The organism is Streptomyces sp. Ncost-T10-10d, from assembly GCF_900091955.1.
In the GTDB taxonomy this organism is placed as follows: Bacteria; Actinomycetota; Actinomycetes; order Streptomycetales; family Streptomycetaceae; genus Streptomyces.
The window spans coordinates 1-55,549 of record NZ_FMDF01000224.1 but is presented as its reverse complement, the minus strand read 5'-3'; the positions used below and the strand labels follow the sequence as shown (position 1 = coordinate 55,549).

Here is a 55,549-nt window from a genome sequence, read left to right as displayed (position 1 = left end):
CTGGTCATCACTGCCGCGCCACCCTGCGCGACTCAGCACGCTACGTCCTTCGCGGGGGTCACGTCCATGGCTTGTACAACCTGCAACATTCGTCCGGCACAGGGCGGTGTGACAGAAAACGCGGCGGCGGCGCTGAGAAGAGTACGGGGTCGTCCTACGGCCCCGCGGAAGACGACCGGGGCCTCTCCTGTGGGGGGTGGCGGCCCCGGTCGTCCTCATGCCTTTTATGCCTCTGACCAGCCATTACCTGGTGTTCGGAACCTCTCCGTGACCAGCAGCGTGACCAACGCGGCCGGACTCTCATCCGATCCGGCCCAGGCCGATGTGGTGTGCCGTTCCCGACGCGAGCTTCCGCGCTCCCGTCACTCGCCGTTTTCCGCACTGGGCCATGGTGCAGCCCGTCGAGTGATGTCTCACGTTCACGGAGACTTCCACCAGGATCTCGCCCGCCTCCAGGTCGTTGGTGACCTTGCTGTGGCGCCAGTCATGGATACGACGCCGGATGCCGAAGGGGCCCGTTGGCCCGAAGACGGCCAGCGCCGCGTTCGCTCACCTCGCCTACATCTGGTGCGGCTGGACGACTGCGCCGCTCCCCCTGAGGAGGACGCTATTCGTGCGCTTCGCCCTCGACTGGAAGGACCGGCGGATCGCAGCCCGCAAGACGGTGACCGACCGGGCCGTACGCTGCCGCCTGGAGCTCGATGTCGGCAAGCTCGCTGCGCACCTCAACGGCACTGACTACACCCACAGTTACGACGAATTGGAGATCACAATGTGAGCTGACCGAGCGGTGAGTCGATGGGGCGGCCCGGGGATGCTGCTCGCCCACTTCCGACGACGGAACGGCCTGGAGCCCATGCGCAGGTGACGAGGGGAGCCCGTAGCGTGTGCTCCATGACGACTTCCGTTCTGGTGATGGGTGGCTCCCACTTCCTCGGTCGAGCCGTCGCGGTCGAGGCTCTGCGGCGCGGCTGGTCCGTGACTGTGTTCAACCGTGGCAAGACCGGCAGGAACCCAGAGGGCGTCCACGCCATTCAGGGTGACCGAACGAATCAGGCGGACCTTTCCCACCTGGCCGGCCTTGGTCCTTGGGATGCGATCATCGACACGTCTGGGATGTCGGCGGACGTGGTGGACCGTGCGACGCAGACGCTCGCCCTGGCGACGAGCCGATACGTCTATGTGTCTACGGTCTCGGTGTACGCGGACTGGCCGCTACTGCCTCTCAACGAGGATCTTCCGACCCTGTCCGAGGCCGGGCCGATGCCGGACGTTCCGAGCGACGTGAACGTGGCCTACGGCCTGGACAAGGCTGATGCCGAGAAGGCAGCCCTGACGAATCTCGGGGACTTCCCCACGATCCTGCGGCCAGGTGTGATCTTGGGGCCCGAGGAGTACGTCGGCCGACTCCCCTGGTGGCTGAAGCGTGTAGAGCGCGGTGGGCGCGTCTTGGCTCCCGGCGATCCGGACCAGCCCATTGCCCCGGTGGATGCGCGCGACGTAGCGACGTTCGCGTGCGACCGCGCGCTGGCCGCCCGGGAAGCCGAGGTGTTCAACCTGACCGCCCCGAAGAATCACGCGACGATGGAGAGCTTCCTCCGAGCCTGCATCGAGGTCACCGGCTCCGGCGCCGCCTTGGAGTGGGTGGATGGCGGCTTCTTGCTCGACCACGGAGCGAAGCAGTGGACCGAACTGCCGCTGTGGAGGACATACCCGGGAACGTGGGCGGTGTCAGGCGTGCGCGCCCAGGAGGCGGGCTTTGAGTGTCGGCCCCTCTCGGAAACCGTCATCGACACCTGGTCGTGGCTGACCTCCGGGGAGACCGCCGTCGACAACGAGCGGGCGGCCGATCACGGCCTGGCCGCAGAGAAGGAGGCCGCCCTGCTCGCTGCTTGGGACGCTCGCTAGCTGCCGATTTCGTAGCGCGGGACTCCGGGCAGGGTGGACCTGGCGGAGTCCCGCCCGAACTCTTCGAGCTGATGCCCTAGCGTGGTTGCCTCACGCTGCCTATGCAGCGCCGGGACGGTGAGCTGTGCACGCACGCCCTTGAGGCGGGACAGAAGGCCATCCACTCGCTTCTCAGGTGGCAACTCGAACACCGTGCCCAGAGTCGCCACCGCGGACTCCAGGTCGCCGCTCAGAAGCTGGGCGAGCGCGAGGTCTGCGGTGGCCTCCATCTCGACTTAGCCCGAACGCTGCTCGCCGGGCCTGGACCGCAGCAGATCGAGCGCGCGCGAGGACGCCTCGACGGCTTCGGCGCCGTTGCCTACCAGAAGCCATGAGCTTCCGGCCGACATGGCGGAGCGCTCCAGGGAGAATCCGAACTCACCGCCAATCCCGTCGTGGTGGTCGTCCTGGACATCCCTGTCAACCTGTGCTGCCGCTTCAAGTTCGTAGCGGACGCGCTCGGGCTCGCCAAGGTGCCCGTGCGTGCGAGCGGCGATGCTGTGGAGCCTGAGCTTCGCCGTGCCGGAGGTGGCGAGCGCCTGAGCGGCTCTGACATGCTCCAGGGCCTCAGTCGGCCGACCGTCCCAGTAGGCCAACAGAGCGAGGTTCCCTCCGCACCACGCGAGCAGCGGGGCGTAGTCGATAGGCCTGGCGTAGGCGAGCGCGGCCCTGGTCAGGGTCTCCGCGGCGTCCTGCGATCCGAGGTCGAAGGCGGCGGAAGCCAGAAGCGCGCACGACTCCCCGGCCAGAAGGAACAGGTCGGAGGTCTGGCTCGGGCGGTGGGTGAGCGGCATCCGGCGCTCGATGGTGTCTCGGACGCTCCTGGCCTCGACGAAGACCTCGGCAGCAGGCTTCCGGTGGTAGTTACGTGCCAGGCTTCGGAGCTGGCTGCGAAGCAGTTCGATGGTCTCAGGGGTGAGGAACATGGAAGCGGCGTCGCCGGCATGCGCGGCAGCGTCGTTTGCAGTCATGAGCAGGTCTTCTTCCGTTATGTGCGGGTGCTGCACTGCCGAGAGAGAGGACTCGGTCATTGCCTGCTCCGCGCCCGCTGGAGCCATGAGCCGGTCCACCGGTCGCCCGAAGATCTCTTCCAGAATCAGGCAGGCGTAAGGCTGCGGGGTAACGCCGCCTCCAAGCCAACGGGTCCACTGCCGTGCCCCAACCGTCTCGCGGCTGAGCCTGGGGTCCTTGTTCAACTCTCCTAATCGACGCGCTGTCTGCTCGTATCTCGGGAGGAACAGGGCGTGCGACTCGATGCGCTCTCTTCGTGCGAGTGCGCGCAGGATTGTCTCTTCCTGTTCTTCGGTCATGCCGGCTCTCCCGGGTCGTGACGAGCTTCCCTTTGGAGTATCACCAACTGCACCCCGAATATGGGCTGTTCCAGGGCCTGACGGCGAGAAGTCAGCTCGAAGTCCTCCCAGCGACTCCAGTGTCAAAGACGCCCACTCAGATGTCGGCCGCAAGTCGTGGAGAAGTCATTCCGCCGCTCCGATGCTTTACCTCACACCGAATCGGAACGTGGCGATGGAGGTGCAGACGGTGGTCAAGCTTCGCCGCTTGAGTCAGGAGCGGCCTTCGCGGAGTCCGCCGACGTCTCCTCCCTCCTGGCGGGCCCGCTGCCGACCGCGCCACCCGCACGCGAACCGCTCCGCGGAAAGGGGGCCGACCGAATGAACCTGACGATCAGGATCTCCCGGGACGGCGGCAAGACCTTCGGCATCCAGGAGACGTACCGGACGGACAAGACGAAGCCGCCCCCCTTTTTGGTGACTTCCGTGTGGCCGCCGTGCCAGTGCCCCGGCTGCAAGGAGAAGCGCTCGAAGTGATGTGGCACCGAGAGAATTGGAGTGGACCACCGTGGCGGTGAGAGACAGCGACATCGTCAAGACGCTCAGCAGCTACATGCACGAACGCCCCGGTGAACGCACGGCGCTCATGCCGCTGTACGACGCGCTGCGGGACCACGCTGGCGGCCGCTCGTGCAGTCGCGGCGTCAGGTGCCCGATGATCACGGCAGGAGCGATCGTCGTCGATGAGCAGAACCGCGTACTGGCCCTGCGGAACGAGACGCGCTGGGCGCTGGCGGAGGGCCTGCCGGAGGACGGCGACGACTCCCTCGACGAAGTGGCACTCCGCGTGCTGCGCGAGGAGGCCGGGTTCCATGGCGTGTGGACCATGCCGGGCGTCGAGGGGCCCATCCTGATCGATGCCCGGCATGCGGCCCCTGAATTCGGCCCTCGCCTGCGCGTCGGGTTCCGCTTCCTCTTCCGTGCCCACTCGGAGGCCCTCTTGCCGACGGTGATCGAAGCCGGGCGAGCGGGCTGGGTGGCATCCACCGAGATCGGCATCCCCGACGTCGCTGAGCGTGTCGAGCAGTACCTCGGGGTGCTGACGTGAAGCACCACTCCGGACAGATCGCCTATGTAGTGGCCCTGGCCGCACTCATGGCAGCGCTCTACTTCGGAATTTTCAGCAGCGGATAGGGACCAAGGACTACGGCAGACCTCGGGAGGCGGCAAAGCCGCCGTCCCTGATGCCCTGCCCAGTGCCTGAAAGCTGCTGGCCGGATTCGCCGCTCTGCGCCCCCAGCGAGCGTACCCAGACTCCACCCTCCGCAGGCGACCCGCCTGCCCGTGCCTGCCGAGGGTGGACGCCCAGCCTGGCGTCACCTCTGGTCCCCCGCCAGAGGTCGCGCCCGGCTGGGCCACCACATGACTGACAGCGGGCCGAACAACGCTTCGCCCAGCCGGGCGAAGTGCATCCGCAGAAAGGAACGTCACAGTGCCGGAGACCGCGAAAACGGACGCCTTCATCGACCTGCCGAGAGAGCTGGAAGAAGACCTGATCAAGATCGGAAGCACGCTTCCTGCTTGGAGCGTGGAGGGCACGTTCCTGGCGGAGTCCACAATCGAGCAGTACCGGGCCGCGCTGGACTCGGCTCCGCTGTTCGATGAATTCAGGGGTTCCCTCCTTTCCACCCTGGGCGGAATGAGGGGCGGATACGCCGTCGTGCGACTGCGAAACATCTCTGAGGCGCTGGGGTTCGGGGACCCGTTCCTGCGCTTGGCGACGGCGATTCTCGCCGAAGTGGCGATCCCGTTTCAGCCCTTCCAGCGGTGGCCGCTGTGGAAGGAGCTCGGGACCAACCTCAACGCCAATCCCGGCATGTCCACCGGCGTGGGCTACAACGCGTTCCACATGGACTTGGTCAACGTGAGCCGGCCGCCGGACTACACGACGCTTCTGTGTGTCCGGCCCGACCCGCTCGGTGCCGGTGCGAGCATCCTCTCCGACGCCCGCGCGGCCGTATCGCGCTTAACGCCGTCAAGCCGTGCCCGCCTCGCCGACGTGGCGTACCACTACGGCTCGTTCTTCGAGCTGTCCGACGTCGGCGAGGAGTACAAGCCGTTCCCCATCCTGGACGGCGAACCCGCAGACCGCGGGTTCGTGCGGTTCACCGCCAAGATGCTCGCCGAGGCCGGACTCGACCTCGACGAGGAACACACCTACGCCGCCAGGGAACTTGCGGACGAAATGGTGGCCGGTCAGGTCTCCTTCACCCTTCAGCGCGGCGACTTCCTGATCGTGAACCAGCACCACTGGGTGCACGGCCGCGAACCGCTCGCCGCCGGTCAGCACGACGTTGCGCCCGAGGACCGGCGTCTTCTGCTCCAGCTGTTCCTGCGTGGCAGGGGCGCCGCGGAACCGGCCGCCTCGTAGGTCGTGCGGGCGGGCGTCTGGCCGGGTCCCGCCGAGGGTCCTAGATCCGCGAGTTGCGCAGCGACTGCCACGCAGCGCCGGCCAGCGCCCGCATCGACCGGGGGACCGACAGCCCCTCGTGCTCGCGGTACAGCTCCCAGTTGTACCTGACCAGGGACAACTTGTTGGAGGACAGCGATCCCGCCCGGTGGGATCTGTACACGGCAAGCGGCTCGGGCAGCCCCCGGGCGTCAGCGCCGTCGCGCATGATCGACAGCCACAGGGCGTAATCCTGTCGCTTCCGCATCTCCGGCATCAGTCGCGTGCCGAGGACGGTGCGGTCGTACACGAGCGCCGGATCAAGCGGTTAGCGGTCGGCGAGTCATACGTGGAGGACATTCCCGCCAAGCGGCTGCAACCGCTCCTGGACAGCGGGGCATTCGTGCCCTCGGCAGAGGCCGGGGACATGTCCGGCTTCGACATCGCGATCATCACCGTGCCCACTCCGCTCCGGGACGGGGCACCCGACCTCTCGTACATCGAGTCGTCGGCCCGGCTGCTTGCGCAGCACCTGCGCCCCGGAGCCACCGTAGTGCTGGAGTCAACCACCTACCCGGGCACCACCGAGGAACTGCTCGCCCCGCTGCTGGAAGAGGGCTCTGGCCTGAGGGTGGGCGAGGACTTCCACCTCGGCTACAGCCCCGAGCGGATCGACCCGGGCAACCCGCGGTGGAGACTCGAGAACACCCCGAAGGTGGTCTCCGGCACCACGGCCGAGGGCCTGGCGGTGGTGGACGGCTTCTACGGGCAACTGGTCGGGCGCACGGTGCCGGTCTCCTCCTGCAAGGAGGCCGAACTGACCAAGCTGCTGGAGAACACCTTCCGGCACGTGAACATCGCCCTGGTCAACGAGCTCGCCATGTTCGCGCATGACCTCGGCATCGACGTCTGGGAGGCGATTGACGCCGCCACCACCAAGCCGTTCGGCTTCCTGCGCTTCACCCCTGGACCGGGGGTCGGCGGCCACTGCCTACCGATCGACCCCTCGTACCTGTCCTGGCGGGTCAAGCAGGCGCTCGGCCAGCCCTTCCGCTTCGTGGAGCTGGCCAACGATGTCAACAGCCACATGCCCGACCACGTGGTGCGCCGGCTCAGCGAGGCGCTCAACGAGCGGCAGCGCTCGGTGAAGGGCTCCCGGGTGCTCCTGCTCGGTCTCGCGTACAAGAAAAACACTGGCGACGCGCGGGAGACGCCGGCCGCGCGGGTCGTCGAACTGCTGGCCCGGATGGGCGCCGAGGTCCGGGCCGCCGATCCGCACGTGGTGGTTGGCGAGCCGATCATTCCGGGGCAGCGGGCGGCCGAGCGCGACCGACACGGCGACCCGTTCGCCGCCGTCCGTCGGGTCGAGGCGACGCCGGAGGAGCTGGCCACGGCCGACGCGGTGGTGCTGCTCGCCGACCACGACGAGTTCGACTACGGGGCGGTGGAGCTGCACGCCCGGTACGTGCTGGACTGCCGGAACCGACTGTCCGGCGCAAACGTCGATCTCCTGTAAGCGTCGGCGCTGGAATCCACCCCGGCCAGTCGGCACGTGACCAACGCATGACCAACAGCCGTCACGAGCAGCCGGAAACACTCGGAAAAGACCCGGACCCGGCAGCAAGCGAGGCCCCCGACCGGGCAATAAAACGCCTGGTCAGGGACCCTTTATGCCTCATTCGGACCGAGGGTGGCGGCCCCGGTCGTCCTCGTTCCCCCTCAGTTCTCTCTGTTCGGCCGGTCCGGGATCCCGCCCGGCGCCGTTCCCGGAGGGCGCCCCTCCAACCCGGTGACGGTCCGTTCGGCGATTCAGTCGACAGCGGTCCTGCCCTTGCCATTGCTCCCGCTCCCTTGAGACGGCGCGGGCCCGCCCTGCTTCCCTTCGGGCACGGCCTTCTTCTCCGCCTTCCCCTTCGCGTCACTGTTGCCCCGGGCCTTCTTCGACCCGCCCGGTGACGGCTGTCCGAGGAGCCCGTCGCAGTAGGCCGTCACCGCCGCCTCCGACGCACCGCCCGCGGCCGCCTCCAGCCGTGCGAAGGCGGCCGCGTCCCTGGCCTTCCCCCTGCCCCGGTCGCCGAGGTACACACGGCACAGCGCGACATCGCTCTGTGCCCGGCCGGGCAGGCCGGAAGGACGCACGTCACCCGGAGCGTTCGTGGCCTCCGGCGCCGTACCGTCGCTGTCCGGCTGCAGCGACTCCTCGCCGGAGGGACGCCCACCGGGTGTCGCGGGAGAGGTGCGCGGGGGACGTACGGATTCCGCCCCGTCGGGCTCACCGCCACCGAAAGGCGCCGGAATCGCCCCCGAACCCGCGGCCACCGCGACCCCGCCGAGCGTCGCCGCAGCCACGAAGCCGCCGAGCATCACCCGGAACGAGCGCGCACCGCGCCATCGTTTCGCCGGACGCCAGTCGTCACGTCGACGCCGCCACCGCACCACCGCAGCGTGCGCGCCCTCGTCCCGCGCGGCCACGAAGGCGGCGGTCGCGCGTTTCTCGTCGCCGGGTTCGAGCGCCCCGGTACGGCGCGCTGCCGCGAGCAGGGCGGCGAGTTCAGGTGTCTCCGGCGCTTCGGGCGGCCGCTGCGATTCGTCTCTCATTCTTCATTTCCCAGCGTCCGGCGCACCCTGTCTGTCACAGCACCTGCCGCACGGCCCGGGGACAACTGCCCCGCCAGCCTCTTGAGTCCGCGGTACGCGGACGTGCGGACCGCCCCCGCACGCTTGCCGAGCACGCGCGCCGCCGCAGGACCGTCCAGGCCGACGACCACCCGCAGGAGTACGGCCTCGGCCTGCTCGCGCGGCAGTGTACCGATGATCTCCAGGGCCGCTCGGGTGGAGAGCGTCTCCAAGGCCGCGGCGGCCGTGTCGTGGCCGCCGGGCAGCTGAAGCGCCTCCTGTTCGATCAAGGTGGCGCGGGGCCGCCGCTTCAGCTTCCTCAAGTGGTCGAGCGCACGGTGGCGGGCGATCATCGCGGTCCAGCCGCGGAACCCCGCTCCGTCACCGCGGAACCGCCCCAGATCGCGGGCTATCTCCAGCCAGGCGTCGGAGGTCACGTCCTCGGCGTCGTCGCCGACCAGTCCGCGTACGTAGCCGAGGAGGCCGGGCTGCACCATCCGGTACGCGACGGCGAAGGCGTCCTCGTCCCCCTGCTGGGCACGCTCGACGGCATCGCCGAGCTCGGCGTCGTACATCTGCCTGCGGCGCTGTTCCCCGCCCGTGCCCAACACACTTCCTTACTCAACGCCCGATCCGGCACCGGCCGCCGTGCCCGTTTCCTGCCGAGGCCCCACTCTCCTTCTGCGCCCGGACCCACAGAAACGTCACAGGTTCCCCGTACGCGCGAGCTACCCGCATACAGCCTTCTGCTGCGCTGTCCGTCCGTGCAGCAGCAGATACAGCCGCTGCACCGATTCCTCCGCGCCCGACTCGAAGCGGTTGACGACTTTGCCGAGCGGATTCCAGACCCGTCCGTCGGGCATCCGCACGCCCACCGCCTGCCGGAACAACTCCCGTTGTGCGGCGTCGAAGTCCACCCATGTCCCACCGGCCCTACGGACGATCACCTCGCCGGTGTACGCCCCGAGCCCCAGCAGAGTCCCTGCGACCCGGTTCCGTTGCGGCTGGTCCCGCCGCAGACCGTCGACGACCAGATCGACGAGACGGAGACTGGCGACCGAGTAGTCCAGGGGGAGCCGATTGCGCGCCGTGAGCCGGGCGACGAACTCCGATGTGTAGGAGCGCATCACCGCCGCCTCGGGAAACGTTGTCCGCGCGTCCCCGCCCATGATTCACCCTGCCCTTCGCCGTGCCGGCGATCACCGACACTGACCCAGCGCTCAGGGACCCGGGAACATCACGCGAAAGGCCCTGTGTTCGTTCTCACGGCCCGCAACAGGAAGAATCACTTCCGCCTGCACAACCATTGCCCCGTCTCGAACGTCTCCGACGCCCCACCTGTTTCGGTTGAAGTCGATGACGAGCGACTTGGCCTGCCGGGTGGGGTGGTTGATGAGGCGTTCGCTTCCGGGAACCACTCGGTGAGGCGGACAAGGACGAGCCCCCGGGCGACACGCTCACGGACCCCGACCCGACGTCGGCGGCGACAGAGTCCTGATCGTCCTGCCCGCAAGCGGAAGCCGGAAAGAGCGGGAATATCGCGCGGAGGGCGCCATGGGCACGCGAAGCCCTTCGGGAACTGGACAGCACGAAATAGTCCTCCGGAGTGTGGTTGCGGCACACCCGACGGCGGCGCGGAGAAATCGGGCCGGTCACACATCGGCCCGGCAGCCGATTACGAGCGTGCGCACCTTTCGGAGAAGACCATGGCAGAGGACGGCAATTCGCCCGCCCCTCAGGCCGCGTGTGAGTTCTTCTCGGCGTCGACAGGTCGCGCTCAAGGCGCCGATCTATGCTCCCGGAGGGGATCGGGTGGACTGCCACTGCGGTCGGGGCCGTAGGCGGAAGGGGCCGTAATGCCGGCACTGAAACTGCTGTGAGTCCCGGCCGTTGGCGCCTTTCCGGATCCGTACCGGGCACGGACCGAAAAACGCGGCCACCCTGCGCAGCTCGGCCCCGGCTACGAACAGCCCGGGGCCGCCGCAGATCACCAGCCCCTACAACAGGGCGGGGCCCTCGCGCGGCCGTCCGGCCTTGCGGTCTTCGCTCTGGCCGGCGGCGTTGGCGCCCGGCAGCCGGCCTCCGACTGCTGGAACTGCGGACCAGGTCAGCGCACGTCGGCGGGAAGCTCGATCTTCCCGTTGAACGTGCCCTGGTTCTCCTGCTGTACGTCCTGCTCGAACGTGATGTCCTGTCCGCCGTAAGGGATCAGAAAGCCGAACTCGAAGCGGTGGCTCTTGACGCGGTACGTCGCCGCGTCCAGGACCAACACCTCCTCCAGGCCGGACAAGGTGAGCTGCGCGTCGCTCACGGGGATCCCGGCCGTGCGGAGCTGATCGGCAGTGGGGTCGAACTCCCGCGCCGCCTTCTTCACCCACGCACGGTCTTGGACGGCTGTCAGCTTCTGCTTGTCGCTGCCGACGCGCAGTTCGACCGTGCCGTCCACCGCGGTCAGCTTCACGTCGTCACCGGTGGCCTCCCGCGCGTACGCCCGGAACTCCTCGATGGCCGCGACCGGGTCCTCGACCTTGTTCCGCATCTCGGGATCGGAAGCGGACGCGTCCTTCCACGGTGCGCCCCCCTTCTTGAGGTACGCCGTGCCGTCGACGACGTAGATCTCCTCGTTCTCCTTGGCCCCCTTGCTGCTGGTACTGACGCCCTGAGAGTGCAGAGCCTCCGGCGCCATGCCACGCCGGACCGTGGCCCGGTAGGACGCAGCACTCTCCTGGCCTCGCATCGTCAGCCCTTCCTGCCCCTTCACGGAGAACGTCCACGCGCTTTCCTCCGCCATCGCCTTCTCGGCGAGGTCGAGGAAGTCCTCCGGCGACTCGGGCACGGAAGCGGCGGAAGGCTTCGGCGACTCCTTCGTCTCCGGGCTCTTCGAAACAGCCGGCTCCGACTGCCCGTCCTCAGTGCCGCAAGCGGCGAGCGAGAGCGACAGAAGGAGAAGCAACGCAACACACCTGAAACGAATTCGCACGTACCCATTCCTTCATCACGACCACCGAGCCTGCACGGCGGGCGGACTGTACAGCACCATTCACCTTGCGATCACACCCACGGACATCCCTTCCGAATCGGCCTGAATCCAGGCCGGCTGGGATGGGCGATGACGAACAGGCAGGCATCCGGCGACCTGCAACTTCAAGATGGACAAAGCTCATTGGGCTCCGGGCTCCCAGCTCGGCCCCAGGGGCAAAGCAGCTGACTGGCGAGGCTTGTGGTGGCCCGGCAACGCATCTGCCGGGCCACCTTCCGATCAATGGGTGTCGGTGCGCTTTTCGAGGCGGGTGCCGTTGCGAAGGGTGATCGACATCAGGTCGCTGGCGGTGTCCAGCTCCAGGCGGTGCCAGCGACCGCGGGGGACGATCACGGCGGTGCCTGCCCGCAGTTGCACCATGTCCTCGGCGCCGCCGGGCCTGTCTGAACGGAAGTAGAGGCGGACACCGCCGGTCAGGCAGCACACCGCTTCCTCGGCCTGCGGGTGCATCTCCCAGTGGTCGGCGTGCACGTCAGCGTCGGTCTCCACGTGGAACGTGGCGATCTGCCAGGCGCCGGAGTCGCTGCTCGTCATCTGCCGTTCGACGGCTCGGACGTCGCCGTCGGGGTGGAAGTGCAGCGCCGAGGCGAACAGGTCGATGGGGATCGTCGTCATGATGGTGTTCCTTCCAGTCGGTTGTCTGCGGGGGCGGCGGGCCGCACGTCAGGTGTTTCGGCCCGGCCGCGAGGCAGCACGCCGATGGCCACGACCGCCGCGAGCACGAAGAGGGCGGCGGCGATGGCCAGGCCCAGGGCGTAGCCGTCGTTGAGCGCGGCGGGGTCGGTGGCCGTGCCGGTGTGGTGTGCGGCGATGGTGGCCAGGGCGGCCAGGCCGATGCAGCCGCCGAGTTGGCGCGAGCTGTTGAAGAGGCCGGAGGCCATGCCGGCCTCGCGGGGGGTGACGCCGGTGGTCGCGGCGGCGGCGGCCGGGGCCAGGACCAGTCCAGTACCGACGCTGGTGACGAGGGACGGGCCGAGTACGTCGGTGAGGAAGCCGCCGCGTGGGCTGATGAGCGCGAACCAGGCCAGGCCCGCGGCGGCCAGCAGGGCGCCGGGCACCAGGGACACACGGGGGGTGCGTGACGCGGTGATGCGGGTCGCGGCGACGGTGCCTGCGACCAGGCCCAGGGAGAAGGGCAGGAATGCGGTGCCGGTCGCTGCGGCGCCCATGCCCAGGACCTGCTGCATGTACAGGGACACGAAGTAGAACGCCGTGAACTGCCCGGCCGCGGCCAGGAACACCAGCACGTTCGCGCCGGCGACCCAACGGCTGCTCAGGAGGCCAAGGCGCAGCAGGGGTGCGGTGACTCGTGACTCGGCGAAGACGAAGGCGGTCAGCAGCACGGCTGCGGCGGCGAGGGTCGCCCACGTGATCGGGGAGCCCCAGCCGAGGGTGTCGGTGCGGACGATACCGAGCACCAGTAACCCGATTCCGCCCGTCGCCAGAACGGCGCCCAGCGCGTCCAGCCTCTCGCGCCGGGCGGGCCGTGCTCCGGCGGGCACACCTGCGGGAACCAGCGCGAGAGCCGCCGCCACGATGGGCAAGTTGATCAGCATGACCCAGCGCCAACCCGCATATTCGGTCAGCAGTCCGCCCGCCAGCACGCCCAGCGCGCCGCCTGCGGCGTTCACCGCGCTCCACACCCCGAGCGCGCGGACACGCCGAGGGCCTTCAGTGAAGGTGGTGGTGAGCATCGCCAGCGCGGCCGGCGCAGCTGCGGCGGCGCCCAGGCCTTGCCCGGCGCGGGCGGCGATCAGTTGCCAGGGTGCCTGGGCCAGTCCGCCCGCCAGCGAGCACAGCCCGAAAACGGCCAAGCCCAGCACGAAGAGTCGACGCTGGCCGTACAGATCGCAAGCGCGGCCACCCAGCAGCAGTAACCCGCCGAACGTGAGCGCGTAGAGGTGCGCGACCCACGGCAGGTCGAGCGGCGCGAATCCCAGCGCTGTGCGGATCGCGGGCAGTGCGACGTTGACCACCGACATGTCCAGGGCGAGGACGAACTGGGCGACGGCCGCTGCCGCCAGCACCACTCCGGGCCTCCCTCGGGAGTTTTTATACATGTAAGGAAAATAGCGCGAAGGGATCGCCGCTGTCGACAGCTGGGGGATGATGGGAGGCATGCCGCAGCCGTCCGCACCGCGCAAAACCCTCGGCCGACCTCCGCGTATCTCCCTCGAGGAGGTCGTCGAGACGGCCAGCCGGATCGTGACCGAGGAAGGCGTGAACCGGCTGACCATGCGGCGACTGGCCACAGAGATCGGCAGTACGCCGATGGCGCTTTACCACCATGTCCGCGACAAGGAGCAACTGCTCGTCCTGCTACTGGACGACTACGCCACGCGGACGCTGCGCCGACCCGAGCTGCCTGCCCACCCTCGCGAGCGGATCGTCGCCGCTGCCGCCGCGATCCACGAGGCGCTCGCCGCCTGCCCCTGGATCACCGAGGTGCTGACCGCCGACGACTTGATGTCCACGTCCGCACTGTGGTTTGTCGAGCAGATCATCGATGGCCTGGTCGAGTGCGGGCTGACTCCCGCGCAGGCCGTGCGCGGTTACCGCGCGATCTGGTACTACACCGCCGGAGAGATCATGGTCCGTGCGGCAGCGGCCCGGCGACGCGCAGACGATGACCGTGCGACCTACCGGGAGCGAGTCTTCACCGATCTCGACCCGGGCGAGCTTCCCCGCTTGGCACAGGTCGCGGACCGCTGGGCGTCGCTGACCGTTGAGGACACCTACCTGGACGGGCTTCGAGCCCTGGTGGACGGCCTCCTCACCACCCGCTGACGGGCCGCCGCCGATGAACGCGTCAACGTCCTGCGCCGCTGACATTCTGTCAACACGCCAGTGCCCGGCTCCTCTGTCGAGCATGGTCGCCTTGAGCTGGGTACGCAGCCGCCACTCCTCGCAGGTCTGGGTTCCGCCGGCCAGGGTGCGGGTCATGTGGGCCTCGATGGCGCGGACGGTGAGCCTACGGGGCGTCGGCGCTCGGTTCACCCACCGGGATCCGGATCGGACTGACCCTGGCCCCGTAGCACCCCGGCCGCTTGCGTCATACGCACACATACTGGAGCTCCTCGGCCTGACCTGGGGGGCTCCTGCCCTGTGCGGAGCCTTTCGGGTCAGGCCCGGCCGCGGGCCTGGCGCGACACCACCGCGCGCAGTACCCGACGGCCTTCGGTCGACAGGTCGAGCACCCGGCGCAGGGCGGCACCGCTGCCCACGGTGCCCGTGGTCTCCGCGAGGGTCTCCAGGATCTGGACCTGGCGACGCAGTTCACCGGCGAGAAGCGGACCGGTGCCTTCCGGGCCTTCGATGCGGCAGCGGTTCTGCAGTTCGGTGCGGTCCTCGGACTCTGCCTCGTCCCCGCCCTGGGCATCGAACCGGCAGTGGGTCTCCAGCGCGGCAAGCGAACAGGCATCCGCCCACTCCCGCAGCTCCGGCGCAGCCCGGTCCACGGGTGCCTCGCCCAGCAGCTTCCGGATCTGTGGCGCCGCCCCCTCCGTATCGGCCGCCGCATCCAGCGCCGCGCGCACCTCCGCGAGGCGGTCCGGCCACACGGAGCCGTCCGCACACCCCGCCCAGAGAGGGCGCAGTGGATCCGGATCGGCCCCGTCGGCGGGTTGCGGCAGGCAGCGGTCGAGGCAGGCGACCGCGCTTGCGGCCAGCCCGCGCTCGTCGGCGGCGGCGATCAGTTCCAGCAGGCTCATCGGCGTCTCCCGTCGGCCCGTCCCCGTGCGTGCACGCACGGGGACTCGGCGCTTCCCGTTACCGCGTTCAGCGCCGAATGGCTCAAAATCGTCACTGCGGAGGCCGAATCACATCTTTCAGTAGGTCTGGCCTGCCGCCGGCTGTCCGCCGAGCGGATACACGCCGAGGGCCGCCCGCTCCCCCTGCATCCGGGTCAGCTTCCGTACGAAGAGGATCGCGAGCACCGCGGCCACGATGTCGAACACGTCGGACACCATCACCAGCCCTGTCGCGTCGATGATCTCCTGCGTCTCCTCGGCCCTCATGTACTGACGGGACGTGACCCAGGAGAAGGCCAGTGAGCAGACCCACGCCCCCCACCACAGATTCATCGGGGTGGCCCGGACCGTGCGCCAGCTGCCGTCGGTGTTGGTCTGGGCACTCGCGGTCCAGATGCCGCCCGCGATCCGGCGCGGCAACACCAGGTTGGCGACCGGGACGAACCAGGCGCCGACCGCCCAGCCGGGCGACATCGGCTGCATGCTCGGGTCGAACACCTCGGCGTTCATCCGCACCCGCCGGAACCAGATGATGAAGACGACGGCGGTGGCCAGGGTCGTGATGGCCTGAAGCACACCGGCGGACCCGTACAGATTGTCCGCCAGGGTCGCCTCCGCTTCGTCGTACGTCGCGAAGTCGTTCTCCAGCCCGTCGCCGAGCAGCCTGCGGATGTTCTGCCCCGCTGCCACAGCCAGCAGGTCGGCTCCGGCGACGACGGCCAGCAGAATGACGACGGCCGTCGCGAGCCCGTCCGGCGAGCGCAGATACTGCTGCGGAGCGACGAAGGCCGGGACCGGCGGCACCGGGGCCGCCGCCCCGGCCGGTCCGGCACAGAGGAGACAGTGTCCGTCCGCGGTGACCGGCGGTCTGAGACGACAGGTGGAGCACAGCACGATGTGGAACCCCCCGGGATTCTGAGCCAGGAACGCAAGAACGCGCGCCTCCCCCCGGAGCGCGCGGCATGCGAACGTAACCCTTGCCCACCCCCCTGTCCACGGGGAATCCGGTCCGCCCCGCTCAGCCCACCCCGTCGATCCGCGCGGCCAGCGCCCGGAACTGATCCCAGCTCAGCGCCGGTTTGCCCGGGTCCCAAAGCTTCTGGGCCGTCGCCCGCAGCGGCATCCGGATGCCCTGCGCCACCTGCGCCGGGGTCTGCGCCAGCGGGAGGTCGCCCCAGACCGCGAACCGGCCGCCCAAGATCTGGCCGGAGTAGCGCGCCGGGACGGGCTGGGTGCCGCGCAGGACGAGCGGGGTCCACTGTTCGTAGATCCGCTTGCCCGTGGGGTAGACGAAGTTGTTGGGCTGACCGAGTACGTAATAGAGGAACTCGTCGTTGAGGTTCACCACGCGCCGCCCCTCGCGCAGATACTCCTCCGGCAACCGGGCGCCGTACTCCCTGCCCGTCCAGTACTCGACCTCGATGTCCTTGTCGGCATGGACGACTCCGTCGCGGAAGAAGCCGTCGTTCCATGCCTTGGGCTGCTTGCCGCGCGGCCGCACCACCGCCGCGCGATCGTTGAGCCAGCCGGTGGCGAGGTCCTTGATGCCGGCCTGCGGTCCGTATTTCTGCTGGGCGGCGCGTTGCAGCTGCGGGTACGAGGCGGCCGGGTCCTTCGCCATCAGGGCGCGGTACTCGTCGGCGCCGAGATGCCAGTACCGGCCGCCGAACAGCTCGGTGAACTCGCCGAGGAGTTCATCGATGAGCTTCGCCGCCCCCGGATCGGAGATGTCGAGCGATCCGGTCGAGCGCACACCCGACACATTGCGCAGCTGGAGGTCGGGGTGGGCGCGCAGAACCGCGCCCAGATGGCCGGGGGAGTCGAGTTCGGGGACGACCTGGATGTGCAACCGGCCCGCGAGGCCGAGGATCTGCCGCACCTCCGCCTTGGTGAGGTGCTGCGGCGAGACCACTTCGGGGTGGGTGTCGGACTGGATACGGAACGCCTGGTCGTCGGAGAAGTGCAGGCCGAGCTGGTTGAGCTTGAGGTCGGCCATCTCGCGCAGCCGGTCCTCGATCCAGGCGACGGTGTAGTACTTACGGGCGATGTCGAGGTTGAGGCCGCGCTGCGGCCGGTCGGGGCGGTCGCGTACCTCGCCCTCGGGCATGTCGCCGTCGGCGCGCACCGACTGTTTCAGGGTTCGGGTTCCGTAGAAGACACCGGCCTGGTCGGGGCCGCTGATCGTGACCCGTCCGTCGCGCGTGGTGAGGGTGTACGACTCCGGGGTGCCCTTGCCGGGAGTGAGGGCCAGCTCCACATCGCCCGCGCGGGCGGGGACGTCACCCCGGTAGTGGATCTTCAGTTCCTTGGCCAGCAGCTGCCCTTCGTCCGCGAGCGTCCCGCTGCCTGCGGCGATGACGACCCCGGCGGCCGGGCCGGGCCGCCAGCCGGGGCCGCGGGCGGCAATGTGCTCGCGTACGGCGGGGATGGTGCGGGGCGGAGTGGAGAGCGGGTAGCTCCGGGTCGGCGAGGGGGCCGCCGAGGCGCGCGAGGGAGTGCGGGACCCCGACTCCCCCGCGAGTCCGCTGTCGGAGCTTTCCGGCCAGACGACGACGGCGATCGTCGCGGCAGCCGCCGCGGTGAGGGCCGCACCGGCCACAAGAGCGCCGCGTGAGGGCGACATCGGTCAGAAACCTCCGGTATCGATGGGAAATAGAGCATAAGTCAGGAGATACCGGGCAATCTTCCTTAATTGTTGTCCATCAGACGTTCCGAAACTCTCCCGTCCGGGTGAAGTTCGCGCATCCGTCGGACGACCGTTGCCCGGCCTCGCTACCTTTGAGGCACATTCGTCTCTCCCTTCACCCTGCATCCGCCTGGTCTCACCCGTCCCGCCCCATTCCAGGTTCACAGATGCCGTTGATTCGAGGAGTCCACGCTGTCCAGGTCCAGCGAGTCCCACGCCGGCCTCCCGAAGCGACTGCGGCGACCGGCCACCCGGACGGCCGTACCCGCCCAGAACTCCGGACCGGCACAGGACCGGGCCGACACCCCGGAACTCGACCGCTTCAACACCGCACCGTCCGCCGAGGCCGAGGCCGCCCTGCTGGACTGCTTCGGCAGCCGGCGCTGGGCCGGGCGGGTGGCCGCCCACCGCCCGTACCCCGACCTGGACGCACTGCTGGCCGCCGCCGACGAGGCGGGCTACGACCTGCCCCCGCCGGATCTCGCCGAGGCACTCGCCGCCGAGGTCTCCCCCGGACTGCACCACGCCGCGCCGTACTCCGCCCATCTCGCGCTCCGGGCCGCACACGCGGCGTACGAGTGCCGCTTCGGCCATGTCTTCGTGATCTGCCTGGACGGATTCGAGCCCGCCGAACAGCCGGACCAGGTGCTCGCCGGAATCCGGGCCAGGCTGGCCCACGACCCCGACCAGGAGCGGGTGGTCACCGCGGACGAGATGCGGCGACTCGCCCGGGGCCGCATCATCGAGCTGGTATCGGGTTCATAACGGAACGGGGCCGGTCAGCCCTGCGGACCAGCACCCTCCTAGCCCGTCCGTGCCTGTTTGATTGCCACTTTGATCACACCAGAGGCCCCCGCGCGAACGAACCGACAAAGCGTCGCTACGATGGCCGGGGCCGGTGGACCGTACCCGGCCGGGTCAGACCGACAGTCAAGCCGGCCGGCCCCAATCCCCGCTCCCGGAGGGTTCTTCCGTGCCGGCTGGAACGCTGTACCGCGGCCGGGAAGGCATGTGGTCCTGGGTGGCTCATCGAGTCACCGGTGTCCTCATTTTCTTCTTCCTGTTCGTACACGTCCTGGACACCGCTCTCGTCCGCGTTTCCCCCGAGGCCTACGACGACGTCGTGGCCACGTACAAGACGCCGATCGTCGCGCTCCTCGAATACGGCCTGGTGGCCGCCATTCTCTTCCACGCGCTGAACGGTCTCCGCATCGTCGCCGTGGACTTCTGGGCCAAGGGCCCGCGCTACCAGAAGCAGATGCTCTGGTCCGTCGTGGGTGTCTGGGTCGTGCTGATGGTCGGGGCCCTGTACCCCGTCCTCGGCCACGCCGTACGCGAAGTCTTCGGGAGCTGAGGCCAATGTCCACCGAGTCCTCCGCCGCGATCGGCTCAGTCGAGGGCGTCCACCTCTACGACGTCGACCACCCGGCCCCGGTCATCGAGCCGCCGCGCAAGCGGACCGGCAAGACCCCCAAGGGTTCACGCACCAACTTCGAGATGTACGCCTGGCTCTTCATGCGCCTGTCGGGCATCGTCCTGGTCGTCCTGGTCCTGGGCCACCTGTTGATCCAGCTGGTGCTGGACGGTGGCGTCTCCAAGATCGGCTTCGCCTTCGTGGCGGGCCGCTGGGCCTCGCCGTTCTGGCAGGTCTGGGACCTGGCGATGCTGTGGCTGGCCATGCTGCACGGCGCCAACGGCCTCCGTACGGTCATCAACGACTACGCCGAACGGGACAACACCCGCTTCTGGCTGAAGATGCTGCTGTACACCGCCACGGTGTTCACCGTCCTGCTGGGCACGCTGGTGATCTTCACCTTCGACCCGAACATCCGCTAGGCGCCGGGCCAGAGGGACCAGAGGAAATCATGCAGATCCACAAGTACGACACCGTCATCGTCGGCGCCGGCGGCGCCGGTATGCGCGCGGCCATCGAGTCCACGAAGCGCAGCCGTACCGCCGTGCTCACGAAGCTCTACCCGACCCGCTCCCACACGGGCGCCGCGCAGGGCGGCATGGCCGCCGCGCTCGCCAACGTGGAAGAGGACAACTGGGAGTGGCACACCTTCGACACGATCAAGGGCGGCGACTACCTGGTCGACCAGGACGCCGCCGAGATCCTGGCGAAGGAAGCCATCGACTCCGTTCTCGACCTGGAGAAGATGGGCCTGCCGTTCAACCGCACGCCCGAGGGCAGGATCGACCAGCGTCGCTTCGGCGGCCACAGCCGTAACCACGGCGAGGCCCCGGTCCGCCGGTCCTGCTACGCCTCGGACCGCACCGGCCACATGATCCTCCAGACGCTGTACCAGAACTGCGTCAAGGAGGGTGTGGAGTTCTTCAACGAGTTCTACGTCCTGGACCTCCTGCTCCAGGACGTGGACGGGGTCAAGAAGTCCGCAGGCGTCGTCGCGTACGAGCTGGCGACCGGCGAGATCCACATCTTCCAGGCGAAGGCGATCATCTTCGCCTCCGGTGGCACCGGCAAGTTCTTCAAGGTGACGTCGAACGCGCACACCCTGACCGGTGACGGCCAGGCCGCCGCCTGGCGCCGCGGCCTGCCGCTGGAGGACATGGAGTTCTTCCAGTTCCACCCGACGGGCATCTGGCGCATGGGCATCCTGCTGACGGAGGGCGCCCGTGGTGAGGGCGGCATCCTCCGCAACAAGGACGGCGAGCGCTTCATGGAGAAGTACGCGCCCGTCATGAAGGACCTCGCGTCCCGTGACGTCGTTTCCCGCTCCATCTACACGGAGATCCGTGAGGGCCGCGGCTGCGGTCCCGAGGGCGACCACGTCTACCTCGACCTCACGCACCTGCCGCCGGAGCAGCTGGACGCCAAGCTCCCGGACATCACCGAGTTCGCGCGTACGTACCTCGGCATCGAGCCCTACACGGACCCGATCCCGATCCAGCCGACCGCGCACTACGCCATGGGCGGCATCCCGACCAACGTCGAGGGCGAGGTGCTGGCCGACAACACCACCGTCGTCCCGGGCCTGTACGCCGCCGGCGAGGTCGCGTGCGTCTCCGTGCACGGCGCCAACCGTCTGGGCACCAACTCGCTGCTCGACATCAACGTCTTCGGACGCCGTTCGGGCATCGGCGCCGCCGAGTACTCCGCGAAGAACGACTTCGTCGAGCTTCCCGAGAACCCGGCGCAGATGGTCGAGGAGCAGATCGAGCGGCTGCGCAACTCGACGGGCACCGAGCGGGTCTCGACGATCCGCCTGGAGCTGCAGGAGTGCATGGACGCCAATGTGATGGTGTTCCGCACCGAGCAGACCATCAAGACGGCCGTCGACAAGATCGCCGAGCTGCGCAAGCGCTACCTCAACGTGTCCATCCAGGACAAGGGCAAGCGGTTCAACACGGACCTCCTGGAGGCCATCGAGCTGGGCAACCTGCTCGACCTGGCCGAGGTCATGGCGACCTCCGCGCTGGCCCGCAAGGAGTCCCGCGGCGGTCACTACCGCGAGGACTACCCGAACCGCGACGACGTCAACTTCATGCGCCACACCATGGCGTACCGCGAGGTCGCCGACGACGGCACCGAGTCGATCCGGCTCGACTACAAGCCGGTCGTCCAGACCCGCTACCAGCCGATGGAGCGTAAGTACTGATGGCTACCCCGACCATGGACAAGGTGGAGACCGGCCCCTCGGCGTCCCCTGCCTCCCCGTACATCACGGTCACCTTCCGGATCCGCCGCTTCAACCCCGAGGTCTCCGACGAGGCCCAGTGGCAGGACTTCCAGATCGAGATCGACCCCAAGGAGCGTGTTCTCGACGCCCTTCACAAGATCAAGTGGGACATCGACGGCACGCTGACGTTCCGTCGCTCCTGCGCGCACGGCATCTGCGGCTCCGACGCGATGCGGATCAACGGCAAGAACAGGCTCGCCTGCAAGACGCTGATCAAGGACATCAACCCGGAGAAGCCGATCACGGTCGAGGCCATCAAGGGCCTCACGGTCCTCAAGGACCTCGTGGTCGACATGGACCCGTTCTTCCAGGCGTACCGCGATGTCATGCCCTTCCTCATCACCAAGGGGAACGAGCCGACCCGCGAGCGTCTGCAGTCCGCCGAGGACCGCGAGCGGTTCGACGACACGACCAAGTGCATCCTGTGCGCCGCGTGCACGTCCTCGTGCCCGGTGTTCTGGAACGACGGCCAGTACTTCGGCCCGGCGGCGATCGTCAACGCGCACCGCTTCATCTTCGACTCGCGCGACGAGGGCGGCGAGCAGCGCCTGGAGATCCTCAACGACCGTGACGGTGTGTGGCGTTGCCGCACGACCTTCAACTGCACGGACGCCTGCCCGCGTGGCATCGAGGTCACCAAGGCGATCCAGGAGGTCAAGCGGGCGCTGATCACGCGCCGCTTCTGACCGCCACCGGCGCACCAGTTGCATCCGAGGCCCCGTTTTCCGCACGAACACTGTGGGAAACGGGGCCTCTTGCTGCACCGCTCGGGTCTTGACGGTACCGTCATGCGGAACCGGACACCGGTTCGCCGTCTCCGGCGCAGCAAGGCACGGGGCACACAGTCTTGATCGAAAGCGGGGAACGTTGAGCGATCCGAATCCGTACGCGGACGACTCATACAAGTGGGGGCCTCCCCAGCAGCCGGGCAATCCGCCCACCGTCGCGGACGGCCAGGGGCATGACCGGCCCGGCTCGGGCACGCCGGCCTACGGCTACCCGCAGCAGCTGCCCGAGTCCGCGGCCCAGCCCGGCCCCGGTTACGGCTACCCGCAGGGCCAGGCGGCCCAGCCGACCATGCCCGGTTACGGCTTCCCGCAGCAGCCGGGCGCACTGCCCGGCGGCGGTGTGCCGATGCTGACGTTCGGCGACATCACCGTCATGAACGACCAGATCGTGACGCCGGCCGGAACGATGCCGCTCAAGGGCGCCGTGTGGACGGCCACGGACCTGTCGCGCACCGAGGAGAAGATCCCGACGGTCGCGATCGTGCTCGCGATCGTCTTCGCGCTGCTCTGCCTGGTCGGCCTGCTCTTCCTCCTGATGAAGGAGAAGCAGACGACCGGCTTCATCCAGGTCTCGGTGACCAGCGGCGGCAGGCACCACTCGACGATGATCCCGGCGATGGGCCCGGATACCTTCCCTATGGTGATGGCCCAGCTCAACACGGCCCGCGCCATGAGCATCTGACGGTCCGCGGGGATGGCCCGCCGTCGGCACACCGTCACCGTCGCCGCGCCGGATCGCGACCGGCTCCACGCGTATGCCGGGCCGGTCCGCGCTCTCGCCGAGTCCACCCGGGCCCCCGGGGCCGGGACATCGTGCTGCCGGACGGGCGGACGACGCCCGGTCTCAGCCTGGTGAAGGGCCGCCATCTGCGGCCCGGCGCCCGGTACGAGCCCTCCGGCTCCGACACCGAGGAGTTGGCGACGACGGTGGTGCGGGAGTGGCGGCGCAGCTGTGTCGTCGCCCTGGAACAGCTTGTGCGGTCACCGCAGTTCACCGGGCGATCGGTCCTGCGGCTGTACAGCCCCGAGCGCCCCGGTGCGCAGTGGAACGAGACGCCCGGCCGCATCCTGGGGCAGGATCTGGACGAACTCCGGGCGGGGCCGGCCGATCACGCCGTCGGAGACCCTGACGACGAAGCCGGCTGAGCGCCCGGTACCCCGCGCCTCAGTCCCACTCGGCGCCACCCCGGTCCTCGGCGACCACCATGATGCGCCGCAGCATGTCGTTGAGCAGCGTGCGTTCGTCCTTGTCGAGGACGCCGAGCAGCCGGTACTCCTCATGGCCGAGAACGTCCATCGCGCCCAGCCAGGTCGAGCGGCCCTCGGCGGTGAGTTCCACATCGACCCGTCGGCGGTCGGTGGTGGAGGGTGTGCGGCGGACGAAGCCGCGCCGTTCGAGCGCGTCCAGCCGGCCGGTGACGGAGGCCGGCGCGAGGTCGAGGTCGGCGGCGAGCTCGGAGGGGGCCGCCTTCCCGCCGCGTCCGGCCAGCTTGTGGAGCGTGTCGAACTCCTGGCGGTCGAGGTCGAAGTCCACCAGGGACTGTTCGCGTACCCGGCGCAGATGGACGGAGAGTTTCTTCATACGGGTCACCGCGCCCTCGACATCGGGATCGAGGTGGGGAAGGACCGGCTTCCAGCGCTCCACATGTCCGTCGGTCCAGTCGCGTCGCTCCATGGGGAAAGCGTACGCCCGGCCCCCAACTACGCTTCGGCACAAGATATTTCGTTGACGAATAGTTTGGAACCGAAATAGGTTGCGCGCATGCCGCACCCCTTGCGCACGCGCGCCTTCCGCCTGCTCTTCATCGGACGCACCCTCTCCCTCCTCGGCGACTCCGCCATCCCCACCGCCCTCTCCCTGGCCGTCTATCTGGCCACAGGATCGACCGGAGCACTCGCGCTGGTCCTGGGATGCGCAATGATCCCCAAGCTGCTCCTGCTGCCACTGGGCGGCGTCGTGGGCGACCGCTTCAACGCCCGCACCGTCGCGCTCACCACCGATCTCGTGCGGTGCGCGACCCAGCTCTTCGTCGGCGCGGAGCTGCTCGGCGGCTCCCCCGCGCTCTGGCAGATCGCCCTCGCCGAGGCGATCGGCGGCGCCGCCGGGGCGTTCGCGATGCCGACCGTGTCACCGCTGATCCGCGGCACCGTGGCGGAGTCGGGGCTGCTGCGCGCCAACTCGCTGATGGCGGTGGTCAACAGCGCGACCCGGCTCGGCGGCCCGGCGCTCGCCGGAGCCCTGATCCTCACCGCGGGCCCGGGCTGGGCCTTCGTGCTGGACGGCGCGAGCTTCGCGGTGAGCGCGGCACTGCTGTCCGCCATGAAGGTCCGGCACGTACCCATCCCCCGGCGTTCCCTGCTCACCGATCTCAAGGAGGGCTGGAGCGAGGTCAGGGGCCGCGACTGGTACTGGACGAGCCTGATCGCCCACGCCGTCTGGAACGGCGCGGCGGCCGTCCTGATGACCGTGGGTCCGGCGCTCTTCGTCCGGGAGCTGGGCGGCAAGGAAGTCTGGGTCGCCCTCCTCCAGACCGGCGCGGTCGGCCTGCTCCTCGGCTCCCTGCTGGCCGGCCGGGCCCACCCCCGTCGCCCGGTCCTGGTCGCCAACCTGGGCCTCGCCACGTACGCCCTCCCGCTCGGCCTCCTCGCCGTCCACGCGCCCGTGGTCGTGACCATCGCCGCGTACGGCATCGCGCAGGCCGGGCTCGGCTTCCTCAACCCGGTCTGGGAGACCTCGGTCCAGTCCGCCGTGCCCGCGCACGCCCTGGCCCGCGTGACCTCGTACGACTGGCTGCTCTCCCTCGGCGCGATGCCACTCGGATACGCCCTGGCCCCGCTCGCCGCCTCGGCCTGGGGCGCCGAAGTCCCCCTGGCCGTCGCCGCGGTGGCGGTCGGCGCCGCCTGCCTGGCGACGGCGGCGGTGCCGGGCGTACGGCGCTTCGGGGTGCCCGGCAAGCAGGCGGAGCGAGTCGCCGAGGCATCTGCTTGAACATGTTCAAAGACAGGTCTACAGTCCATGACAACAGCTTTTGAACGCGTTCAAGGGAGGGTGGGGCATGGACCTCACTGTTGTCGCGTACGTCATCTACCTGCTGATCAGCGTGGCGCTCACCGTCTGGGTCGCGCGCACGCTCAGCCGCAACGGCAGGGTGTTCCTCGCCGATGTGCTGCACGGGAACGAGAAACTCGCCGATGCCGTCAACCACCTGCTGGTGGTCGGCTTCTACCTGGTCAACCTGGGCTTCGTCACCCTCTACCTGAGGAACGACGACGGCGTCGCCGACGCCCGCGGGCTCTTCGAGGCACTGTCGGTGAAGCTCGGCGTCGTCCTGCTCGTCCTCGGCGTGCTGCACCTCGGCAACGTCTATGTGCTCAACAAGATCCGCCGCAGGGGCCTGATGGAGCGTGAGCAGACCCCGCCCGTACCGCCGCAGGGCTGGACGGGTCCGGGAAACGGTCCGTGGACCGCCCCCGCCACCAGGGCCTGAGCGCGCAATGACGGCCGGAACAGGCGGGCAGGGGCTGCCCGTCGAACGCCTCACGGTGCTGTACGACGCGCAGTGCCCGCTCTGCGTCCATCTGCGCCAGTGGCTGATGAAGCAGCGCCAACTCGTCCCGCTCGACCTCGTCCCTGCGGCCTCCGACGAAGCGCGCCGCCGCTTCCCCGGGCTCGATCACGCCGGGACGCTCGACGAGATCACCGTGATCGGCGACCGGGGGCAGATCTACCGCGGGACCGACGCATGGATCGTCTGCCTCTGGGCGCTGGCCGAACACCGGCCCAGGTCCCACTGGCTGACCACCCCGGCGGGCCGCCCGTTCGCCCGGGCGACCGTGCTCGCCGCCGCGAAGTACCGGTCGCTGACCGCGACGCCGTGCGGCGACGGGGACAGTGCCTGTACGGTCCCCGAACCTGGGGACTGACCGGGACGGATACCCTCGGGACTGTGGTGAAGGAAGCGAAGGACGTGAAGGAAGTCAAGGCTCCCAAGAGCGAGCAGACCCGCACACTCATCCTCGAAACCGCGCTCCGGCTCTTCCAGGAACGCGGCTACGACAAGACGACGATGCGGGCCATCGCCCAGGAGGCCGGCGTCTCCGTCGGGAACGCCTACTACTACTTCACGAACAAGGAACACCTCGTACAGGGCTTCTACGACCGGCTCGCCGCCGAGCACGAAGCGGCGGTCCAGCCGGTCCTGGACGGCGACAAGGACCTCGCGGTGCGAATGCGCGGGGTCCTGCTCACGTGGCTGGACGTGGCGGAGCCGTACCACCGCTTCGCCGCCCAGTTCTTCAAGAACGCCGCCGACCCGGAGAGCCCGCTCAGCCCGTTCTCGGCGGATTCGGTCGCGGCCCGCGAGGCGGCGATCTCCATCCACCGGCGATGCCTGGCCGGTTCCGACGCCAAGACCGATCCCGAACTGGCCGAGTTGCTCCCGCAGTTGATGTGGCTGATGCAGATGGGCCTGGTGCTCTACTGGGTGTACGACCGGACGGAGCACACCGAACGCAGCCGCCGCCTGGTCGAGCGCTCCGCCCCGATCGGTGCCCGCGCCATCGCGCTCTCCCGGTTCCGGGCGCTGCGACCGCTGGTACGGCAGATTCACGGGGTGCTGGAGGAGTTCCTGCCCGGCGCCGCGAAGCGTCGGGCCTAGGCAGAGGGGCGGCCTCCCGGCAGTGCCGGGAGGCCGCCCCTCGGGTCCTGTCGTACGCGCCGGGTCCGGCGCGACGGACCGTCAGATCCGCTTCAGTTCCCACAGCCGCCAGAGGCCGGTGCCGTCCGAGAGGTACTGCGAACCGGAGACATCGGTCGTGCTGACGACGTAGTCCTTCTTCTGCCACAGCGGCACGAGCGGCACATCCTCACCGACCAGCGCCTGGAGCTCCTTGAAGTCCGCCGAGGTACGGCTGCGGTCGCTGTACTGCAGCGTGGCACCGATCAGGGCGTCCATCTTCTTGCTGGAGTAGCCGTTGTGGAGGCTGTTGCTGTGGCCCACCAGCGGCTGGCTGAAGGTGTCGGGGTCCGGGTAGTCGGGGAGCCAGCCGACGGTGTACGCGTCGTACTTCCCTGCCGCGTACTCCTTCTGGAACTTCTGCCAGTCGACGGCCTTGACCGTGACCTTGAACAGGCCGCTCGCCTCCAGCTGGCGGCGCAGCTCCGCGGTCTCCCTCGCATACGCCTCGTCGCCGCCGCGGTAGCCGAAGGTGAAGCGCAGCGGCGTCTGCACGCCGGCCTCCTCCATCAGCTTCTTGGCGCGCCCCAGGTCGGGCGTGGGGTAGGCGTCGAAGAACGGTGTGCTGTGCCCGATGTAGCCCTGCGGGATCAGCGAGTAGAGCGGTTCGACCGTGCCCTTGTAGATATCGGTCACCAGCGGCCCGCGGTCGACGAGCGACGCGATGGCCTGGCGGACCTTCTTGTCGGCGAACGGGGAGCCGGCGCGGACGTTGAAGACGAGATTGCGGATCTCGGCGCTGTCCGCCTCGGTGACGCGCAGATCGGGGTCGCCGGGGTTCAGCTCGGCGAGCGTGGCCGGCGGCAGCTGACGGTGCGTCACATCGATCTGTCCGGACTTCCAGGCCGCCAGGAGTGCGTCCGACTCCTTGTAGTAGTGCACGGTGACCGGGACACCGGTCTTGCTCAGCGCACCCGTGTACCGGGGGTTGGGGACCAGTTCGGCGGTGACGCCCGGCCGGTACGACTTCAGGATGTAGGGGCCCGAGCCGTCCACCGTGTTTCCGGCCCGGAGCTTGTTCGGCGGGTACGACTCGCGGTCGACGATCGAACCGGCTCCCGTGGCGAGCTTCTGCGGGAAGGTCGCATCGCGCGAGGAGAGGTTGAAAGTGATGGTGCGGCCCTCGGACACCACGTTCTTGAGGCTCGGGAACAGCACCGACGGACCGACATCCGTCTTGATCCTGATCATGCGCTCGATGGAGTACTTGACATCGGCGGCGGTGATCTTGCGGCCGTTGGAGAAGAACAGATCGTCGCGCAGCTTGCACTGGTACGTCTGGAGCTTCTGACCGATGAACCCACAGCTCTCGGCAGCGTCGGGTTCGGGGACGATCGCCCCGGACTTGAACGTCATGAGGGACTGATAGATGTTGCTGTACATCGCCCAGGAGCCGGCGTCGTACGCACCCGCCGGGTCGAGCGAGGTGACTTCGTCCGTCGTGCCGACCGCGATCGGGTCCTTCTTCACCTCATCCGAGGGAAGCAGCTGCCAGGCGCCGACGCCTGCGATGACCAAAACCGCGAGAACCGCGAGAATCCGTAGCCGGATCGACCGCATTGCCGTGCTCTCCCTTACCAGCCCCACCTCGGCGTTGTGCCCAGATCCGCACATCACCGCATGCTCGCGCACAGCCAATCACACGATTTTCACATCTGGAAGAGCAAAACTGGGACTCATAGCCTTTTGTTCGGCACTTGAAACCTTGGGCCGATCAACAAGGTCTGTAACAGGCCATCGACGGAGTGTCAGGCCTGCAGAGAGGCAAGCTCCACGACGGTGATGTCGGAGGGTGCACCGACCCGTACGGGCGGCCCCCAGGCGCCCGCTCCACGCGAGACGTACAGCTGGGTGTCGCCGTAGCGGTCGAGCCCGGCGACGGTGGGATTGGCCAGTCCTGCGATGAGATTGCCCGGCCAGAGCTGGCCGCCGTGGGTGTGGCCGGAGAGCTGGAGGTCCACACCGTGGGCGACGGCGTCGTGGATGACGACGGGCTGGTGGGCGAGGAGGACGGCGGCGCGGGTACGGTCCCGGTCACCGAGCGCGCGATCGAAGTCGGGCCCCTGCCCCTCGCTCTCCCCGGCAATGTCATTGACGCCCGCAAGATCGAATCCGTCGATCTCGGTCCGGGCATTCTCCAAGGGATGAAGACCCAATTCCCTTACATGATCAACCCATTGGGCGGCGCCGGAGTAGTACTCGTGATTACCGGTGACGAAGAAGCTGCCCTGGCGGGCACTCAGCTGCGCGAGCGGCTCCGCGGCCGGACCGAGGTCGGCGACGGTTCCGTCGACGAGATCCCCGACGACGGCGACCAGATCCGGCTGGGTCCGGTTGATCGTGTCGACGATCCGCTGGGTGTGGGCGCGGCCGAGGATCGGGCCGAGGTGGATGTCGCTGACGACGGCGATACGGAAGCCGTGCGCGGAGCGGGGCAGCTTGGCGAGCGGGACGGTGATCCGCTTGACCCGCGGCCCGCGCAGCACGCCGTACGTGCCGTAGCCGACCGTGCCGAGCCCGGCGACGGCGGCGGCGCCCCCGACGGCCCGCGCGACGAACAGACGGCGCGTGGGGACGGCGCGGGTGTCCGCTGTGGGGGCGTCGGCGACGAGGATGTCCGCTGCGGGGGTTGCGGGGGCGTCGGCGGCCTCGGGCGTGAACACCTTCGTCACCGACGGACGGTTCACCCGGCTTGACTCGTTCGCACGGCCCGCGAGCACCCGTCGCAGAATCGGCCGCACCGCCTCGCCCACCAGCAGAGCCAGCGTCAGATACAGCAGCGCGGCCAGCCACAGGTACCCCGGCCAGGCCAGCACCCGCTGGAGCCAGAAGGGCGCACCCGTACGGCCGGAGACCAGGGCGCCGATGGTCAGCAGCGGCAGGAGCCAGGCGGCCACCGTGCCGGTCCGGCGCAGGGCGCCGCCCTCGGCCGTCGTGTCACCGACGAAGCGGCGCCACAGATAGTGGTGCACGCCGACGAGCAGCGCGAGCACCACGACTGCCGCCACCGCGAGACCGGCCACTGCCACTTGCGCTCCCCCGCTCGTCGTACGGCTTGTTATGCACCTTCGCGGCGCAGGGCCCTGACCCCGCGGAACCCGATCACACCAACGGCCGTCCCCAGGAGAAAGGACGTGATGGCGAGCAGCAGATGCACCCAGAAGTACGCAGTCGGGTCACCCGCGTCGTCGAAGGCGAGTCCACTGCCGTCCTTCCACAGGTTCTTGACGAAAGTGATCCAGATGAACCAGCTCCACACCCCGAAGGCGAGCAGGAACCAGGAGACGGGGCGGCTGAGCTTCATGGCCCCAGTATCTCCGCCGCGCTCCGGCGAAGCCGCCCGGGGTGGGCTGTCCCGGCGGTCCGCGCGGCGGGTCAAGCCATCCGTACCCGCATCCATATCTTCGCCCTGTACGTTTCCGACCGTGCCTGCTCTGAAAAAGATCGCGTTGACGGTCACCTCTGCCGCCTTGTTGTCCACATTTGTCATCAGTCCGGCATTGGCGGTCGACAAGAACACCTCCGCCAACCGGCCGAAGCCACCCGCCGGTATGTCCCGGGTCGGTGGCGAGCTGCTGGGCCGGACCGGCACGCAGGTCAAGCTGGGGGTCGGCGCCCCGGTACTGCCCAAGGACCTCACGGGCAGGTCCTGGATCGTCGCGGACGCGGAGAACGGCGAGGTCCTCGCGGCGCACAACCCGCACTGGCGGCTGCCTCCCGCCTCCACCCTGAAAATGCTCTTCGCGGACACCGTGATGCCCGGACTGCAGCCCAAGACCCGGACGTACACGGTGCAGGAGAAGGACCTCGCCGATCTCGGCGAGGGCAGCAGCCTGGTCGGCATCAAGGAGCACCTCAGCTATACGGTCCACGACCTGTGGCTCGGGGTGTTCCTGCGTTCGGGCAATGACGCGGTGCATGTGCTGTCCTCGATGTACGGCGGCATCCCCAAGACCGTCGCCGACATGCAGTCACATGCCGAGGAGTTGCAGGCGCTCGACACGAAGGTGGTGTCGCCCGACGGTTACGACGCACCCGATCAGGTCTCCAGCGCGTACGACCTGACGCTGTTCGCCCGCAGCGGGCTGCAGAAGGCGGACTTCCGGGAGTACTGCTCGACGGCCGAGGCGGACTTCCCCGGCGCGAAGAAGAAGAACGGGAAGCGCGAGACCTTCAAGATCCAGAACACCAACCGGCTGCTCACCGGCGCGGACGGCGTCGACCCGTACAAGGGCATCGCGGGGGTCAAGAACGGCTACACCACGCACGCGGGCAACACCTTCACCGGTGTCGCCGAACGCAACGGCAAGGTGCTGCTCGTCACCGTCATGAACCCGTCGTCCAATGAGCCCCACGCCGTCTACAAGGAAGCCGCCGGCCTCCTCGACTGGGGCTTCGCCGCGAGCGGCAAGGTGACCCCGGTCGGCGAACTGGTGCCGCCGAAGTCCGCCGATACCGGGTCCGGGACCGGCACCGGGAAGGGCCCCGCGGCGGCGCACGAGGAGGACAAGGGCAGGAACGGCCCCTCGCACGACACCGAGGCCGTTGCCGCCGACGACGGCGGCCGGGGCGTCGGGATCGCGCTGGGAATCGCCGGAGGCGCCCTGGTGCTGCTGGCCGGCGGGGTGTTCCTGGTCAACCGGCGCTGGCCGCTGCCGGACCTGGTGCGCCGCCTTCCCCGTCGCTGACGGCCGCGGAGTCCTTCTCGGTGTCCCTGCGGTTCCGCGTCGCCGTCCAGGCGGCGCAGAACAGCAGCAGCCTTGCCGTGAAGTTGATCCACAGCAGCAGCGCGACCGGCACCCCGAAGGCGCCGTACATGCTCTTCGACGCGACGCCCTTCATGTAGCTGCCGAGCAACAGCTTGAGCAGTTCGAAGCCGACCGCACCGATCGCCGCGGCGACCAGTAGCCGGCGCCGTGGGGGCTCGACGCCGGGCAGCAGCGTCAGCAGATAGAGCAGCAGCAGGAAGTCGGCGAGGGCCGCCACGACCATGGCGGCCACCTGCAGCACCACGCCGCCCGCGCCCCGGTCCGAGATGCCCAGCAGGCCGGCGGTCCAGCCGACGGCGACGGAACCGGCCGAGGAGACGGCGAGAGTCGCGAGCGCCGCCCCGCCCAGACCGAGGAGCAGCCCGGCGTCCTTGAGTTTGCGGATGACCGGATTGCCCAGGTCCACGTCGTCGATGCCCCACACGGCACGCAGACAGCCCCGCATCGCGCCGATCCAGCCGATGCCGGTGAGGAGCAGCAGCGCACCGGCGACCAGCCCGACCGTGCCCGCGTGGGACACCAGACTGCTGATGCCGAGCTGGTCGGAGATGCCCGGCACCTGCTCGGCGATCTTGTCCTCGATCTTGTGGATCTGCTCGGTGGAGAGCAGCGCGGCACCGATCGCCGCACCGACCGCGATCAGGGGGAAGAGCGCCAGGAAGCTGATGAAGGTGATCGCGGCGGCGAGCCTGGCCCAGTGGACCCGCTCCAGCGTCTCGTACGAGCGCCAGGCGTGCGTCGCCATCAGCCGGGAGACGATCGGCCCGATGACGGGGAGGTTTGTCAGCCAGTCCATGACGTACGACTACCCTCCCGGGCACGGAAAACCGGCGCCCCCTTCGCTGCCGTACGGGCTGACACTTACTCAATCACCCATATCGGTGAGTGTTGTAACAAATACCTCGAAAGGGTTTTCTCGGGCGATACGGTCACCACCATGTCTGTCGACACCGTGTCCCTGACCGGCTGGGGCCGTACCGCCCCGACGACCGCCCTGCGCTTCCGCCCCCGTACGTACGAGGAGGCGGCGGCGACGGTACGCGGTTGCGGACCCCGCGGTTCCATCGCCCGGGGGCTCGGCCGGTCCCACGGCGACGCCGCACAGAACGCGGGTGGCTCCGTCCTCGACATGACCGCGCTGAACCGGATCCGCACGATCGACGCCGGGACCGGCCTGGTGGTCTGCGACGCCGGAGTCAGCCTGCACCGGCTGATGGAAGTCCTGCTGCCGCTCGGCTGGTTCGTCCCCGTCACACCTGCCACCCGTCATGTCACCGTGGGCGGCGCGATCGGCGCCGACATCCACGGCCGCAACCATCACTTCTCCGGCTCCTTCTCGCGACACGTCCAGGAGCTGAAGCTGCTGACGGCCGAGGGCGAGATCCGTACGGTCCGGCCCGGCACCGATCTCTTCGACGCCACCACGGGTGGCCTGGGTCTGACGGGTGTGATCCTCTCCGCCACGCTCCGTTGCCACCGGGTCACCAGCTCCTGGATGTCGGTGGACACCGAACGGACCGTCGACCTGGACGACCTGCTGGCCAGGCTCTCCGCCGGAGACCACCGCTACCGCTATTCGGCCGCCTGGATCGATCTCCTCGCCCGCGGCCGGGCGACAGGGCGCTCCGTACTCACCCGAGGGGAGCATGCCCCCCGATACGCGCTCCCGGCGCGCGCCCGGCGCACACCACTCGCGTTCCGCCCGGGACAACTGCCGGTCGCACCCGCTCTCGTACCGGAAGGGCTGCTCGGCCGTACCTCCGTCGCCCTCTTCAACGAGCTCCACTACCGCAGCGCCCCCAGGTACCGCGTCGGCGAGCTCCAGAAGCTGTCCGCGTTCTTCCATCCCCTGGACTGCCTGCCGCACTGGAACCGGATTCATGGGCGCGGCGGATCCGTGCGGTACCAGTTCGTCGTCGGGCACGGACAGGAGGAGGCGCTGCGCCGGATCGTGCGCCGGATCTCCCGGCGGCGCTGCCCGTCGTTCCACGCCGTGCTCAAACGGTTCGGCGAAGGCGATCCGGGCTGGCTGTCGTTCCCGATGCCCGGCTGGGCCCTCGCCCTCGATCTGCCCGCAGCGCTGCCGGGCCTCGCCGGGTTCCTGGACTCGCTGGACGAGGAGGTGGCGGAGGCCGGCGGCCGGGTCTGCCTGGCCAAGGACTCCCGGCTGCGGCCTCAGATGCTGGCCGCGATGTATCCACGGCTGGCCGAATTCCGTTCGCTGCGAGCCGAGCTGGACCCGAACGGGGCGTTCCGCTCGGACCTGTCGCGCCGCCTGTCGCTCTGACCGCTGCGGTCTCCCGCCCTCTCACCCTCCCTCGCCCCCTCGTCCGCAAGGAGTGTTTCCGTGAAGGACGCCTTCGGTGCCCCGCAGTCCCTGCTCGTTCTCGGCGGAACGTCCCGGATCGCTCTCGCCACGGCACGCCGGCTGATCGCCCGCCGGACCCGTACGGTCTGGCTGGCCGGCCGCCCCTCGCCCGGACTGGAGTCGGCCGCCGCCGAACTGCGCACACGCGGCGCCGACGTCCGTACGGTCGATTTCGACGCCCTCGACTCCGAGTCCCACGAGACCGCCCTCGGCAAGATCTTCGCCGAGGGCGACATCGACATGGTGCTCCTCGCCTTCGGGATCGCGGGCGACCAGGAGCGTGACGAGGAGGAGCCGCTCTCCGCGGTCCGGGTCGCCCGGACGAATTACACGGGGGCCGTCTCCGCCGGGCTGGTGTGCGCCGGAGCGCTCCAGGCGCAGGGGCACGGCTCGCTGGTGGTGCTGTCCTCGGTGGCCGGCGAACGCGTCCGCCGTGCCGACTTCATCTACGGGTCCAGCAAGGCGGGCCTGGACGCGTTCACCCAGGGGCTGGGGGACGCGCTGTACGGCACGGGGGTGCATGTGATGGTCGTACGCCCCGGCGTCGTACGACCGGAAACGGCGGCCCGGCCCGCGACGCCGCGGCTCACCGCGGCACGGTTCGCCGCTGCACCGCTGGAGGCATCGCCTCTCGCGACGACTCCGGATGCGGTCGCGACGGCAATCGTGACGGGGCTGCGGCGGCGTTCGGAGACGGTGTGGGTGCCGGGGTCACTGCGTGTGGTGATGTCGGCACTGCGGCATGTACCGCGCCCGCTGTTCCGGCGCCTACCGGTCTGAACCTCGGGCGCCGGGGCGCTCAGGGCGTGAAGAGGGCCCCGCCGGGGCCCCGCTCAGGGCTGCAGGGAGGGCTCGTCCACGGAGGAGCCGCCCTGCGCGGGCACGGCGGGCGTGCCGTCCCCGGCACCGAACGGGAACTCGTTGATCTTGCGCCAGACGCCGTCCGGGCCCTGCTCGTACAACGCGAAGGAACCGCAGGTCCAGGCGGCCTCGTAGTCGGAGAGCTCCTCGTACGCCCGGTCCATCGCCTGCTCGGCGATGTCGTGCGCCACGGTCACATGCGGGTGGTACGGGAACTGGAGCTCGCGCACCAGCGGCCCGGAGGAGTCCCTGACCCGCTTCTGCAGCCATGAGCAGGCCGAGGCCCCCTCGACGACCTGGACGAAGACGACCGGCGAGAGGGGACGGAAGGTCCCCGTGCCCGCCAGCCGCATCGGAAAGGGGCGGCCGCCCGTGGCGATCTGCGCGAGATGCGCCTCGATCGCGGGCAGGTCGGCCGCCTCGGCCTCGGTCGGCGGGAGGAGCGTGACGTGGGTGGGAATGCCGTACGCGGCAGGATCCCCGAAGCTCGCGCGCCGCTCCTGGAGCAGGCTGCCGTAGGGCTCCGGGACCGCGATCGAAACGCCGAGCGTTACGGTCCCCACGTCGTTCTCCTCAATCCTCGATGGTGGGTGGCCTGTTTTCAGCCATCCACCGAATCAACTTCCCGTCGCCAGTGTGACGCCTGCGGCCGTGAAACCGCCAGGGCCCTTGGACTCAGTGCTTCGCGGGCAGAAAGCCCATCCGGTCGTACGTCCGGGCCAGGGTCTCGGCCGCGACGGAGCGGGCCTTCTCCGCACCCTTGGCCAGGATCGAGTCCAGCGTCTCCGGATCGTCCAGGTATTCCTGGGTGCGGGTACGGAACGGTGTGACGAACTCGACCATGACCTCGGCAAGGTCGGTCTTGAGCGCACCGTAGCCCTTGCCCTCGTATTTCTGCTCCAGATCCGCGATACCGGTTTCGGTCAGCGTGGAGTAGATGGTCAGCAGGTTGCTGACCCCGGGCTTCTCGGCCCGGTCGAAGCGGATGACCGTGTCGGTGTCGGTGACCGCGCTCCTGACCTTCTTGGCGGTGGCCTTCGGCTCGTCGAGGAGGTTGATCAGCCCCTTCGGGGTGGCCGCCGACTTGCTCATCTTCGACGACGGGTCCTGAAGGTCGTAGATCTTCGCCGTCTCCTTGAGGATGTACGGGTCCGGCACGGTGAACGTGTCGCCGTAGCTGCCGTTGAACCGCTCGGCGAGGTTACGGGTCAGCTCCAGGTGCTGGCGCTGGTCCTCGCCGACCGGGACCTGGTCGGCCTGGTACAGCAGGATGTCGGCGACCATCAGCATCGGGTACGTGAAGAGACCGACCGTGGTGCGGTCGGCCCCCTGCTTGGCGGACTTGTCCTTGAACTGCGTCATGCGGGACGCCTCGCCGAAGCCGGTGAGGCAGTTCATGATCCAGCCGAGCTGGGCGTGCTCGGGGACATGGCTCTGGACGAAGAGCGTGCAGCGCTCCGGGTCGAGACCGGCGGCGAGGAGCTGGGCGACGGCGAGCCTGGTGTTCGCGCGCAGCTCTGCGGGGTCCTGCGGAATGGTGATCGCATGCAGGTCCACGACCATGTAGAAGGCGTCGTGGGATTCCTGCAGCGCCACCCACTGGCGGACCGCACCGAGGTAGTTGCCGAGGTGGAACGAGCCTGCGGTGGGCTGGATTCCGGAGAGCACGCGGGGGCGTTCAGAGGCCATGAAACCCATTGTCTCAGGTACGGAAGCGATCTCCGGCAGCCGGTGCGGAAGCTGTGCGGCACAGAACGCGCACCGCCGCGAATGAGACGAGGAACACAGTCGGGCCGGTGGGACGGTGGAAGGACGCGGACGGGCGCGCCGTGAATTGAAGGTTTCCTCGCCAGGGTTGCGACCGACGATACAAAGTGGGCACCACCCCCCGCCCACGCCGCACGACGAACGGAGATCCCGTGTCGACCACGGAAACTGCCATCGCCTCCGCCGAGGCGCACAGCGCGCACAACTACCATCCGCTGCCCGTCGTCGTCGCTTCGGCGGACGGAGCCTGGATGACCGATGTCGAGGGCCGACGCTACCTCGACATGCTCGCCGGATATTCGGCGCTCAACTTCGGCCACGGCAACCGGCGCCTGCTCGACGCGGCCGAGGCACAGCTGGAGCGGGTGACCCTCACCTCGCGCGCCTTCTACCACGACCGGTTCGCCGATTTCTGTGCGCAGCTCGCCGAGTTGTGCGGCATGGAAACGGTGCTGCCGATGAACACCGGGGCGGAGGCCGTGGAGACCGCGGTCAAGACCGCCCGCAAGTGGGGCTACCGGGTGAAGGGCGTCCCGGACGGCATGGCGAAGATCATCGTCGCCGCGAACAACTTCCACGGCCGGACGACGACGATCATCAGCTTCTCCACGGACCAGGAGGCACGGGAGGACTTCGGTCCGTACACGCCGGGGTTCGAGATCGTGCCCTACGGGGATCTGACCGCGCTCGCGGAGGCGATGACCGAGAACACCGTGGCGGTGCTGCTGGAACCGATCCAGGGCGAGGCCGGGGTGCTGGTGCCGCCGCCCGGCTACCTCCCCCGGGTGCGCGAACTCACCCGTGAGCGGAATGTGCTGTTCATCGCGGACGAGATCCAGTCGGGCCTGGGCCGGACCGGGAAGACCTTCGCCTGTGAGCACGAGGGTGTCGTGCCGGACATGTATGTGCTCGGCAAGGCGCTGGGCGGCGGGGTGGTCCCGGTGTCGGCGGTGGTCTCGTCGAAGGATGTGCTCGGGGTGTACCGGCCCGGCGAGCACGGTTCGACGTTCGGCGGGAACCCCCTTGCCTGTGCGGTCGCGCTGGAGGTCATCGCGATGCTCCGTACCGGAGAATTCCAGCAGCGGGCGACCGAGTTGGGCGAGCACCTCCACCAGGAGCTGGGACTGATGGTGGGCGGGGGCGCGGTGGAGGCGGTACGGGGCCGCGGGCTGTGGGCGGGCGTCGACATCGCCCCGAGCCACGGCACCGGCCGGGAGATCTCCGAGAAACTGATGGACCGGGGGGTGCTGGTCAAGGACACGCATGGCTCGACGATCCGGATCGCCCCGCCGCTGGTGATCAGCAAGGAGGACCTGGACTGGGGGCTCGAGCAGCTCCGCGGCGTCCTGCGCGGCTGAGTTCTGTCGTCGGTCGCCGGGCAGGCTCCAGGGCCGTTCGTCCGGATCGGGCCAGGGCCCGCGAGCCCGGCATGATCCGGACGAAGCACCCTCCTAGAGGATCACGTGAGGCAGGAAGCGGGCGTACTCGTCCGTGACCGGCCCTGCCGATTCGCGGATGCCGAGCCCGGCCGCCTCGTCCTCGACGACCCACGCCCCCAGCACCACGCGGTTGCCGTCGAAGTCCGGCAGCGGTGCCAGTTCCTGATAGCAGCACGGCTCGTCCCGCAGCACCGCGGGGCTTCCCGGCTCATGGATCGTGACCCCGGCCCCCTCGCGGCCGAGCAGCGGCTTGGCGACGTATCCGAGGCCACCTCCATCGCCCGCCCCCGTTCCCGTCGCCGCGAGTTCACGGGGGCCGTCGAGATAGGACGGGAGCAGATTCGGGTGGCCGGGAAAGAGCTCCCAGAGGATCGCCAGCAGCGCCTTGTTGGAGAGGAGCATCTTCCAGGCGGGCTCGATCCAGCAGGTGGTGCCGGTGCCGCCGCCGTTGTCGAGGGTGTCCAGCACGTGCGGCCCGAACCGGTCGCTCGCCAGCCACTCCCACGGGTACAGCTTGAAGCAGCTACGGATGAAGCGGAGCCGCTCGTCGACGAACCGCCCGGCAAGCCGGTCCCAGCCGATCTGTTCGACCGAGAGCGCCTCCGTGTCGATGCCGGCCTGTTCGGCGGTCTCGCGCAGATAGGCGACCGTCATCAGGTCCTCGCCCAGCTCGTCCCCGTCGGAGTGCGCGAAGTGCAGCGGTCCGGGCGGCAGCAGACCGGCCTGCCGTTTCCACGCCGCGACGAGACGTTCGTGCAGGGAGTTCCACTGGTCGGCGCCCGGGAAACGGTCCTCCATCCAGAACCACTGGACGCTTGCGGCCTCCACCAGGGAGGTGGGGGTGTCCGCGTTGTACTCCAGCATCTTCGCCGGACCGGTTCCGTCGTAGTGCAGGTCGAACCTGCCGTACAGGGACGGCAGTTCGTCACGCCGGTGCCAGGACTGGGCGACGAGTCCGGACAGCCGGCGGTCGGTGATGCCGAGATCGGCGAAGCGGTCCTGTTCCACGATGTGCGCGGCCGCGGCCAGGCACATCGTGTGCAGTTCCTCGACGACGTCCTCCAGTGCCTCGACCTCGGGCAGCGAGAAGACGTAGTAGGCGCTCTCGTCCCAGTACGGGCGCAGCGATCCGTCCGGGTAGCGGGTGAGCGGATAGACGAGTCCCTGCCCCTCCACCGTCTGCTGCCAGCCGGGACGCGGCTGCGTGGTGCGGCGTTCCATACCGGTTCAGCCGCCGCCGGTGCCCGAGCAGCCGAAGCCGCCGCGGTCGACTGCGGACTTGTTGAAGCTGCCGCCCTCCACCTTGCCGTTCTTGCTGCTGCCGCCGTAGTAGTACGACCCCTTGCCGCTGTCGTTCTTGCACTCGTAACTCGGCAGCTTGTCCCGGGTGAGCGGGTCGACGCACCGCTTGTCCGGTTCCGAACCGCAGGAGGTGATCATCGCTGCGAGCACCCCCATACCGCCGAGCACCACCGTGCTCGACCTCAGCCTGCGTATGGCCATGCTTCCGTCTCCCCCGTCGTACGAATCAAGCCAATGTGGCCACTCGTCAGATTAAATGGCTGCCGATTGCGACGGGAAGCCGGTCGACCGAACGTCCCCAGTAGAGTCCCTGTGTGCTTCTCGGGATGATCTGCGCGCTCGGCGCCGCCGTCTGCTTCGGTACGGCCTCCGTCTTCCAGGCCGTCGCCTCGCGGGCCGCCGCCGAGCCGGGGTCGGACGCGGGAGTCGATCCGGCGCTGCTGCTGCGCGCCCTGCGCCAGTGGCGCTACCTCGCCGGACTCGCCCTCGACGGCTGCGGTTTCGTCCTCCAGATCATCGCCCTGCGGTCCCTGCCGATCTACGCGGTGGGCGCCGCCCTGGCCGCGAGCCTCGCCGTGACCGCCGTAGTCGCGGCCCGGCTCCTCAAGGTGCGGCTGAGCGGCGTCGAATGGACCGCGGTCGGTGTCGTCTGCGCGGGCCTGGGGATGCTGGCCCTCGCCTCCGGCGGCGAAGGGCACGGCACCGGCCCGGCGGCGTTGGCCTGGTGGATGCTGGGGATCTCCCTCGGCATTCTGCTGATCGGCGCGGCGGCCGGACGGCTCCCGGAACGGCCCCGGGCTCTGGTCCTGGGGCTCGGCGCGGGGTGCGGTTTCGGGGTGGTCGAGGTCACCGTCCGGCTGATCGACGACGTGTCCCCGGCGGCGCTGCTCATCAATCCGGCCGTGTACGCGCTGCTGCTGGGCGGCGGTTCGGCGTTCCTGCTGCTCACATCGGCGCTGCAGCGCGGTTCGGTGACGACGGCGACGGCCGGCATGGTGCTGGGCGAGACGATCGGCCCGGCGCTGGTGGGCGTCATCTGGCTCGGGGACCGCACCCGCGAGGGTCTCGTCTGGATGGCGGTGGCCGGGTTCCTGGTGGCGGTGGCGGGCGCGTTGGCCCTGGCCCGGTTCGGCGAGGCCCCGGCGGACAGGCCGGCCGGCCGGATCAGTGACGGCTGAGGAAGCGGGCAAGGCCGTCGGCGACGCACTGGGCGGGAAGGGTGGTGGCGAACCGGGCGGCTTCGCCGGCCAGTGCCTCGTCGATGGGCAGGTTGATGCCGCGGGTGACGGCGTTCAGGCAGGCCGTCACCGCGGTGGCCGGGTGGCGTATGACGCGCTCGACCAATTCCCTTACGTGGTCGAGAAGTTCGCCGGCGGGAACGACGCGGTTGACCGGTACGACGGGAGCAACTGACGGCACGTCTCGCCCTGATGAGCGAACTCCTGCGGACACGCTTGCCGACCTGGTCGTGGACCCGCCCGTCGGGCGGTCCCTTCCTGTGGGTGCGGCTCCCGTACGGCGACGGGGAGACCTTTGCCGTCGCGGATCTCCCGTAGCCCCCGCTCGCGGCTTCCGCCGACGGCGGGGACTTCCCAGGGCTCCGGACCGCTGACGCCCGGCAGCTCAACCGATGACGGTCTCGCGTTCCCGGCTCATGAAAGCACTCGCAGCAGGGCCTCCAGCGTCCCCGCCCAGGCGCTGTCGGTCGGTGTCCCGTAGCCGATGACCAGCGCGTCGCGGCCCGGTGGCGCCTGCGGGTGCCGGAAGCGCGAGAGCCCTTCCAGCGCGAGCCCCTGCCACGCGGCCGCCCGCATCACCGAGGGCTCGCTGCCCTCCGGGAGTTCGAGCACGGCGTGCAGTCCGGCGGCGATACCGCTGATCCGGACATCGGGCGCCCGCTGCGCCAGCACCGCGACGAGCTGGTCACGACGGCGGCGGTAGCGCAGCCGCATCGAACGCACATGGCGGTCATACGCACCCGATTCGATGAACTCCGCGAGCGTCAACTGTTCCAGCGCGCTCGACGACCAGTCGCTCAGCCCCTTCGCCTCGGTCACCTCCTCCACCAGGCTCCCCGGCAGCACCATCCACCCCAGCCGCAGCCCCGGCGCCAGGGATTTGCTCGTCGTCCCCAGGTGGACGACACGTTCCGGGTCGAGTCCCTGGAGCGCGCCGACCGGCTGCCGGTCGTAACGGAACTCGCCGTCGTAGTCGTCCTCCAGGATCAGCCCGCCCGTACCGCGCGCCCAGTCGACCGCCGCGGCCCGCCGGTCGGGATGGAGCGGCGCCCCCGTCGGGAACTGGTGCGCGGGCGTCATCAGGACCGCGCCCACGCCCCGCAGCCCGGCCAGCTCACCGGTCCTGGCCCCGAGTCCGTCGACCGTCAGACAGGGCATGCGCAGCCCGGCGTCCGCGAGCAGCTTCCAGTGCACGTCCAGTCCGTACGACTCGACGGCCACCTCCCGCACCCGCCGCTTGCGCAACACCGTCCCCATCAGCTTCAGCGCCTGCACGAAACCGGCGCAGATCACGATCCGTTCCGGGTCCGCGTGCACACCGCGGGCGCGGGCCAGATAGTCGGCGAGGACGGTGCGCAGCTCGATGCGCCCGCGCGGATCGCCGTATCCGAAGGCGTCGTTGGGTGCGGTGGTCAGGGCGCGGCGGGCCGCCTTGAGCCAGTCGGCGCGCGGGAACGTCGAGAGGTCGGGCGACCCGGGCAGCAGGTCGTGGGCGGGCCGGGAGCGCACCGGCCGGGAGCGGGTCGCCCTGGTGACCGTCCGGCGCGGCTCGGCCCGCCGCGCCACCCTGGTCCCCGAACCCTGCCGGGCGGTGAGCCACCCCTCGGCGACCAGCTCCGCGTACGCGTCGGCGACGGTGTTCCGGGCGATGCCGAGGTCCACGGCGAGGCTGCGGGAGGACGGCAGCCGGGTGCCGGGCGCCAGCCGCCCCGTCCGTACGGCCTCGCGCAGAGCGTCCATGAGCCCGGCCCGCAGCCCCGCCGCACCCGCCGTCTCCAGATGCAGGTCGGCACCGAAAGTGGCCCAGGAATCCGTCATGGAAATGGACCATACCGCTGCGCCATCCTCGCCGTAATGTCGTACCCATGACGACGAACGAACACAGCCACCCGACCTCCGAACTCACCCCCGAGCACACCCCCCGTATGCAGCAGTGGGCCGCACTCGCCCCCGATGTCTACAAGGCCCTGGTCCGGCTGGACGCGGCATCCCGCAAGGGCGTCGACCCGGTCATCGGGGAGCTGGTGAAGATCCGCTCCTCGCAGCTCAATCACTGCGCGTTCTGCCTCGACATGCACACCAAGGACGCACTGGCGGCGGGCGAGTCCATCGAGCGGATCGTCCAGCTCAGCGCGTGGGAGGAGTCGCAGCACTTCTACACGCCCAAGGAGATCGCGGCCATCGAGCTGACCGAGGCGGTGACCGTACTGACCGACGGTTTCGTTCCGGACGAGGTGTGGGAGAAAGCCGCCAAGCACTTCGACGAGACCGAGCTCGCCCACCTCATCGCCGCGATCACGACGATCAACGCCTGGAACCGGTTCGCCGTGACCACCCGCATGGTCCCCGGTCACTACACGCCGGGCGACATCAAGCACTGACCCGGCACGCCCCGCACCCCGCCCGCCCTTGCGTCGGAACACCCCCGGGAGCTCCGTGATGACCGCATCCGTCCTCCGCGCTCTGCACCACGACCGCGCCCCCGGCGATCCGCTGGTCCTCCCCGGCCCGTGGGACGCGGCGAGCGCCCGCGTCTTCGCCGATGCGGGCTTCCCTGCGCTCGCCACACCCAGTGCCGGGATCGCGGCCTCGCTCGGTTACGAGGACGGGGCGACGCCCGCCGCCGAGATGTTCGCGGCCGTGGCCAGGATCGTGCGGGCCGTCCCGGCCACCGTCCCCGTCTCGGCGGACATCGAGGCGGGTTACGGACTGGCGCCGGAGGAGCTCGTGGAACGCCTCCTCGGCACCGGAGCCGTCGGCTGCAATCTGGAGGACTCGGCCGACGGCACCCTCGTCGATGCCCAGCGGCAGGCGGACCGGCTGGCGGAGGTACGGGCGGTCGCGGGTGACCGGCTCTTCGTCAACGCCCGCGTCGACACCTACATCCACGGCGTCCCCGACGGCACGGACCAGGAGGCGGAGACGGTTCGCCGCGCCCTGCTGTACGTGGCGGCGGGCGCGGACTGCATCTACCCGATCGCGGCCCCGCCCGAGGCCCTGCCCCGGCTGGCCGCCGCCGTCCCGGCCCCGCTCAACGCCCTCGCCCGGCCGGACGGCCCGCCCCCGCGCCGGCTGGGGGAACTGGGCGCCGGCCGGATCACTTTCGGCCCCGGGCTGCAGCGCCGGGCCATGGCAGCCGTACGCGAGATCGCGGACGAACTGCGGAAGGGGTAGGCGCCCCGGGGCCGGGCACGATCACGCCTGTCTGCCGCCGAAGGCCGCCAGGGTCCGTTCCAGCAGGTCCGGCCAGAGAGCGCATACGCGCCCTCGAGCGCTCTCGAAGAAGGCGTCCTTTTGACCTCCTCCCCCACATGGGTGTGGGGGATTCTCTCCCTGGCGTCCGTATGTGCGGTGCGCCTTGAGTCGGGTTCCTGGTTCCTCCCCACCGATGGGTGGGGGTTGTGCGCTCTGCCGGGACGAGTCCTGGTCTTACGCACGGCCACGTACCGACACCACCGCCCCCGGCAGCAGCTGCTGCCGGGGGCGGTGGTGCACGCCTCGGAGGGCGTACGGATCAGATCAGGCCGAGCTCGCGAACCGCGTCGCGCTCCTCGATGAGCTCCTGCACCGACGCGTCGATGCGCGTACGGGAGAACTCGTTGATGTCCAGGCCCTGGACGATCTCGTACTTGCCGTCCTTCGTAGTGACCGGGAAGGACGAGATGATGCCCTCGGGCACGCCGTAGGAGCCGTCCGACGGGATACCCATGGAGGTCCAGTCGCCGGCGGCGGTGCCGTTGACCCAGGTGTGGATGTGGTCGATGGCGGCGTTGGCGGCCGAGGCGGCCGAGGACGCGCCACGGGCCTCGATGATCGCGGCGCCGCGCTTGGCGACGGTCGGGATGAAGGTGTCGGCCAGCCACGCCTCGTCGTTGACGAGCTCGGCGGCGTTCTTGCCGGCGATCTCCGCGTGGAAGACGTCCGGGTACTGGGTCGCCGAGTGGTTGCCCCAGATCGTCAGCTTCTTGATGTCGGAGACGGCGGCACCGGTCTTGGCGGCCAGCTGCGAGATCGCGCGGTTGTGGTCGAGGCGGGTCATCGCGGTGAAGCGCTCGGCCGGTACGTCCGGGGCGGCGGCCTGCGCGATGAGCGCGTTGGTGTTGGCCGGGTTGCCGACGACGAGGACCTTGATGTCGTCCGCGGCGTTGTCGTTGATGGCCTTGCCCTGCGGCTTGAAGATGCCGCCGTTGGCGGAGAGCAGGTCGCCGCGCTCCATGCCCTTCGTGCGCGGGCGGGCACCGACCAGGAGGGCGACGTTGGCACCGGCGAAGCCGACATTGGCGTCGTCGGTGATCTCGATGTTGCGCAGCAGCGGGAAGGCGCAGTCGTCGAGCTCCATCGCGGTGCCCTCGGCCGCCTTCAGCCCCTGCGGGATCTCCAGGAGGCGCAGGTTGACCGGCACGTCGGGGCCGAGCAGGTGGCCGGAGGCGATGCGGAAGAGCAGCGCGTAGCCGATCTGGCCGGCTGCGCCGGTCACGGTGACATTCACGGGAGTGCGGGTCATGGCGATCTCCGTTAGACAGCTGGCGGTGGGGGTCCCTGCCCCTGGTGCTGGACATCCCTGAATCTTGATGTGAAGAGATATCCAGCGATCAGGCTATCCGACCCGGAACCCCCCGACCGCCCGGCCCCCTGTGGCACCGCACACAACCCGTCACACAGCGCTCACCCGGCCGTATCCGCTCACCCGGGAGGCGGGCGCTCGGTGGTGGGCCCTCTCGTCATCGTCGTCACCGCCCCGCTCCGGCCAGCAGCACCGCCCCGGCCAGTACGAGCAGCACACCGACCGCCCCCGCGAGGAGCACGGCCAGTCGCCTGCGGCTGCCACCGCAGCGGTCCGCTTCCCCGCCCCCGGTCCGGTGCGGCGGCTGCTGCGGGACCAGCGGGAGCGACACACGCGCCCGGGAGATCCGGAGGGGCTCCGTCGCCATGTCCTGACCCATCTCGGAACGGCTCCATGCCCGCTCCGCCAGCTCCCACATGGTCGTCAGATGCACCTGGCTGGTACCCGTCGCCTCGGCAAGAGCGACGATCGCCCCTCTGGGCGCGAGCAGACGCCCGCTCAGATAGCGCTCCCACGACGTCTTGCTGTAGCCCGTGCGGTCGGCCACCGCGGCGATGCTCAGCCCTCTGCGGTCGACGAGCCTGCGCAGCTGGCCGGCGAACTCCCTCACCTGTGGGTCGAGTTCATCCGACAGCGCCTTCCAACGAGGCATTGCTTCCCCTTGCCCGGATCCGGTTCTTCTTCCGCTCCGGACTACCCAGGAGTACGCACGAAGGCAGGACGACAGTTCCAGCGGGCGGGGCGCACAGGGGTGTTCGGGACTCGGGGCGCACCCGCGCACGCCCCCTGCATCACCGATGCGTACCGAACACACCGATGCGTACCGAACACGTTGCGGGGCGATCACACCGTGGCGGAATGGTCACTTCCGTGCCACAGGCCACAGGGTTCCCTTGTAGCCGTCTTCGCCGTCCACAAGGCTGAAGCCAGGACGGGGCAGGCCGCTCAAGTCACCATGTTCCGGAGCGCCTGCGTTCCGGTCGCTGCCTCCGCCCTCGGGTGTCCGTCCCTTCTCGGGGGAGGGGACGGACACCGTCCTCAGGCCGCGCGCCACAGCTGTAGCCGTACGGACGGCCTCAGCGGATCGTGAAGTGGACCGCGTCCTCCAGGAACGGAATGTCCAGCCACGGCTTGGGCTGCGCCACCAGCGCGAGCATCACGATGAGGAAGCCGAGCAGCCCGTACGTCACCAGGTCGGTGAAGCGGGAACGGACCGCCAGCATGCCCACCGACGGGAGCACGACCCGCAGCACGGCACCGCCGATGAGGGCCACGCCGATCAGCATCGTGCCGATCCTGAAGGCCTCTGCGAAGGGGGCGACGGCCACGATCAGCAACCCGATCCCGGCCGTGCAGAGCACGGCGAGCAGCGGCCACTGCCGGGCCGGGGCGGGCGCGTCCCCGGACGCGGCACGGCCACCGCCCTCGGGGCGCGCGGTGTCCCGGGTGAACGACGGGAACCTCCGCGACGGGCGCGGACCGCTGTGCGGTGCGCCGCTGCCGGAACCGGCGACGGCAGCAGCCTCCGGGCGGATGTCCTCGTCCCTGGCCGCGCCGCCGGAGTCCTCGTCGGCGTCGGCACCGCGGTCGGCATCCGCCCGGACGACCGCCCCCTCACGAGCAGCACCTTCCGAAGCGGCACCCTCACGGGTCGCAGCCCGATCCGGCGCAGCCTCATCCGCCGCGCCCGCACCGGGCACGTCCGCGTCCGGCGGCACCGGAGACGTCCGGTCCGCCTCGGCGGCCGGGTCGGCCGGACTCGTACCAGCACCCATGGGGTTCCTTCCGGATCGGGTCAGCCGGCTCAGACGGCGTCGGCTGCGTTGCGCTCGGCCGCCTCGACCACGTTGACGAGCAGCTGGGCGCGGGTCATCGGGCCGACACCGCCCGGGTTCGGGGAGATCCAGGCGGCGACCTCGGCCACGCCCGGGTGCACGTCCCCGACGATCTTGCCGTTCTCGTCCCGGCTGACGCCGACGTCGAGCACGGCCGCGCCCGGCTTCACGTCCTCGGGCTTGATGATGTGCGGCACTCCGGCGGCGGCGACGATGATGTCGGCCTGCTTGAGCTGGGCGGAGAGGTCACGCGTGCCGGTGTGGCACTGGGTGACGGTGGCGTTCTCGGACTTACGGGTCAGCAGCAGCGGGATCGAGCGGCCGATGGTGACACCGCGGCCGACGACCACGACGTGCGCCCCGTTGATCTCCACGTCGTGGTGGCGGAGCAGCTGGACGACGCCCTGCGGGGTGCAGGGCAGCGGGCCCGTCTCGTTCAGCACGAGTCGGCCGAGGTTCATCGGGTGGAGGCCGTCGGCGTCCTTGGCCGGATCCATCAGTTCCAGGACGCGGTTGGTGTCGATCCCCTTGGGCAGGGGAAGCTGCACGATGTACCCCGTGCACTCGGGGTTGGCGTTGAGCTCCCGTACGACGTCCTCGATCTCCTCCTGGGTGGCGGTGTCGGGGAGTTCGCGCTGGATGGAGCCGATGCCGACCTGCGCGCAGTCACGGTGCTTGCCGTTCACGTACCACCGGCTGCCCGGGTCGTCCCCGACGAGCAGGGTTCCCAGGCCAGGGGTGATGCCCTGCGCCTTGAGGGCCGCCACGCGGACGGTGAGATCGGACTTGATCGCGGCTGCGGTGGCCTTGCCATCGAGAATCTGGGCAGTCATGTCCCCATACTCGCGGATGACCCCGCCCGCATACCAATTCCGGGTGCCGGGGGTGGACACGATGTTGCACTTGAGCAACATCCACCACCAGCGACTGGACAAACTTATGCTCCGCTTATAACGATGAAGGCCGCAGTGCCGCAGAAGTACCGGGGGGCGGACCACTGGCCTTTTCTTGCCTCCGTGCGGCCGCATTCGTCCCCGCATGCACGTTGGAGGAACGCCCAGATGAGCTTTGGCGACCCGAACCCGAACCCGAACAATCCGTACGGCCAGCAGCCCGGCCAGCCGCCGCAGGGCCAGCCCGGCTACGGCTACCCGCAGCAGCCCGGTCAGGCGCCGCAGGGTCAGCCCGGCTACGGCTACCCGCAGCAGGCGCCCGGCACGCTCCAGGCCAACAACGGGTACATAAACGTCCCGGTCCTGGGTACCGTCCAGGTCGCCTCGATGGGCCGCCGTCTCGGTGCACGCTGCATCGACGCAGCGATCATCGGCGTGCTCTACACCATCCTCAGCGCGATCGGCCTGGCCGGCGCGATGGGCATCGCGAAGAGCGCCGACGACTGCGGTAGCTCCCTGGACCCCGGCTACCAGTCCTGCGTCAACGACGCGAGCGCCGGCATCCTCGCCACCATGCTCGGCGCGATTGCCATCTTCGGTCTGATCACGCTGCTCTACGAGTGGCTGATGATCTCGCTGCTCGGCGCGACCCTCGGCAAGATGGCCCTCGGCCTGAAGGTCGTCAAGGAAAACACCGGCCTGAACCCGGGCCTCGGTGGCGGGTTCATCCGCTGGATCATCCCGATCGTCGGCGTCTTCCTCTGCTACATCGGCGCCATCCTCGTCTACCTCTCGCCGTTCTTCGACAACTCCGGGAAGCTGCAGGGCTGGCACGACCGTGCCGCCGGCACCCTGGTGATCAAGAAGTAACCCGCACGGCACACGACACGAAGGGCCGGAACTCCTCGCGGAGTTCCGGCCCTTCGCGCTGGGGAACCGTCAGTGGAAGAAGTGCCGCGTACCCGTGAAGTACATCGTCACGCCCGCCTTCCTCGCGGCCTCGACGACCAGCTCGTCACGGACCGAACCGCCCGGCTGGGCCACGGCCTTGATTCCGGCCGCGGTCAGGATCTCCAGCCCGTCCGGGAACGGGAAGAACGCGTCGGACGCGGCGTACGCGCCCCGGGCCCGCTCCTCGCCCGCACGCTCGACGGCCAGCTTCGCGGAGTCGACCCGGTTGACCTGGCCCATGCCGACGCCGACCGAGGCGCCGCCCTTGGCGAGCAGGATCGCGTTGGACTTGACCGCGCGACACGCCTTCCACGCGAAGGCGAGCTCGGCGAGCTCGTCCTCGGAGAGCGCCTCGCCGGTGGCGAGGGTCCAGTTGGCCGGGTCGTCGCCGTCGGCCTGGAGACGGTCGGTGACCTGGAGCAGCGCGCCGCCGTCGATCGGCTTGACCTCGACCGTGGACGTCGGGGCGTCGGGGCAGCGCAGCACGCGGATGTTCTTCTTGCGGGCGAGGATCTCGACCGCGCCGTCCTCGTACGCCGGGGCGACGATGACCTCAGTGAAGATCTCCGCGACCTGCTCGGCCATGGCGACGGTCACCGGACGGTTGACGGCGATGACCCCGCCGAAGGCCGACAGCGGGTCGCAGGCGTGCGCGTTTCGGTGCGCCTCGGCGACATCGTCGGCGATCGCGATGCCGCACGGGTTGGCGTGCTTGATGATCGCGACGCACGGCTCGGCGTGGTCGTACGCGGCCCGGCGCGCGGCGTCCGTGTCGGTGTAGTTGTTGTACGACATCTCCTTGCCGTGCAGCTGCTCCGCCTCGGCCAGGCCACCGGTGCCGGAGGTGTAGAGCGCGGCGGGCTGGTGCGGGTTCTCGCCGTATCGCAGGACGTTCTTGCGCTCGTACGTCGCACCGAAGAAGTCGGGAAAGCCCGAGTCGTCGGCGGCGGCGTACTCGTCCGCGAACCAGGAGGCGACGGCCACGTCGTACGCGGCGGTGTGCTGGAACGCCTCGGCGGCCAGGCGCTTGCGGGCGGTCAGGTCGAAGCCGCCCGCCTTGACCGCGGCGAGGACGTCGGCGTACCGCTCGGGGCTGGTGACGACGGCCACGGACGGGTGGTTCTTGGCGGCGGCGCGGACCATGGACGGGCCGCCGATGTCGATCTGCTCCACGCACTCGTCGGCGGACGCGCCGGAGGCGACGGTCTCCTTGAACGGGTACAGGTTGACGACCACCAGGTCGAAAGGCTCCACACCCAGCTCGGCGAGCTGCTCGCGGTGGGCGTCCAGGCGCAGGTCCGCGAGGATGCCGGCGTGGACGCGCGGGTGCAGCGTCTTGACGCGGCCGTCGAGGCACTCGGGGAAGCCGGTGAGCTCCTCGACCTTGGTGACCGGCACCCCGGCAGCAGCGATCCTCCCGGCGGTGGAGCCGGTGGAGACCAGCTCGACACCCGCCTCGTGCAGACCGCGGGCGAGGTCTTCGAGCCCCGTCTTGTCGTAGACACTGACCAGGGCGCGGCGGATGGGCTTATTCACCGACATGACCGAGATGAACCTTTCGTCCCTCAATGCGATAGCCGTCACGGGCGAGCCGCCCCACGGCCTCGACGAGCAGCTTGCGCTCGACTTCCTTGATGCGTTCATGGAGAGCGGCTTCGCCCTCCGCCGTGTCCTCTTCGGCCACCTCGACCACGCCCTGCGCGATGATCGGACCGGTGTCGACGCCGTCGTCGACGAAGTGGACGGTGCACCCGGTGACCTTCACGCCGTACGCGAGCGCGTCACGCACCCCATGGGCACCGGGAAAGCTGGGGAGCAGGGCGGGGTGGGTGTTGATGAACCGGCCGCCGAACCGGGCGAGGAACTTCTTGCCCACGATCTTCATGAATCCCGCGGACACCACGAGGTCCGGGCGGTGCTCGGCCGTAGCGGCCGCGAGTGCCGCGTCCCACTCCTCGCGGGTGGCGTGGTCCTTGACCCTGCACACGAAGGTCGGCAGTCCGGCGCGCTCCGCCCGCTCCAGGCCGACGATGCCGGAGCGGTCGGCGCCGACCGCGACGACCTGCGCGCCGAAGCCCTCGGGGTCGTCACCGATGGCGTCGAGCAGGGCTTGGAGGTTCGTGCCGGAGCCGGAGACCAGCACGACCAGACGGGCCGGTGCGGCGGAGGGGGGCGGGGAGGCCACGGCTGGGCCCTTTCTCGCGTGGTGAAGCAGAGCAACGCTGATTTGTATGGTCGTACGAAAGAATCGCGCCCCTCGATACGGGGAACTCTACGAACGAGCCGACCGCCAGCAACGATACCGGCACCTCGGGAGACCCCCACGGGACGGGGGTGAGAGGCCGCAGGTCGACTGCGGGTCGGCCGCAGCGAAGCACGAGAGGGCCCGGGTGACAGGTATCGGCCACCTGCGCCGCGCTCCCCGCTTTCGGCCTCTCCTGGCCGGGAGGTAGCGTCAGGGGACAGGGAACCGTCCACAGGGCGGAAATGACGAGATGGGGAAGACGTTCACCATATGCCGGACCGACGCCGCCGCACCGCCTTCCGCCACCCGCTGCCCGAGCGGACCCCACTGATGCTGCGGGAGCGCCAGTCCCCCGCGGGTCCTTCGCCCTCTTCCGGCTCCTCCGGTCCGTCGGGGTCTTCCGGCCCCGCGGGCGACAACCCGTTCGCCGCACCGCCCGAGGACCGTCCCGACCAGCCCTGGCAGCCCCGCCACCCGTCGAACGCCGGAAACGGCAACGGGAACAACCAGGGGAACGGGGGCCGGGGCAACGACGACGGGTCGCCCGAGGGCGGCTCCTCCGACGACCGGCCGGTCTGGGGCAGCCAGTGGAGCAGCCAACAGCCCGGTCGGCAGAGCGGTGGCTTCGGCGGCCGCCCCGGGGGCCAGGGCGGGCCGAACGGCCAGGGCGGCCCCGGGGGCAGCCCCGGCGGACTGCGCTGGGATCCGACCGACCCCGCCCAGCGCCGCGCACGCTACGCACTGCTCTGCGGCATGTGGGCCTTCTTCTTCGCACTCTTCGACTTCCCGGAGATCGCCCTGCTGCTCGGCGCACTCGCCGTGTACTGGTCGATCAGCTCGCTCCGGGCGAAGCCGAACGGCGGGTCCGCGCCCGGCGCCGCCGGAGCACCCGGCACGGCCGCAACGTCCGGTACGCCGGCCGCCGGCCCCCTCCAGGGTTCCGGTTCCGGGCGCGTTCCGGCGTCCGCGCCCGGCGCCCCCGCCGCTCCTGGCTACGGGAGGCAGCAGACCACGGCTGCGGTCAGCGGCCTGGTGACGGCGCTGCTCGCACTCTCGATCGTCGCGACGACGTTCACGGTGCAGCTCGTCTACCGCGACTACTACACCTGCGTGAACGACGCCCTGACCAAGTCCGGTCAGCTGGCCTGCAACGACCTGCTGCCGAAGCCGCTGGAGCCGTTCTTCGGCGTCAAGAACTGACACGTCACGGATCTACGGATCCACGGACGGCCCAGCCTCCCCCGGCAGGGCCGTCCGTTCGTGCCAGGGGCCGGTCGGCAGGAAGTCGTACGGCGCGGAGTCGTCGCTCCTCTCGTCCGCCGCGGCCGCCGACGCGGCGCCGCCGGTTGCGGGGAAAGCCGCCGCAGCGGGTACGCCCGAAGCGCGGACGGGTACGTGTACGGGTCCCGGTCCGGGCACCGCCTCGGCCACCTCGTCCTCGTCCTCGTCCCGGCGCCCGGACCGCTTCCACCACCGCCGGCCGCCGTCGTCCGACTCCTGGGGCACCTGCCCGGGACTCTTCGCAAGCACCTGAGCTTCCGGCGCGCACTTCGCCGCTGCCGTCTCCTGCGCCACTCGTCGCGCCCGCCACCCGTCGCCGCCCCGTAGCCGCCAGGCCCGGAGCAGCAGCGCCACGGGGACGCCGAGCAGTGCCGTCCATGCCAGGGCCGCCGCACCCGTCAGCCACCACACCGGGCCGAACTCCGCCAGAGCCCCGATGCCGAGCGGTCCCCCCGCGGCCGCGGCCAGCGCCGCCGTGCCGACCCCGCACCCGACCGCTCCCAGGCCGGCCGTCAGCGCGGTCCCCCACAGGCTCCACGCCTCCTCCCGCCCGGCATGGGCGGGCGCGGCCCGCCGTACCGTGAACCAGGCGACCGTCACCCCGGCAACGACCGGCACCGCCCCGGCCGCCCAGTTCAGGACCGTCCCCGGCCCCTGGGCCGGCACCGCGGCAAGCAACGGGAAGACGGGCAGTGCCGGGCGCCCCGAGAAGGCGAGCGGGGTCACCGTGGACGCCGTACCGAGCGCAAAGCCCGGCCCGAGTCCGTACGCGGCACCCCACACCGCCGCATTCGGCACCAGCACCAACGCGAGCAGCAGTACCGGGACCCCACCCTCCCAGTCGCCCGAGAGCTGGACGAACGACTGCTGAGCCGCCTGTGCATGCCACACCAGCGCCACCGCGACGAGCAGCGCCCCGCCACCGAGCAGCACCGCCACCCCGGCCGCGGCCGACCGGCACACCGCCTCCGCGCGCTCGCTGAACCGCGTACGCGCCAGCTTCTCGTGCAGGCGCACCGGCGCCCAGGACGGCGGCGCGATCGGGCGCCCCGATGCCGTCCAGACCCCGGCAGCCGCCGCGCCCATCACCACAACGGCCGAGGGGAAGAACAACGACGGTGCGGACACGGACAGCGAACCACTCCGCGCATAGAACGTGACAGCGGCTCCGACCAGCAGATATCCGCCGCTGACCATGGCGAACGTGCCCGCGGCCGAGGGCGCCGGGCGCCCCTCGGCGGACTCCAGGGCATCCCGGGCCGCACGGTGTACCAGCCACACCGGCATCACAGCGAGCAGTAACGGGACGAGGCCGACCGGGGCGGGGGCTCCGCCGAGCGTGTCGGTTCTGATCAGCTCCGCACCGTGGGCGAGCAGCCAGAGCGCGGCCGCCGTATGGAGGGCCCCGCCGGGGCCGTTGTCCGCAGTCGGGGAGCTGATCCACAGCGTCATGACGAGCACGGCGAGTGCGCCCAGCCCCAGCCCGGCCGCCAGCGCACCGCGCAGGAAGGCGAAGGCCGGAACGGCGGACCGGCCCTGCTCTGCCGGCAACGACGGGCTGCGTTCGGTCACTTGGGTCACACGGCGATGCTCCCAACGACACGCGCTTATTCCGTGTAACAGGCGAACAACCGCCGTGTCGCTCAATATACGTTTATGTACTTTTTCACCCAGTGTGGGCCCCCGAGGGGTCCTTCATGACAGAGAGCTCGTCCGATGCGGCCGCTGCCCATCCGCTCCCCTCCCCCAAGGAGCGACGCAGGCTGCGTGAGGCGAAGCCGCTGAGTGAAGAGCAGGTCGCGACGGTGGCGGGCGCCACCCGGACCAAGTCCACCGCCCCGGACACCCGGCCGAAGGCCGCCGCCGAACGGGCGGCCCGCCCGGCGACACCGACGACGGTCGCGAGGCCGTCCGAGCCGGTGACCTCCACGAAACAACCGCTGTCCCGTCCACCGACCCCCGTCGAAGCCACTGGGAGCGCCGCCATGGCCCCGACCGAGCCGGGCACCACCCCCGAACTGCCGGACAAGTACGGCGCATCCGGCACATCTGCCATGGGCAGCCCGTCCGCCACCCGTGCCGCGCCTGAAGCACCTGAAACGCCTGAAATGCCTGAAGCATCTGAAGCGCCGGCCAAGGCGTTCGACGCCTTGTACAAGAGCTGCGCCGCCGCCCTTTTCCGCCAGACGTTTCTGCTGACCGGGCGTCGGAACCTCTCCCAGGAATCCGTCGCGCGGGCCTTCGCGCGGGCCTGGGAGCACTGGCCGGAGGTCGCGGTGGACCGTGATCCCGCAGGCTGGGTGCGGGCCGCCGCGTACGAGTACGCGTTGTCGCCCTGGCACCGGCTGCGCCGCAGCCACCGCCCCCTCGACCCGCCGCCCGCCGAACCCGGTGCGCGCGCACTGCTCGACGCGCTGCTCGACCTGCCGCCGTCGTACCGCCGCACCCTGCTGCTGTACGACGGTGTCGGCCTGGATCTTCCGGAGACCGCGGCGGAGACGGAGGCCAGCACCCCCGCGACGGCGAGCAGGCTGATGAACGCACGTGCCGCGGTCGCCGAGCGGCTGCCCGAGCCGGCGGAGCCGTCGTCCCCCACCGAGCGGTCCGCGCTCCTGCGTCAACAGCTCGGCGCACTCGGCCGGGCTCAGCCCCCCGCCTCGCTCCCCCCGCCCGACGCGATCCGTACGGACACCGAGCGCAGGGCCCAGGTGTGGACCAGAGCGGCCGTCTCCTTCACGGTGCTGCTCGTCGCTCTGACGCTGTTCACCCTGGCGACGGCTCCGACCCGGTACGAAACCCCGGAGTCGCCCGCTCAGCAGGTCGGCGGGGTGCCGCCACGAGGGGGCCCGCAGAAGCTGACCCCACAGGACCTGAACCTGCAGAAGAAGCTTGAGGGCGAGCTCGTACAGGGTCCGGCCCGGCTGGTCCCCGACGCCGGCTGACCGGGAGGACCGGGAGCGCCGGACGGCGGGCAGCCGGACGGCGGGCAGCCGGACGGCGGGCAGCCGGACGGCGGGCAGCCGGACGGCGGGCAG

The 55,549-nt window shown here is 69.8% G+C and carries 57 protein-coding genes and 1 pseudogene; 28 read left to right on the top strand and 30 right to left on the bottom strand.

Annotated features, from left to right (window positions below; translation table 11 throughout):
- The first annotated feature begins 613 nt into the window (after positions 1-613).
- Both GA0115254_RS45040 and GA0115254_RS39965 read left to right on the top strand, forming a co-directional pair.
- Positions 614-778, top strand: coding sequence for a hypothetical protein (locus GA0115254_RS45040; protein WP_176740484.1), 165 nt, complete (start codon positions 614-616; stop codon positions 776-778).
- 116 nt (positions 779-894) lie between these two features.
- Positions 895-1,908: an NAD-dependent epimerase/dehydratase family protein gene (locus tag GA0115254_RS39965; RefSeq protein ID WP_256103021.1), complete on the top strand. Its 1,014-nt coding sequence runs from the start codon at positions 895-897 to the stop codon at positions 1,906-1,908.
- Here GA0115254_RS39965 and GA0115254_RS39960 read toward each other — a convergent pair.
- A complete protein-coding gene (locus GA0115254_RS39960; RefSeq protein WP_093900161.1) occupies positions 1,905-2,177 on the bottom strand; it encodes a hypothetical protein in 273 nt (90 codons plus the stop codon). The genes GA0115254_RS39965 and GA0115254_RS39960 overlap by 4 nt on opposite strands.
- A 6-nt stretch (positions 2,178-2,183) precedes the next feature.
- Entirely contained in the window at positions 2,184-3,257 is a 1,074-nt protein-coding gene (locus tag GA0115254_RS39955) for a hypothetical protein (RefSeq protein ID WP_093900160.1), read from the bottom strand.
- Between the two features lie 360 nt (positions 3,258-3,617).
- Between GA0115254_RS39955 and GA0115254_RS45035 the strand changes: the two genes are divergently transcribed.
- The 3 genes from GA0115254_RS45035 to GA0115254_RS39945 all read left to right on the top strand — a co-directional run bounded on the left by GA0115254_RS45035 (position 3,618) and on the right by GA0115254_RS39945 (position 5,667).
- The gene (locus tag GA0115254_RS45035; protein ID WP_176740483.1) at positions 3,618-3,773 is read left to right on the top strand and encodes a hypothetical protein; all 156 of its coding nucleotides are present in this window, start codon (positions 3,618-3,620) and stop codon (positions 3,771-3,773) included.
- Positions 3,774-3,810: 37 nt separating this feature from the next.
- Positions 3,811-4,344 (top strand): NUDIX domain-containing protein, encoded by a 534-nt coding sequence (locus GA0115254_RS39950; RefSeq protein ID WP_256103020.1) that lies wholly within the window; start codon positions 3,811-3,813, stop codon positions 4,342-4,344.
- A gap of 384 nt (positions 4,345-4,728) precedes the next feature.
- Positions 4,729-5,667: a TauD/TfdA family dioxygenase gene (locus tag GA0115254_RS39945; protein WP_093900159.1), complete on the top strand. Its 939-nt coding sequence runs from the start codon at positions 4,729-4,731 to the stop codon at positions 5,665-5,667.
- Positions 5,668-5,707: 40 nt separating this feature from the next.
- Here the strand turns inward: GA0115254_RS39945 and GA0115254_RS39940 are convergent.
- Positions 5,708-5,995: pseudogene (locus tag GA0115254_RS39940) on the bottom strand (glycosyltransferase family 2 protein); the annotation flags it as partial.
- On the opposite strand from GA0115254_RS39940, the gene GA0115254_RS39935 reads away from it, so the two are divergent.
- Complete coding sequence (locus tag GA0115254_RS39935; protein WP_256103028.1) at positions 5,939-7,201, top strand: nucleotide sugar dehydrogenase; 1,263 nt, start codon at positions 5,939-5,941, stop codon at positions 7,199-7,201. The pseudogene GA0115254_RS39940 and the gene GA0115254_RS39935 sit on opposite strands and share 57 nt — an antisense overlap.
- A gap of 293 nt (positions 7,202-7,494) precedes the next feature.
- Here the strand turns inward: GA0115254_RS39935 and GA0115254_RS39930 are convergent, their stop codons facing one another.
- The 6 genes from GA0115254_RS39930 to GA0115254_RS39905 all read right to left on the bottom strand — a co-directional run bounded on the left by GA0115254_RS39930 (position 7,495) and on the right by GA0115254_RS39905 (position 13,401).
- Positions 7,495-8,283, bottom strand: coding sequence for a hypothetical protein (locus GA0115254_RS39930; RefSeq protein WP_093900158.1), 789 nt, complete (start codon positions 8,281-8,283; stop codon positions 7,495-7,497).
- On the bottom strand, positions 8,280-8,909 hold the full coding sequence (locus tag GA0115254_RS39925; protein WP_176740482.1) for an RNA polymerase sigma factor: 630 nt from the start codon (positions 8,907-8,909) through the stop codon (positions 8,280-8,282). The genes GA0115254_RS39930 and GA0115254_RS39925 overlap by 4 nt, the downstream gene beginning before the upstream one ends.
- Positions 8,910-9,029: 120 nt before the next feature.
- Positions 9,030-9,428, bottom strand: coding sequence for a hypothetical protein (locus GA0115254_RS39920; protein ID WP_093900157.1), 399 nt, complete (start codon positions 9,426-9,428; stop codon positions 9,030-9,032).
- Positions 9,429-10,408: 980 nt separating this feature from the next.
- Positions 10,409-11,254, bottom strand: a complete 846-nt coding sequence (locus GA0115254_RS39915; protein WP_256103019.1) for a hypothetical protein — start codon at positions 11,252-11,254, stop codon at positions 10,409-10,411.
- Positions 11,255-11,560: 306 nt separating this feature from the next.
- Entirely contained in the window at positions 11,561-11,956 is a 396-nt protein-coding gene (locus tag GA0115254_RS39910; RefSeq protein ID WP_093900155.1) for a cupin domain-containing protein, read from the bottom strand.
- Positions 11,953-13,401: an MFS transporter gene (locus GA0115254_RS39905; protein WP_093900154.1), complete on the bottom strand. Its 1,449-nt coding sequence runs from the start codon at positions 13,399-13,401 to the stop codon at positions 11,953-11,955. The genes GA0115254_RS39910 and GA0115254_RS39905 overlap by 4 nt, the downstream gene beginning before the upstream one ends.
- 58 nt (positions 13,402-13,459) lie before the next feature.
- On the opposite strand from GA0115254_RS39905, the gene GA0115254_RS39900 reads away from it, so the two are divergent.
- Positions 13,460-14,128 carry a TetR/AcrR family transcriptional regulator gene (locus tag GA0115254_RS39900; protein ID WP_093900153.1) on the top strand — a complete coding sequence of 223 codons (669 nt, stop codon included), beginning with the start codon at positions 13,460-13,462 and terminating at the stop codon, positions 14,126-14,128.
- Between the two features lie 335 nt (positions 14,129-14,463).
- On the opposite strand, the gene GA0115254_RS39895 is transcribed toward GA0115254_RS39900, so the two are convergent.
- The 3 genes from GA0115254_RS39895 to GA0115254_RS39885 all read right to left on the bottom strand — a co-directional run bounded on the left by GA0115254_RS39895 (position 14,464) and on the right by GA0115254_RS39885 (position 17,713).
- Positions 14,464-15,051, bottom strand: a complete 588-nt coding sequence (locus GA0115254_RS39895; RefSeq protein ID WP_093900152.1) for a hypothetical protein — start codon at positions 15,049-15,051, stop codon at positions 14,464-14,466.
- A 117-nt stretch (positions 15,052-15,168) separates the two neighbouring features.
- Positions 15,169-15,894, bottom strand: coding sequence for a DUF4328 domain-containing protein (locus tag GA0115254_RS39890; protein ID WP_256103018.1), 726 nt, complete (start codon positions 15,892-15,894; stop codon positions 15,169-15,171).
- A 214-nt stretch (positions 15,895-16,108) separates the two neighbouring features.
- The gene (locus GA0115254_RS39885) at positions 16,109-17,713 is read right to left on the bottom strand and encodes a beta-N-acetylhexosaminidase (protein WP_093900150.1); all 1,605 of its coding nucleotides are present in this window, start codon (positions 17,711-17,713) and stop codon (positions 16,109-16,111) included.
- Between the two features lie 297 nt (positions 17,714-18,010).
- Between GA0115254_RS39885 and GA0115254_RS39880 the strand changes: the two genes are divergently transcribed.
- The 7 genes from GA0115254_RS39880 to GA0115254_RS39850 all read left to right on the top strand — a co-directional run bounded on the left by GA0115254_RS39880 (position 18,011) and on the right by GA0115254_RS39850 (position 23,411).
- Complete coding sequence (locus tag GA0115254_RS39880; protein WP_093900149.1) at positions 18,011-18,541, top strand: 2-oxo-4-hydroxy-4-carboxy-5-ureidoimidazoline decarboxylase; 531 nt, start codon at positions 18,011-18,013, stop codon at positions 18,539-18,541.
- A gap of 208 nt (positions 18,542-18,749) precedes the next feature.
- Positions 18,750-19,130 carry a succinate dehydrogenase, cytochrome b556 subunit gene (sdhC, locus tag GA0115254_RS39875; RefSeq protein ID WP_093900148.1) on the top strand — a complete coding sequence of 127 codons (381 nt, stop codon included), beginning with the start codon at positions 18,750-18,752 and terminating at the stop codon, positions 19,128-19,130.
- A 5-nt stretch (positions 19,131-19,135) separates the two neighbouring features.
- Positions 19,136-19,612 (top strand): succinate dehydrogenase hydrophobic membrane anchor subunit, encoded by a 477-nt coding sequence (locus GA0115254_RS39870; protein WP_093900147.1) that lies wholly within the window; start codon positions 19,136-19,138, stop codon positions 19,610-19,612.
- Between the two features lie 29 nt (positions 19,613-19,641).
- Positions 19,642-21,396 (top strand): succinate dehydrogenase flavoprotein subunit, encoded by a 1,755-nt coding sequence (sdhA, locus tag GA0115254_RS39865; protein WP_093900146.1) that lies wholly within the window; start codon positions 19,642-19,644, stop codon positions 21,394-21,396.
- The gene (locus GA0115254_RS39860) at positions 21,396-22,163 is read left to right on the top strand and encodes a succinate dehydrogenase iron-sulfur subunit (protein WP_093900145.1); all 768 of its coding nucleotides are present in this window, start codon (positions 21,396-21,398) and stop codon (positions 22,161-22,163) included. The genes sdhA and GA0115254_RS39860 overlap by 1 nt, the downstream gene beginning before the upstream one ends.
- Positions 22,164-22,344: 181 nt before the next feature.
- The gene (locus GA0115254_RS39855; RefSeq protein ID WP_093900144.1) at positions 22,345-22,947 is read left to right on the top strand and encodes a hypothetical protein; all 603 of its coding nucleotides are present in this window, start codon (positions 22,345-22,347) and stop codon (positions 22,945-22,947) included.
- Between the two features lie 131 nt (positions 22,948-23,078).
- Complete coding sequence (locus GA0115254_RS39850) at positions 23,079-23,411, top strand: hypothetical protein (protein WP_093900143.1); 333 nt, start codon at positions 23,079-23,081, stop codon at positions 23,409-23,411.
- A gap of 19 nt (positions 23,412-23,430) precedes the next feature.
- On the opposite strand, the gene GA0115254_RS39845 is transcribed toward GA0115254_RS39850, so the two are convergent.
- The gene (locus GA0115254_RS39845) at positions 23,431-23,940 is read right to left on the bottom strand and encodes a MarR family winged helix-turn-helix transcriptional regulator (RefSeq protein ID WP_093900142.1); all 510 of its coding nucleotides are present in this window, start codon (positions 23,938-23,940) and stop codon (positions 23,431-23,433) included.
- A gap of 87 nt (positions 23,941-24,027) precedes the next feature.
- Here GA0115254_RS39845 and GA0115254_RS39840 point away from each other — a divergent pair, with 87 nt between their 5' ends.
- From GA0115254_RS39840 to GA0115254_RS39825, 4 genes are all read left to right on the top strand, one after another.
- Complete coding sequence (locus tag GA0115254_RS39840; RefSeq protein ID WP_093900141.1) at positions 24,028-25,254, top strand: MFS transporter; 1,227 nt, start codon at positions 24,028-24,030, stop codon at positions 25,252-25,254.
- Positions 25,255-25,321: 67 nt separating this feature from the next.
- On the top strand, positions 25,322-25,753 hold the full coding sequence (locus tag GA0115254_RS39835; protein ID WP_093900140.1) for a hypothetical protein: 432 nt from the start codon (positions 25,322-25,324) through the stop codon (positions 25,751-25,753).
- A 7-nt stretch (positions 25,754-25,760) separates the two neighbouring features.
- The gene (locus GA0115254_RS39830; protein ID WP_093900139.1) at positions 25,761-26,189 is read left to right on the top strand and encodes a thiol-disulfide oxidoreductase DCC family protein; all 429 of its coding nucleotides are present in this window, start codon (positions 25,761-25,763) and stop codon (positions 26,187-26,189) included.
- A 23-nt stretch (positions 26,190-26,212) separates the two neighbouring features.
- Positions 26,213-26,923 carry a TetR/AcrR family transcriptional regulator gene (locus tag GA0115254_RS39825; protein ID WP_093900138.1) on the top strand — a complete coding sequence of 237 codons (711 nt, stop codon included), beginning with the start codon at positions 26,213-26,215 and terminating at the stop codon, positions 26,921-26,923.
- A gap of 81 nt (positions 26,924-27,004) precedes the next feature.
- Here GA0115254_RS39825 and GA0115254_RS39820 read toward each other — a convergent pair whose 3' ends face one another.
- From GA0115254_RS39820 to GA0115254_RS47040, 3 genes are all read right to left on the bottom strand, one after another.
- The gene (locus tag GA0115254_RS39820; protein WP_093900137.1) at positions 27,005-28,561 is read right to left on the bottom strand and encodes an ABC transporter substrate-binding protein; all 1,557 of its coding nucleotides are present in this window, start codon (positions 28,559-28,561) and stop codon (positions 27,005-27,007) included.
- A 188-nt stretch (positions 28,562-28,749) separates the two neighbouring features.
- Positions 28,750-30,030, bottom strand: a complete 1,281-nt coding sequence (locus tag GA0115254_RS39815; RefSeq protein ID WP_093900136.1) for a metallophosphoesterase — start codon at positions 30,028-30,030, stop codon at positions 28,750-28,752.
- 29 nt (positions 30,031-30,059) lie between these two features.
- Positions 30,060-30,305, bottom strand: coding sequence for an SCO4848 family membrane protein (locus GA0115254_RS47040; RefSeq protein WP_256103017.1), 246 nt, complete (start codon positions 30,303-30,305; stop codon positions 30,060-30,062).
- A gap of 121 nt (positions 30,306-30,426) precedes the next feature.
- On the opposite strand from GA0115254_RS47040, the gene GA0115254_RS39810 reads away from it, so the two are divergent.
- Positions 30,427-31,689, top strand: coding sequence for a D-alanyl-D-alanine carboxypeptidase family protein (locus GA0115254_RS39810; protein ID WP_256103016.1), 1,263 nt, complete (start codon positions 30,427-30,429; stop codon positions 31,687-31,689).
- On the opposite strand, the gene GA0115254_RS39805 is transcribed toward GA0115254_RS39810, so the two are convergent.
- On the bottom strand, positions 31,637-32,566 hold the full coding sequence (locus GA0115254_RS39805) for a YihY/virulence factor BrkB family protein (RefSeq protein WP_093900134.1): 930 nt from the start codon (positions 32,564-32,566) through the stop codon (positions 31,637-31,639). The two genes, GA0115254_RS39810 and GA0115254_RS39805, sit on opposite strands and share 53 nt — an antisense overlap.
- Positions 32,567-32,707: 141 nt before the next feature.
- On the opposite strand from GA0115254_RS39805, the gene GA0115254_RS39800 reads away from it, so the two are divergent.
- The gene (locus GA0115254_RS39800; protein WP_093900133.1) at positions 32,708-34,057 is read left to right on the top strand and encodes an FAD-binding oxidoreductase; all 1,350 of its coding nucleotides are present in this window, start codon (positions 32,708-32,710) and stop codon (positions 34,055-34,057) included.
- Between the two features lie 60 nt (positions 34,058-34,117).
- A complete protein-coding gene (locus tag GA0115254_RS39795; protein ID WP_093900132.1) occupies positions 34,118-34,918 on the top strand; it encodes a decaprenylphospho-beta-D-erythro-pentofuranosid-2-ulose 2-reductase in 801 nt (266 codons plus the stop codon).
- Positions 34,919-34,971: 53 nt separating this feature from the next.
- On the opposite strand, the gene GA0115254_RS39790 is transcribed toward GA0115254_RS39795, so the two are convergent.
- Together GA0115254_RS39790 and trpS are read right to left on the bottom strand one after the other, a co-directional pair.
- The gene (locus GA0115254_RS39790) at positions 34,972-35,562 is read right to left on the bottom strand and encodes a 2'-5' RNA ligase family protein (RefSeq protein ID WP_093900131.1); all 591 of its coding nucleotides are present in this window, start codon (positions 35,560-35,562) and stop codon (positions 34,972-34,974) included.
- A gap of 112 nt (positions 35,563-35,674) precedes the next feature.
- Positions 35,675-36,688, bottom strand: a complete 1,014-nt coding sequence (trpS, locus tag GA0115254_RS39785; protein ID WP_093900215.1) for a tryptophan--tRNA ligase — start codon at positions 36,686-36,688, stop codon at positions 35,675-35,677.
- A 230-nt stretch (positions 36,689-36,918) separates the two neighbouring features.
- On the opposite strand from trpS, the gene rocD reads away from it, so the two are divergent.
- A complete protein-coding gene (rocD, locus tag GA0115254_RS39780; protein WP_093900130.1) occupies positions 36,919-38,124 on the top strand; it encodes an ornithine--oxo-acid transaminase in 1,206 nt (401 codons plus the stop codon).
- A gap of 93 nt (positions 38,125-38,217) precedes the next feature.
- Here rocD and GA0115254_RS39775 read toward each other — a convergent pair whose 3' ends face one another.
- Positions 38,218-39,426: a glutathionylspermidine synthase family protein gene (locus GA0115254_RS39775; protein WP_093900129.1), complete on the bottom strand. Its 1,209-nt coding sequence runs from the start codon at positions 39,424-39,426 to the stop codon at positions 38,218-38,220.
- Positions 39,427-39,432: 6 nt separating this feature from the next.
- On the bottom strand, positions 39,433-39,708 hold the full coding sequence (locus GA0115254_RS39770) for a hypothetical protein (RefSeq protein WP_093900128.1): 276 nt from the start codon (positions 39,706-39,708) through the stop codon (positions 39,433-39,435).
- Between the two features lie 125 nt (positions 39,709-39,833).
- On the opposite strand from GA0115254_RS39770, the gene GA0115254_RS39765 reads away from it, so the two are divergent.
- Complete coding sequence (locus GA0115254_RS39765; protein ID WP_093900127.1) at positions 39,834-40,685, top strand: DMT family protein; 852 nt, start codon at positions 39,834-39,836, stop codon at positions 40,683-40,685.
- Here GA0115254_RS39765 and GA0115254_RS39760 read toward each other — a convergent pair.
- Positions 40,672-40,926 (bottom strand): Clp protease/crotonase-like domain-containing protein, encoded by a 255-nt coding sequence (locus GA0115254_RS39760; RefSeq protein ID WP_093900126.1) that lies wholly within the window; start codon positions 40,924-40,926, stop codon positions 40,672-40,674. The two genes, GA0115254_RS39765 and GA0115254_RS39760, sit on opposite strands and share 14 nt — an antisense overlap.
- Positions 40,927-41,159: 233 nt before the next feature.
- The gene (locus GA0115254_RS39755; RefSeq protein WP_093900125.1) at positions 41,160-42,563 is read right to left on the bottom strand and encodes a MocR-like pyridoxine biosynthesis transcription factor PdxR; all 1,404 of its coding nucleotides are present in this window, start codon (positions 42,561-42,563) and stop codon (positions 41,160-41,162) included.
- A 47-nt stretch (positions 42,564-42,610) separates the two neighbouring features.
- On the opposite strand from GA0115254_RS39755, the gene GA0115254_RS39750 reads away from it, so the two are divergent.
- Together GA0115254_RS39750 and GA0115254_RS39745 are read left to right on the top strand one after the other, a co-directional pair.
- Positions 42,611-43,126: a carboxymuconolactone decarboxylase family protein gene (locus tag GA0115254_RS39750; protein WP_093900124.1), complete on the top strand. Its 516-nt coding sequence runs from the start codon at positions 42,611-42,613 to the stop codon at positions 43,124-43,126.
- A 58-nt stretch (positions 43,127-43,184) separates the two neighbouring features.
- Positions 43,185-43,919: an isocitrate lyase/PEP mutase family protein gene (locus tag GA0115254_RS39745; protein ID WP_093900123.1), complete on the top strand. Its 735-nt coding sequence runs from the start codon at positions 43,185-43,187 to the stop codon at positions 43,917-43,919.
- Between the two features lie 340 nt (positions 43,920-44,259).
- Here the strand turns inward: GA0115254_RS39745 and GA0115254_RS39740 are convergent, their stop codons facing one another.
- From GA0115254_RS39740 to GA0115254_RS39725, 4 genes are all read right to left on the bottom strand, one after another.
- Positions 44,260-45,249, bottom strand: coding sequence for a malate dehydrogenase (locus GA0115254_RS39740; protein WP_093900122.1), 990 nt, complete (start codon positions 45,247-45,249; stop codon positions 44,260-44,262).
- Positions 45,250-45,475: 226 nt separating this feature from the next.
- Complete coding sequence (locus GA0115254_RS39735) at positions 45,476-45,961, bottom strand: helix-turn-helix domain-containing protein (protein ID WP_370741023.1); 486 nt, start codon at positions 45,959-45,961, stop codon at positions 45,476-45,478.
- Positions 45,962-46,385: 424 nt separating this feature from the next.
- A complete protein-coding gene (locus tag GA0115254_RS39730) occupies positions 46,386-47,084 on the bottom strand; it encodes a DUF3017 domain-containing protein (protein ID WP_093900121.1) in 699 nt (232 codons plus the stop codon).
- 29 nt (positions 47,085-47,113) lie between these two features.
- Complete coding sequence (locus tag GA0115254_RS39725) at positions 47,114-47,977, bottom strand: bifunctional methylenetetrahydrofolate dehydrogenase/methenyltetrahydrofolate cyclohydrolase (protein WP_093900214.1); 864 nt, start codon at positions 47,975-47,977, stop codon at positions 47,114-47,116.
- 228 nt (positions 47,978-48,205) lie between these two features.
- Here GA0115254_RS39725 and GA0115254_RS39720 point away from each other — a divergent pair, with 228 nt between their 5' ends.
- Positions 48,206-48,907, top strand: coding sequence for an RDD family protein (locus GA0115254_RS39720; RefSeq protein WP_093900120.1), 702 nt, complete (start codon positions 48,206-48,208; stop codon positions 48,905-48,907).
- 69 nt (positions 48,908-48,976) lie between these two features.
- Here GA0115254_RS39720 and purH read toward each other — a convergent pair whose 3' ends face one another.
- Together purH and purN are read right to left on the bottom strand one after the other, a co-directional pair.
- Entirely contained in the window at positions 48,977-50,530 is a 1,554-nt protein-coding gene (gene purH, locus GA0115254_RS39715) for a bifunctional phosphoribosylaminoimidazolecarboxamide formyltransferase/IMP cyclohydrolase (RefSeq protein ID WP_093900119.1), read from the bottom strand.
- A complete protein-coding gene (gene purN, locus GA0115254_RS39710; RefSeq protein ID WP_093900118.1) occupies positions 50,517-51,173 on the bottom strand; it encodes a phosphoribosylglycinamide formyltransferase in 657 nt (218 codons plus the stop codon). The genes purH and purN overlap by 14 nt, the downstream gene beginning before the upstream one ends.
- A gap of 330 nt (positions 51,174-51,503) precedes the next feature.
- Between purN and GA0115254_RS39705 the strand changes: the two genes are divergently transcribed.
- Positions 51,504-52,433, top strand: a complete 930-nt coding sequence (locus GA0115254_RS39705; protein WP_093900117.1) for a hypothetical protein — start codon at positions 51,504-51,506, stop codon at positions 52,431-52,433.
- A 12-nt stretch (positions 52,434-52,445) separates the two neighbouring features.
- Here GA0115254_RS39705 and GA0115254_RS39700 read toward each other — a convergent pair whose 3' ends face one another.
- Positions 52,446-54,086 carry a cell division protein PerM gene (locus GA0115254_RS39700; protein WP_256103025.1) on the bottom strand — a complete coding sequence of 547 codons (1,641 nt, stop codon included), beginning with the start codon at positions 54,084-54,086 and terminating at the stop codon, positions 52,446-52,448.
- 125 nt (positions 54,087-54,211) lie between these two features.
- On the opposite strand from GA0115254_RS39700, the gene GA0115254_RS39695 reads away from it, so the two are divergent.
- Complete coding sequence (locus tag GA0115254_RS39695) at positions 54,212-55,456, top strand: Cro/Cl family transcriptional regulator (RefSeq protein ID WP_093900116.1); 1,245 nt, start codon at positions 54,212-54,214, stop codon at positions 55,454-55,456.
- Positions 55,457-55,549: the final 93 nt, after the last annotated feature.

Coding starts and splice junctions, on each gene's coding strand:
- GA0115254_RS39965 (WP_256103021.1), top strand. CDS start 895: ATGACGACTTCCGTTCTGGTGATGGGTGGCTCCCACTTCCTCGGTCGA.
- GA0115254_RS39960 (WP_093900161.1), bottom strand. CDS start 2,177: ATGGAGGCCACCGCAGACCTCGCGCTCGCCCAGCTTCTGAGCGGCGAC.
- GA0115254_RS39955 (WP_093900160.1), bottom strand. CDS start 3,257: ATGACCGAAGAACAGGAAGAGACAATCCTGCGCGCACTCGCACGAAGA.
- GA0115254_RS45035 (WP_176740483.1), top strand. CDS start 3,618: ATGAACCTGACGATCAGGATCTCCCGGGACGGCGGCAAGACCTTCGGC.
- GA0115254_RS39930 (WP_093900158.1), bottom strand. CDS start 8,283: ATGAGAGACGAATCGCAGCGGCCGCCCGAAGCGCCGGAGACACCTGAA.
- GA0115254_RS39920 (WP_093900157.1), bottom strand. CDS start 9,428: ATGCGCTCCTACACATCGGAGTTCGTCGCCCGGCTCACGGCGCGCAAT.
- GA0115254_RS39910 (WP_093900155.1), bottom strand. CDS start 11,956: ATGACGACGATCCCCATCGACCTGTTCGCCTCGGCGCTGCACTTCCAC.
- GA0115254_RS39905 (WP_093900154.1), bottom strand. CDS start 13,401: ATGTATAAAAACTCCCGAGGGAGGCCCGGAGTGGTGCTGGCGGCAGCG.
- GA0115254_RS39900 (WP_093900153.1), top strand. CDS start 13,460: ATGCCGCAGCCGTCCGCACCGCGCAAAACCCTCGGCCGACCTCCGCGT.
- GA0115254_RS39895 (WP_093900152.1), bottom strand. CDS start 15,051: ATGAGCCTGCTGGAACTGATCGCCGCCGCCGACGAGCGCGGGCTGGCC.
- GA0115254_RS39885 (WP_093900150.1), bottom strand. CDS start 17,713: ATGTCGCCCTCACGCGGCGCTCTTGTGGCCGGTGCGGCCCTCACCGCG.
- GA0115254_RS39870 (WP_093900147.1), top strand. CDS start 19,136: ATGTCCACCGAGTCCTCCGCCGCGATCGGCTCAGTCGAGGGCGTCCAC.
- sdhA (WP_093900146.1), top strand. CDS start 19,642: ATGCAGATCCACAAGTACGACACCGTCATCGTCGGCGCCGGCGGCGCC.
- GA0115254_RS39860 (WP_093900145.1), top strand. CDS start 21,396: ATGGCTACCCCGACCATGGACAAGGTGGAGACCGGCCCCTCGGCGTCC.
- GA0115254_RS39845 (WP_093900142.1), bottom strand. CDS start 23,940: ATGGAGCGACGCGACTGGACCGACGGACATGTGGAGCGCTGGAAGCCG.
- GA0115254_RS39840 (WP_093900141.1), top strand. CDS start 24,028: ATGCCGCACCCCTTGCGCACGCGCGCCTTCCGCCTGCTCTTCATCGGA.
- GA0115254_RS39835 (WP_093900140.1), top strand. CDS start 25,322: ATGGACCTCACTGTTGTCGCGTACGTCATCTACCTGCTGATCAGCGTG.
- GA0115254_RS39830 (WP_093900139.1), top strand. CDS start 25,761: ATGACGGCCGGAACAGGCGGGCAGGGGCTGCCCGTCGAACGCCTCACG.
- GA0115254_RS39820 (WP_093900137.1), bottom strand. CDS start 28,561: ATGCGGTCGATCCGGCTACGGATTCTCGCGGTTCTCGCGGTTTTGGTC.
- GA0115254_RS47040 (WP_256103017.1), bottom strand. CDS start 30,305: ATGAAGCTCAGCCGCCCCGTCTCCTGGTTCCTGCTCGCCTTCGGGGTG.
- GA0115254_RS39805 (WP_093900134.1), bottom strand. CDS start 32,566: ATGGACTGGCTGACAAACCTCCCCGTCATCGGGCCGATCGTCTCCCGG.
- GA0115254_RS39800 (WP_093900133.1), top strand. CDS start 32,708: ATGTCTGTCGACACCGTGTCCCTGACCGGCTGGGGCCGTACCGCCCCG.
- trpS (WP_093900215.1), bottom strand. CDS start 36,688: ATGGCCTCTGAACGCCCCCGCGTGCTCTCCGGAATCCAGCCCACCGCA.
- GA0115254_RS39775 (WP_093900129.1), bottom strand. CDS start 39,426: ATGGAACGCCGCACCACGCAGCCGCGTCCCGGCTGGCAGCAGACGGTG.
- GA0115254_RS39770 (WP_093900128.1), bottom strand. CDS start 39,708: ATGGCCATACGCAGGCTGAGGTCGAGCACGGTGGTGCTCGGCGGTATG.
- GA0115254_RS39765 (WP_093900127.1), top strand. CDS start 39,834: ATGATCTGCGCGCTCGGCGCCGCCGTCTGCTTCGGTACGGCCTCCGTC.
- GA0115254_RS39755 (WP_093900125.1), bottom strand. CDS start 42,563: ATGACGGATTCCTGGGCCACTTTCGGTGCCGACCTGCATCTGGAGACG.
- GA0115254_RS39750 (WP_093900124.1), top strand. CDS start 42,611: ATGACGACGAACGAACACAGCCACCCGACCTCCGAACTCACCCCCGAG.
- GA0115254_RS39745 (WP_093900123.1), top strand. CDS start 43,185: ATGACCGCATCCGTCCTCCGCGCTCTGCACCACGACCGCGCCCCCGGC.
- GA0115254_RS39740 (WP_093900122.1), bottom strand. CDS start 45,249: ATGACCCGCACTCCCGTGAATGTCACCGTGACCGGCGCAGCCGGCCAG.
- GA0115254_RS39735 (WP_370741023.1), bottom strand. CDS start 45,961: ATGCCTCGTTGGAAGGCGCTGTCGGATGAACTCGACCCACAGGTGAGG.
- GA0115254_RS39730 (WP_093900121.1), bottom strand. CDS start 47,084: ATGGGTGCTGGTACGAGTCCGGCCGACCCGGCCGCCGAGGCGGACCGG.
- GA0115254_RS39725 (WP_093900214.1), bottom strand. CDS start 47,977: ATGACTGCCCAGATTCTCGATGGCAAGGCCACCGCAGCCGCGATCAAG.
- GA0115254_RS39720 (WP_093900120.1), top strand. CDS start 48,206: ATGAGCTTTGGCGACCCGAACCCGAACCCGAACAATCCGTACGGCCAG.
- purH (WP_093900119.1), bottom strand. CDS start 50,530: ATGTCGGTGAATAAGCCCATCCGCCGCGCCCTGGTCAGTGTCTACGAC.
- GA0115254_RS39705 (WP_093900117.1), top strand. CDS start 51,504: ATGCCGGACCGACGCCGCCGCACCGCCTTCCGCCACCCGCTGCCCGAG.
- GA0115254_RS39695 (WP_093900116.1), top strand. CDS start 54,212: ATGACAGAGAGCTCGTCCGATGCGGCCGCTGCCCATCCGCTCCCCTCC.